The organism is Lactobacillus sp. ESL0679 (assembly GCF_029433515.1).
In the GTDB taxonomy this organism is placed as follows: domain Bacteria; phylum Bacillota; class Bacilli; order Lactobacillales; family Lactobacillaceae; genus Lactobacillus.
Genome location: NZ_JAQTIG010000005.1, coordinates 57,672 through 115,342, shown reverse-complemented (window position 1 = coordinate 115,342; position 57,671 = coordinate 57,672). Strand labels below are relative to the sequence as shown.

47 protein-coding genes and 1 tRNA gene (2 of these 48 cut by a window edge) are annotated in these 57,671 nt (G+C 37.8%); 4 read left to right on the top strand and 44 right to left on the bottom strand.

The annotated features are described in order from the left end of the window. The 15 genes from PT287_RS07480 to rlmD form a co-directional block, all read right to left on the bottom strand. Nucleotides 1–572 carry the 5' portion of a GIY-YIG nuclease family protein gene (locus PT287_RS07480; RefSeq protein WP_277133842.1) on the bottom strand. Its footprint begins 625 nt before the window's first position, so the window shows 572 of its 1,197 coding nt (coding positions 1–572); the start codon lies at nt 570–572; its stop codon lies beyond the left edge, outside the window. Continuing rightward, a complete protein-coding gene (locus tag PT287_RS07475) occupies nt 565–2,514 on the bottom strand; it encodes a DEAD/DEAH box helicase (RefSeq protein ID WP_277133840.1) in 1,950 nt (649 codons plus the stop codon). The genes PT287_RS07480 and PT287_RS07475 overlap by 8 nt, the downstream gene beginning before the upstream one ends. Continuing rightward, a complete protein-coding gene (locus PT287_RS07470; protein ID WP_277133839.1) occupies nt 2,504–3,250 on the bottom strand; it encodes a hypothetical protein in 747 nt (248 codons plus the stop codon). The genes PT287_RS07475 and PT287_RS07470 overlap by 11 nt, the downstream gene beginning before the upstream one ends. Before the next feature lie 33 nt (nt 3,251–3,283). Continuing rightward, nucleotides 3,284–5,950, bottom strand: coding sequence for a DNA methyltransferase (locus tag PT287_RS07465; RefSeq protein WP_277133837.1), 2,667 nt, complete (start codon nt 5,948–5,950; stop codon nt 3,284–3,286). A gap of 110 nt (nt 5,951–6,060) precedes the next feature. Continuing rightward, nucleotides 6,061–7,251, bottom strand: coding sequence for an ATP-binding protein (locus tag PT287_RS07460; RefSeq protein WP_277133834.1), 1,191 nt, complete (start codon nt 7,249–7,251; stop codon nt 6,061–6,063). A gap of 36 nt (nt 7,252–7,287) precedes the next feature. Further along, complete coding sequence (locus PT287_RS07455; protein ID WP_277133832.1) at nt 7,288–7,416, bottom strand: hypothetical protein; 129 nt, start codon at nt 7,414–7,416, stop codon at nt 7,288–7,290. A 38-nt stretch (nt 7,417–7,454) separates the two neighbouring features. After that, entirely contained in the window at nt 7,455–8,372 is a 918-nt protein-coding gene (locus tag PT287_RS07450; protein WP_277133830.1) for a hypothetical protein, read from the bottom strand. Then, nucleotides 8,362–9,855: a hypothetical protein gene (locus PT287_RS07445; protein WP_277133828.1), complete on the bottom strand. Its 1,494-nt coding sequence runs from the start codon at nt 9,853–9,855 to the stop codon at nt 8,362–8,364. Before PT287_RS07445 ends, PT287_RS07450 begins: the two co-directional genes overlap by 11 nt. Before the next feature lie 303 nt (nt 9,856–10,158). Beyond that, complete coding sequence (locus PT287_RS07440) at nt 10,159–10,638, bottom strand: hypothetical protein (protein ID WP_277133826.1); 480 nt, start codon at nt 10,636–10,638, stop codon at nt 10,159–10,161. Between the two features lie 179 nt (nt 10,639–10,817). After that, nucleotides 10,818–12,179 (bottom strand): ATP-binding protein, encoded by a 1,362-nt coding sequence (locus PT287_RS10095; protein WP_277133969.1) that lies wholly within the window; start codon nt 12,177–12,179, stop codon nt 10,818–10,820. Nucleotides 12,180–12,349: 170 nt separating this feature from the next. Next, entirely contained in the window at nt 12,350–12,877 is a 528-nt protein-coding gene (locus PT287_RS07430; RefSeq protein ID WP_277133825.1) for a hypothetical protein, read from the bottom strand. Between the two features lie 103 nt (nt 12,878–12,980). Then, the gene (locus tag PT287_RS07425) at nt 12,981–13,139 is read right to left on the bottom strand and encodes a hypothetical protein (protein WP_277133824.1); all 159 of its coding nucleotides are present in this window, start codon (nt 13,137–13,139) and stop codon (nt 12,981–12,983) included. Nucleotides 13,140–13,219: 80 nt separating this feature from the next. After that, the gene (locus tag PT287_RS07420) at nt 13,220–13,525 is read right to left on the bottom strand and encodes an addiction module toxin RelE (protein WP_277133823.1); all 306 of its coding nucleotides are present in this window, start codon (nt 13,523–13,525) and stop codon (nt 13,220–13,222) included. A 9-nt stretch (nt 13,526–13,534) separates the two neighbouring features. Continuing rightward, on the bottom strand, nt 13,535–13,876 hold the full coding sequence (locus tag PT287_RS07415; protein WP_277133822.1) for a type II toxin-antitoxin system Phd/YefM family antitoxin: 342 nt from the start codon (nt 13,874–13,876) through the stop codon (nt 13,535–13,537). Between the two features lie 108 nt (nt 13,877–13,984). Continuing rightward, nucleotides 13,985–15,331 carry a 23S rRNA (uracil(1939)-C(5))-methyltransferase RlmD gene (gene rlmD / locus PT287_RS07410; protein WP_277133821.1) on the bottom strand — a complete coding sequence of 449 codons (1,347 nt, stop codon included), beginning with the start codon at nt 15,329–15,331 and terminating at the stop codon, nt 13,985–13,987. Between the two features lie 172 nt (nt 15,332–15,503). On the opposite strand from rlmD, the gene PT287_RS07405 reads away from it, so the two are divergent. The 3 genes from PT287_RS07405 (at nt 15,504) to PT287_RS07395 (ending at nt 16,838) form a co-directional block, all read left to right on the top strand. Then, a complete protein-coding gene (locus PT287_RS07405; protein WP_277133820.1) occupies nt 15,504–15,767 on the top strand; it encodes a type II toxin-antitoxin system RelB/DinJ family antitoxin in 264 nt (87 codons plus the stop codon). Next, nucleotides 15,757–16,047, top strand: coding sequence for a type II toxin-antitoxin system YafQ family toxin (locus tag PT287_RS07400; RefSeq protein ID WP_277133819.1), 291 nt, complete (start codon nt 15,757–15,759; stop codon nt 16,045–16,047). The genes PT287_RS07405 and PT287_RS07400 overlap by 11 nt, the downstream gene beginning before the upstream one ends. An 80-nt stretch (nt 16,048–16,127) precedes the next feature. Continuing rightward, nucleotides 16,128–16,838: a Bax inhibitor-1/YccA family protein gene (locus PT287_RS07395; RefSeq protein ID WP_277133818.1), complete on the top strand. Its 711-nt coding sequence runs from the start codon at nt 16,128–16,130 to the stop codon at nt 16,836–16,838. A gap of 71 nt (nt 16,839–16,909) precedes the next feature. Here PT287_RS07395 and PT287_RS07390 read toward each other — a convergent pair whose 3' ends face one another. The 28 genes from PT287_RS07390 to PT287_RS07255 all read right to left on the bottom strand — a co-directional run bounded on the left by PT287_RS07390 (nt 16,910) and on the right by PT287_RS07255 (nt 56,164). Next, nucleotides 16,910–27,994, bottom strand: coding sequence for a DUF1542 domain-containing protein (locus tag PT287_RS07390; RefSeq protein ID WP_277133817.1), 11,085 nt, complete (start codon nt 27,992–27,994; stop codon nt 16,910–16,912). A gap of 265 nt (nt 27,995–28,259) precedes the next feature. Continuing rightward, nucleotides 28,260–29,180: a diacylglycerol kinase family lipid kinase gene (locus PT287_RS07385; RefSeq protein ID WP_277133816.1), complete on the bottom strand. Its 921-nt coding sequence runs from the start codon at nt 29,178–29,180 to the stop codon at nt 28,260–28,262. Nucleotides 29,181–29,210: 30 nt separating this feature from the next. After that, entirely contained in the window at nt 29,211–30,641 is a 1,431-nt protein-coding gene (gene gatB, locus PT287_RS07380; protein ID WP_277133815.1) for an Asp-tRNA(Asn)/Glu-tRNA(Gln) amidotransferase subunit GatB, read from the bottom strand. Between the two features lie 3 nt (nt 30,642–30,644). Then, nucleotides 30,645–32,084, bottom strand: coding sequence for an Asp-tRNA(Asn)/Glu-tRNA(Gln) amidotransferase subunit GatA (gene gatA / locus PT287_RS07375; protein WP_277133813.1), 1,440 nt, complete (start codon nt 32,082–32,084; stop codon nt 30,645–30,647). Beyond that, the gene (gatC, locus tag PT287_RS07370) at nt 32,084–32,386 is read right to left on the bottom strand and encodes an Asp-tRNA(Asn)/Glu-tRNA(Gln) amidotransferase subunit GatC (RefSeq protein ID WP_277133812.1); all 303 of its coding nucleotides are present in this window, start codon (nt 32,384–32,386) and stop codon (nt 32,084–32,086) included. The genes gatA and gatC overlap by 1 nt, the downstream gene beginning before the upstream one ends. Nucleotides 32,387–32,399: 13 nt before the next feature. Further along, a complete protein-coding gene (locus tag PT287_RS07365) occupies nt 32,400–33,539 on the bottom strand; it encodes a CamS family sex pheromone protein (RefSeq protein WP_277133811.1) in 1,140 nt (379 codons plus the stop codon). A 13-nt stretch (nt 33,540–33,552) separates the two neighbouring features. Further along, nucleotides 33,553–35,565, bottom strand: coding sequence for an NAD-dependent DNA ligase LigA (ligA, locus tag PT287_RS07360; protein ID WP_277133809.1), 2,013 nt, complete (start codon nt 35,563–35,565; stop codon nt 33,553–33,555). 38 nt (nt 35,566–35,603) lie between these two features. Beyond that, a complete protein-coding gene (gene pcrA, locus PT287_RS07355) occupies nt 35,604–37,847 on the bottom strand; it encodes a DNA helicase PcrA (RefSeq protein WP_277133808.1) in 2,244 nt (747 codons plus the stop codon). A gap of 80 nt (nt 37,848–37,927) precedes the next feature. Next, complete coding sequence (locus PT287_RS07350; protein WP_277133807.1) at nt 37,928–38,575, bottom strand: glycoside hydrolase family 73 protein; 648 nt, start codon at nt 38,573–38,575, stop codon at nt 37,928–37,930. A gap of 151 nt (nt 38,576–38,726) precedes the next feature. Beyond that, nucleotides 38,727–38,812: transfer RNA gene (locus tag PT287_RS07345), tRNA-Leu, on the bottom strand. 68 nt (nt 38,813–38,880) lie between these two features. Then, on the bottom strand, nt 38,881–40,632 hold the full coding sequence (locus PT287_RS07340) for an ABC transporter ATP-binding protein (protein ID WP_277133806.1): 1,752 nt from the start codon (nt 40,630–40,632) through the stop codon (nt 38,881–38,883). A gap of 73 nt (nt 40,633–40,705) precedes the next feature. Further along, nucleotides 40,706–41,377, bottom strand: a complete 672-nt coding sequence (locus tag PT287_RS07335; RefSeq protein WP_277133805.1) for a MarR family winged helix-turn-helix transcriptional regulator — start codon at nt 41,375–41,377, stop codon at nt 40,706–40,708. Nucleotides 41,378–41,499: 122 nt separating this feature from the next. Continuing rightward, entirely contained in the window at nt 41,500–41,952 is a 453-nt protein-coding gene (locus PT287_RS07330; protein WP_277133804.1) for a SprT family protein, read from the bottom strand. Nucleotides 41,953–41,954: 2 nt separating this feature from the next. Beyond that, nucleotides 41,955–42,653 (bottom strand): glycosyltransferase, encoded by a 699-nt coding sequence (locus PT287_RS07325; protein ID WP_277133803.1) that lies wholly within the window; start codon nt 42,651–42,653, stop codon nt 41,955–41,957. A gap of 2 nt (nt 42,654–42,655) precedes the next feature. Beyond that, complete coding sequence (locus PT287_RS07320) at nt 42,656–44,086, bottom strand: oligosaccharide flippase family protein (RefSeq protein WP_277133802.1); 1,431 nt, start codon at nt 44,084–44,086, stop codon at nt 42,656–42,658. A gap of 10 nt (nt 44,087–44,096) precedes the next feature. Then, entirely contained in the window at nt 44,097–45,251 is a 1,155-nt protein-coding gene (locus PT287_RS07315; RefSeq protein WP_277133800.1) for a CDP-glycerol glycerophosphotransferase family protein, read from the bottom strand. Between the two features lie 102 nt (nt 45,252–45,353). Further along, nucleotides 45,354–46,007, bottom strand: coding sequence for an amino acid ABC transporter permease (locus tag PT287_RS07310; protein WP_277133799.1), 654 nt, complete (start codon nt 46,005–46,007; stop codon nt 45,354–45,356). A 13-nt stretch (nt 46,008–46,020) separates the two neighbouring features. Next, complete coding sequence (locus tag PT287_RS07305; protein WP_277133798.1) at nt 46,021–46,659, bottom strand: amino acid ABC transporter permease; 639 nt, start codon at nt 46,657–46,659, stop codon at nt 46,021–46,023. Further along, nucleotides 46,656–47,471: a glutamate ABC transporter substrate-binding protein gene (locus PT287_RS07300; protein ID WP_277133797.1), complete on the bottom strand. Its 816-nt coding sequence runs from the start codon at nt 47,469–47,471 to the stop codon at nt 46,656–46,658. Before PT287_RS07300 ends, PT287_RS07305 begins: the two co-directional genes overlap by 4 nt. A gap of 12 nt (nt 47,472–47,483) precedes the next feature. Continuing rightward, entirely contained in the window at nt 47,484–48,221 is a 738-nt protein-coding gene (locus PT287_RS07295; RefSeq protein ID WP_277133796.1) for an amino acid ABC transporter ATP-binding protein, read from the bottom strand. A gap of 233 nt (nt 48,222–48,454) precedes the next feature. Further along, nucleotides 48,455–49,204, bottom strand: coding sequence for an SDR family NAD(P)-dependent oxidoreductase (locus PT287_RS07290; protein ID WP_277133795.1), 750 nt, complete (start codon nt 49,202–49,204; stop codon nt 48,455–48,457). 19 nt (nt 49,205–49,223) lie between these two features. Then, nucleotides 49,224–49,775: a 6-phospho-3-hexuloisomerase gene (gene hxlB / locus PT287_RS07285; protein ID WP_277133794.1), complete on the bottom strand. Its 552-nt coding sequence runs from the start codon at nt 49,773–49,775 to the stop codon at nt 49,224–49,226. Between the two features lie 20 nt (nt 49,776–49,795). Further along, nucleotides 49,796–50,443, bottom strand: coding sequence for a ribulose-phosphate 3-epimerase (gene rpe, locus PT287_RS07280; RefSeq protein ID WP_277133793.1), 648 nt, complete (start codon nt 50,441–50,443; stop codon nt 49,796–49,798). Nucleotides 50,444–50,460: 17 nt separating this feature from the next. Then, nucleotides 50,461–51,711, bottom strand: coding sequence for a PTS transporter subunit IIC (locus PT287_RS07275; RefSeq protein WP_277133792.1), 1,251 nt, complete (start codon nt 51,709–51,711; stop codon nt 50,461–50,463). A gap of 35 nt (nt 51,712–51,746) precedes the next feature. After that, nucleotides 51,747–52,043 (bottom strand): PTS sugar transporter subunit IIB, encoded by a 297-nt coding sequence (locus PT287_RS07270; protein WP_277133968.1) that lies wholly within the window; start codon nt 52,041–52,043, stop codon nt 51,747–51,749. Nucleotides 52,044–52,048: 5 nt separating this feature from the next. Then, nucleotides 52,049–52,516 carry a PTS sugar transporter subunit IIA gene (locus PT287_RS07265; protein WP_277133791.1) on the bottom strand — a complete coding sequence of 156 codons (468 nt, stop codon included), beginning with the start codon at nt 52,514–52,516 and terminating at the stop codon, nt 52,049–52,051. Nucleotides 52,517–52,519: 3 nt separating this feature from the next. Then, entirely contained in the window at nt 52,520–54,541 is a 2,022-nt protein-coding gene (locus PT287_RS07260; protein ID WP_277133790.1) for a BglG family transcription antiterminator, read from the bottom strand. 216 nt (nt 54,542–54,757) lie between these two features. Next, nucleotides 54,758–56,164 (bottom strand): DHA2 family efflux MFS transporter permease subunit, encoded by a 1,407-nt coding sequence (locus tag PT287_RS07255; RefSeq protein WP_277133966.1) that lies wholly within the window; start codon nt 56,162–56,164, stop codon nt 54,758–54,760. A 141-nt stretch (nt 56,165–56,305) separates the two neighbouring features. Between PT287_RS07255 and PT287_RS07250 the strand changes: the two genes are divergently transcribed. Then, nucleotides 56,306–56,755, top strand: coding sequence for a GAF domain-containing protein (locus tag PT287_RS07250; protein WP_277133789.1), 450 nt, complete (start codon nt 56,306–56,308; stop codon nt 56,753–56,755). A 58-nt stretch (nt 56,756–56,813) separates the two neighbouring features. On the opposite strand, the gene PT287_RS07245 is transcribed toward PT287_RS07250, so the two are convergent. Next, nucleotides 56,814–57,671: the 3' portion of an MraY family glycosyltransferase gene (locus PT287_RS07245; RefSeq protein WP_277133788.1), read on the bottom strand. It continues 84 nt past the right edge of the window; only the last 858 of its 942 coding nucleotides appear in the window; the start codon falls outside the window, past its right edge; the stop codon is at nt 56,814–56,816.

Genomic DNA, 57,671 nt, shown 5'->3' with positions numbered 1-57,671 from the left:
AAAGGTAATAATTGACGAATACCTGAAGTTATTTCTGCTTGAACTTGTTTAAACAAGGATTTGTACTTAGAAAATCCATCCATAATCTTTCTTTTTGAAATTTTATCTGGTTCATTTTCTCGTTCACGTTTCACTTCATCTAATTTTTTAGTAACAAACAATTTTTGATTAACCTTACTTTTATTACTGGAGAATAAAATTGAATTATCACTTAAAATTTCATCTAAACTAGTAAATTTTTGCTTTTCATGCTTAATTTCTGTCTGAATATTTTTTAACGAATTTTTCTTTAGTAAATCTTCTTCATCATATGATTTAAGTAATGCAATTCTATTTTTATCTTTTCGAATACCTTCAAGTCGACTAGCCAACTTACGTTCACTCAGTCTCGATATATCTCTCGTCTTTTCTGGTTCTCTATGATTCTTTTTTACCCAATTTTGAATTTCAATAAAACCTTCAACTTCGGGATCATAAGTAATTGCCTTTTTCTTTTCCTTAGGTACAATTAATTTTTCAAAATCTGGATCATTAAAAATGTCATCTAAAGAGCGAATTAATTTATCAGTCATTTTGAGACCTTCTTGCCCGCAAATCCGCAATCTTGGCCAATGCATATGCCATTCTAACTTCTAAATCATCCTTAGAATCTTTATTAGGTAAACGATCATATTTAGCAGCAAACTCTTTAGCTTTATTATATAAATAAACTAATTCATCATTATCAAAGTCGTATTTATGAGCATCAATAGAACGCTCAATAACTCGCAAAGTATCGGAATCAATACTCTGTGACATAACATCATAAGCACGTTGAAATGGATTAATCTTATCTATCAAATTAATATCTAAACTATCAACATTGATAAATTTATCAGCCATTCGTAAAAATTGATTAGTATTACCTTGACTATCTTTAGTTTGATCAACTTTTGCGTGACGCAAAACAGTATCTGCAACAACATGCTGACGAACTTCTTCCACCTCGTCATTAGATAAATCTGGATAACGCTTCATAATAACTTTAGGAATAAGAACCTTATTCATTATTTCTGGCTCAGCATTAACTGCAATACCTTCCTTAACTTCATTATCTTGTAAAACTGCAGCTTTTAAATCAGGCATATCATTTTCAATAATACTTTCAACTCTAGGAGTAGAAGGCTCTCTAAAGCCACTAATAATAATTTCACTACCATTCTTTGCTTTATCGTTATTATGCTTGCGGCTTTTCAAATGAATTTCTGGTGCTAAAACTTGTTCCATTAATAATGAAGCTGTAATTGCTTTAAGAATTTGGTTAACTGCATATTGTACATCACTATCTTTTGCATCAGGCTGCTCAATCATATTAGTAAACTGCGCATGTGTTTTATTAGAACTATCTCGTGTAACTCTACCAATTATCTGAACAATCTCAGTTAATGAGCGACGATAACCAATAGTTAAAGCTTGTTCAGCCCAAGGCCAATCAAATCCTTCTTTTGCCATATTAAGTGCAATAATAATGTCTAAATCGTCTGGTCCCTTTAAGGTTCTTAAATATTCTTGAACCTTGTCACGACCTTCTTCATTAACCAAATCAGCAACTTTTAATATTTTACCAGTAGCTTTAGCTTTTACTGTATAAATTCCAGTAGCTTCATTTCTGTCAATTATTGTTCCAATAGCATCAATGATTGAATCAACTTCACCATACTTGTCTTTAGTTGATTCACTAGAATTAACACTAGGAATATGTATTATTGTCTTTTTAGACGTGTCTAATGCTTCATCTAAGGCATCTAAATATGATCCTTGATAAAATTTATAATCAATACCAAACGATTTTAAATATTGATAGCCATCGAGCTGTTCATAATAAGTATAATTAATCTTATCAAATTCTTGTTCATCTTCTGGTGAAAGAATCGGTGCTGAATCTCCTCTAAAATAAGAACCAGTCATTGCTAAAATATGAGCAGACGAGTTATGCATGATGTTTTTCAACGCACCGCCAAGAACAGAACTATCTTCTGAAGATACATGATGAAATTCATCAATTGCAACTAGAACATTATCAAACTTATGATCATCAGCAATTTTTTCATAAGCAAAACGTAAAGTCGCATGAGTACAAATCAAAATTTTACTAGTATTATCATCTAGAAACTCAACTAGCTTTTGTACTTTCCCCGCATCACCACCAGGTAAAGTTAAATCATATTGGGAATCAACTTCCCAATCTTCATAAAAACCATACTTAGTAAGATTAGTATTCTTAAAAGAACGTCCAATTGAACGTTCTGGCACAGCAATTATTACCTTTCTAATTCCCTGATTAGCTAATTTATCTAAGGCTACAAACATTAAGGCTCTAGATTTACCAGAAGCAGGTGGTGATTTGACCAAAATATATTTTGAATTACGATGCTGATATACACGAGCCTGCATTTCACGCATACCTAACTCGTTAGTACTGGTACTTTTACCTGTCTGATGATAATTAATTGAAACTACATCTTTATCTTTCATGATCTATACCCTGCTGTTTATCACAATCGGTTAAAAACTTTAAAATTGTATAGCTTAAATTCATAATTAGCCTATTTTCCGATTCATTTAAATTATCTATATGTTTACCATTATTGATATGCTTTACATTATGATTTTGTATTTTGCTATAAATATCCAAGCTATTAATTAGTAGATTTCTAATTTCACTATCACAATTATGATTTTGTAACCAAGTTCCTAAATCATTACTCTGTTTTTCTAATGATTTATCATTTTTCACAAGATGCTTAATTAACAACTCAATAGTTAATCTAGCAGAATCTAACGCTTCTCTATTATTACCTTCATCAAAAAATGAATAACATTTGGACCAAACTTTTTGAATATTTTCAGGATAATCTAATAATATCTGAGCCATTTTAAAACGAGAAGATTTTTCATCATAATTTTCATCAAGCTGATTGATTTTTTGAAGAAGAACCGTGTCAGACTTTACTTCAGTACAATTTCTTAATCCAAGTAAAAAATCCACAATTTGACTACTATGCATCGAAGTTAAATTATTTGATAAAATTTCTAATTTATTTTCATACGAGTCCTCCATCGAATAACTTCTCCAAATTGGAAGATAGTGTAGCCCATAATTATTTGTAAAAAATTTCAGTAACCCAATAATTCGATTAGCCGAAAAAGTATTAGCTAAAATATCCTGAATTTCATCAACTAAAGCAAAATTAAAGTTTTCATTTTCCATCAGTATTTCTCCCCCCAAAAAATTACTGTTTAATTACTTTTCTTGATACATTTTAAGTAATAAACTCAAACGTTCGTTATCATCCTTAAAATCACGATCACTATAAGCTCTATCCACAATGTAATCTAGTTCTTGATGTGCCTTAAGCAATCTCACATTCATAGGCTTAGGATTCTTAGCAGCCAATGGTGAACCATATAAATCTGCTAAAGTGCCGCCTTCCTCTTCACGAATATCTAAAATTTCATAAACTTTATCTTCTATTTCATTTTTTCTTCTAACAGAAAGTTCAGGTATAGGAAATGTATTATAAACAAGTTCTGCAGAATATCTATAACTTGTCCCCAATTTACCAGCAACAGTTCTAATCCATATCATATGAATTTTAGATTCTAAAATACCTAACAACCAAATTGGCGAATCATAAATAACAAAAGTGGCGTATGAAGGGATGATGTCACTATTAATATAACCAATTGGTAAATAATATCGATTTTCTGATGACACAACAGGTATGATCATTGCAGGCTTATTTTTCCATCTAATCTCACCAAACTTGAATGGTGTAGCTGCCGCTTTTCTAGTTACTAATCTTTTACTATCTAATCGATATTTTTCCACATTATCAATTCTTAATTTTACATCCGGTATAGATTTTGCCAATATAATCTGCGATTCTTCAATCCAAAGACAATATTTATATTTACCATTTAAAAAGTCAGACGCACTTATATACTTCTTAAACAATTTTTGAGAAGACGGATTATTATTAACAAAAGTTTTATATTCATCTACTGAAAAAGTAAAATTATTATTATCATATGCAGCGTTGCCTTTTTGTAATTTAGGTAAATTATCATTTCTACTTACTTGTGGCTGGACTACATAAGAACCTCCTGAACTCAAATAAGGACTTATGTTAGAAACGCTTTTTTTAACATATCCCGAATTCTCATATATAGATTTATTAAATTTTTTATTTATATCTTTAATACCTGCTATTGCTACTTCAACTCCTGCTGAATTTTTGGCATTATTACTCCATTTAAACGAAGTATATACAAATGAAATGTCAATACCTAATTTAAAAATAACTGGCCATAAGATTGCCACTTGTTCACCTTGAAAAATTGAATCTGTTGTAACAAAAGCGGCCATTGATATTGTCTTTTTTATAAACTCAGCTGCTTTTTTATACCAAGAGCAAACATAATCTAATTTTTTGTATTTAACATTATCTTTAAAAACCATTTTTAAGTCTAATTTATTATCTTTCGTTTGATTTCTACTGCCAATATAAGGCGGATTTCCAAACAAATAAACTTCATCATCAGCTTTATGAGGCAATATCTCGTTCCAATCTAATCTTAGTGCATTACCACAAATAATGGCACCAGCATGTTGTAAAGGCAAAGTTGGTCTAACTGCATCTGCAATTTCTTCATGAAGTTTTACATTCATTTGGTGTTCAGCAATCCATAATGATAAGCGTGTTACATCACAAGCGAAATCATCAATTTCTATTCCATAAAATTGATCCAGTGTTACAGAAGGAACATACATTGTAGCAATTCCCATATTATTCAATTCCTTGATAATATCTATTTCTAATTGCCGCAATTCTTTGTACGTAATAATTAAGAAATTACCTGAGCCACAGGCAGGGTCCATAAATTTAATATGCCCGATTCGATCATATAATTTTTGTAACTTTTGCTCATTTCCCTTTGCATCTTCAAATGATTTTCTTAAATCATCTAGGAACAACGGTTTTATGACCTTCATAATATTAGGAACAGAAGTATAGTGCATCCCTAAATGACTTCTACTATCTTCACTAGCTACTGCTTGAATCATTGATCCTAAAATATCAGGATTAATTTGATTCCATTCAAGTAATTCACCAGCATCAATAATTAACTTACGAGACTTTTTAGTAAATACTAAAGATTCATGATTAGCTTTGAATAAATCTCCATCAACATAAGGAAAATCATTTAACCAGCTAGGTATATTCTTTGGTCGCTCAGATTTTGGATAATCTAGAACACTGAATAACTGATCGACAAAATTATCAAGATCACTACCATCTTCTTTAGTCAGTTCCTTAATTCTATTAGTGAACAGGTTCTTAGGAAAAATGGTAGTATCTTCAGCAAATAGACAAAATAGCAATCTAATTAAAAAGAGATCTAAGCCTTCTCTTGTAGCACTAGGATTATCCTTAACAATTACATCATATAATTTTGCAAACCGTTCAGCAGCTCGAATATCAGCAGGATTTTCTTTATCAAAATCAGCTTTTTCAATGCCATTCCATGCTAAAAAGAATTCAAATTTTTGTGGTAACTGCTGAAAAGGAATATCCAATGTATCTTTTGTCTTTGTATCATAAGCTAATAGCTGTTTAAAGTTAGTCACAACAATATATCTAGGCTTTGAACCGATTTGATCAACTTTATCCTTAACATCAGTATATGACTGCATTAAGTTTTTATTGTCTATAACTGCCTTGTAGTACAACTTGTTTTTTAAATAAACTTCGTTATCGTCTTTGGCTAAATTATTAATTCCTTTGCGAAGTTTAGTTATAGTTGCTTTAGGAATATTATACATACTCAAAAAATCATAAATAAAGGTGTCATGATCATCTTTATCTATGATTTTTGTAAGTTTATCTTCTATTTCAGTTATTAGCATTAATTGTCTCCTGCGCTTTAATATAATAGTCTTCATTATCTATTATACTAGACTATCAGTATTAGAGTACATATCCTCATGCCTGAATTTAATTAACAATTATTGCCTTCTTAATTATGAGATGCTTTATCCATTTTTTTCACAATAAATTGCGAAGTTTTCTTTTTAATTATTAGAGACTCAATTTGATTTTTTTCAAATTCTTTTCCAGTACCAATTTTAACTTTATGCTTGTATGACTTAATCTCTCTATCTGAAGTTTTAATTTCTTCTTGTATTTTTCCTATTTCATCTAATAGTCCTTCTTCAACAAGCTCTTTTTCACTATTATTTTTAAAAACCACCACACAATCAGAAAACTTTTGAATTTCATTATCATCAGGAGATATTTCTTTGCTTCCTGAAAATATCATTTTTTCAAATTTAAAAGCTAGAGAATCCATTAACATATAATTATATAATAAATTCTCATTATAATTACATTCTAATATGCTTGTCTCAGGTATTACTGATAAAAATCCTGATCCATCTAAGAAACCTCCATCAAGTTCAGTAACAATTACATTTCTATATTTAAAAATCAATTTTACCCAACTTAAATTTGATCTAAATTGATCTAAAGAAAACGAATCAGCTTTTATATATGAATCCCTATTTTCTGGTCGTTCAATATATATACAATAATCTGGTTCAATATCATACATAAATCCACTATTTTCTTCATATTCGAAATATTCCCAATTATTAATATCTTCTAATTTCATTTTATATTTATCAATTATCTTTAGATCTAAGCCAAATCTTTTTTTCCACAAATCGCTAACTAAGTAATCTTTTGCCGTAGAGTTTATTGCCGTATTTGTATCATTTACTCTTGTAAAAATTTGACCAGCATGGATAACTTTCTTACATTTTTTCATTTGCTTATTTTGTTCTAAATATACTGGAACCATGTCAGTATTTTTAATTATTAAGACATCAACTTCATGTTCTTCAAAGATAAGGGTTTCAACCTTAACTTCTGGAATTCTATTAGTAGCAATTGGTAAAGAATTTATCTTATCAGTTAATTTTTGCGTATTTAAGCGATTTTCATCATTCTCAATGCCAATTACTCTATGCTCTTTATCTGTTACTCCAAAAATCAAGTAACAATCCTTATGGTGCCTAGTATTTACAAAGCTAAAAATGTCTTTAATCATTTCATCTCTTTTTTCAGGAATATACCATTCTTGCTTAAAGTCATGATATTCATCTTCAGGCATATTTAGTTCATATTCAATTATTTCTCTTAAATACATTAAACTTACCTCGATTAATTTTTAATGCTTACTTCCCTAAAAATCAACATACTTACCTATTAAATATTCTAAATTAACCAAAGGTACTGACAGAGTCTTAGCTGTATAATATTCAATCTTGGTAATTTCGCCAGTTTGACTTTTACAGTTTGGTCCCACTGGCACCCAAGCCATATCTCCTATCTGATAATCATCATTATCAGCTAAAAACTGCCTATACCGACTATCTTTTCCATATAAGCAACAGTACACAACATATATTTCGCACTTTTAGGATCGACATAATTATATTTTTCAGGACTTAGAACATCTATGCTGGCACTAGACCTTACATATTCATTTAAGTATTTAACTAACTTGTAATAATCCTGTGGCAATCCATTTTTATCAAATCTGCCTGAAATTATTTTTTGTGGCTTCTCTGTATAATCAACTGTAATAATGTAATTTTGATCTACAATTACTGCACTATTAGGGCAATTATCAGTATCATCGAACAAATCAATCAAATCTAATTTTCTAAAAATTATCGCGATTTGACGATCATGATAACTCTGCACTTCTTTCCTACCTAAAAAGGATTTAAAAATCTTAAAGCTATGCTTCCTACGATCTAATATTAAATGTTCTACGCATAATACTTCTTGGCTGCTTTTAAAATTAATAGAAGAATTATAGTCAATTTCAATTCTAGTAATCTTATTTGTTCTTCTTCTGCCATCAAACAAAACATAGGATTTTACTCCAACTTGCTTTCTAACATAGTCAGAAATATCCGTAAACTTCATACTAAAGTTTCCAGCAAGTAATTCTTTACCTTCAAAGCCATATATCAGCTGCCAACTACCAGTTTCATTATTAGATTGCTTGATATTTTGCTTGATAAAGTATGACAAAATTTTTGCTATCACCTGCTTGGCCTTAGCTTTTTTAATAACATAATTTTTACGAAAATCATTTTTCAAATCCTGATTAGGGCCAGCATATGTACTACTAACAAAAGTAATATAGCCATCATTCTCAATCGTGACAATTTGCTGCACTTCATCCCCAAGTTGCGGAACATAATGTAGCGAAGTTCGATCAGAACAAATAGTTATGCGCTTTAAGTCACCACTCACCTTCCCATTCTCCCTCATTACTAATAATGTGCTTGGTCTTTTCAATTGGAAATGGTCCTTTTTTACGCCTTAAATATTCCACTTTAGTGACTATTCCATGCAGTTCATGATCATCGTCTCCAACCGGCACAACAACGCAATCACCTACTGAAATATTTTTGTCGTCAGATAGATAATAATAGCTCGGCGAATTTTTCTGCAGTCGCACACTACAAAAGATATAGTCACCATGATGCTTGCTAGGGCGGCCAAAGTACAGATGATCAAGTAAGCCACCTTGACCATGATAATTAATAAAGTGCCGCAATCGTTCTACAAAATCTGGATAATCATCTGGCAATCCATCTTCAGTAAAATCGCCTTTGATTACTCGAGGTTGCGCATGTTGATACGATATCGTAAAGCGATAATGATTGTTTCTATCAAAGTAATTACTGCCGCCACTTGCAAACAGCGCCTCAGGATCAAGACTGTCTAGAAGATTGGTCACGCTACTATTCAAGCGAAATTTTTGTTCAACTCTATTACCATTACTGGATTTTTGAAAATATGTAAGAGTTTTTGTTTTTCGATCAATTGACAGTTTTTCATGATAATGCAGCCAAAAAGGCTTATGATTAGCTGTCTTGATAAAATTAATCTTGTCATTGCGATGATAATCAAGACAAATTATGTCTATTTTATCTGGCTTCTTACCACCATCAAAAGCTGCAAGCTCAGGCATTTTTAAGGCTATCCGCAATAATTTAGACCAGCTAGATTTTTCTTCTCCAAAACTATCTAACGATCCAGAAAACGTAAATGTCTGACCAGCTGTATTTGTGAGTTCTAACTGCCAGTTCCCCACATCTGTAGTCACAATTTCATCATGAATTTGTTTAAAATAATTCGCTAGCATCCACAGAATATGCTGAGCAGTATCTTGATTTATCTTAAAATTTCTTTTTTGAGCCTTAGTGTAAGTCTTGGCCATAACATCATAATTATAAGCAGTAAATTGAACATTACCATATTCATCAAGATTCAAGACTTGTTTGCTTTGCGTGTTATCTTGAAAGTTAAGACCTAAAAGATTTGAATTCAGCTCCATCTGCCTGATCTGCCCATAAAAAAGTCTCGAATCATTAACAGTTAAGTTCCACAATTGTGTTAAGGCAATCAGGAACCAAGATCTATTCTCAAATTTAAGAATTTGTTGCGCCTGATTATTTTCCAAATTATGAAAATATTGCCAGCGCGCAAAAATAAGTGAGCCTAACTGACTAACATCAGTGATTTTGCTTACAGTCTTAGCCAGCGCTTGATAATCAAAAATTGCATCTCCATATTTAAGCACTAAACCTGCACTATTTATCTTAAAGCCCAAACGATCACAATCATTATAGAAATTAAAATCAATTAATTCATGATAATCAATATCTGGATCACTAAAGTTTTTCCGCCATCTATCAGCGAATTCATGTAACTGCTCAAGATACTTCATTATTATGCACCTCGATTTTAAAGCTAACTATATTACCATTATAGACCACCTTATTTTTTAGTTATAGGTACCAATGTATTTAAACTATAAAGTATTTTTTATCTTAAGCTCTATAATATTTTTTAGTAAATAAGTAAATTAAGTTTTATTTACGTTGTTGTCTCTTCTTAAATACTATATATAATGATCGCTTATTGTAGTCTACACTCAGTTCTTAATATACTTAACTTTGGGTAGAAAAAAAGCCTACCAAACAAGAATTAATTTTCCTACTTAATAGGCTCCTATAAATATTATCAATTATTACTTACCTAGTTGTTTTAGATATTTACTACCATTAACTTCATAGTTATATTTATGTTTCAATTTGTTACGTGTATAAACTTGAAAATATCCCATATTGTAGTAGCTCTTCATTACACGTTTACCATGTATCTTCCGTTTTGACAGCCAATTAACGCCAACTTCCTGATAATGAAATTTAAATTTATTGAAATTATAAACTTTACCGCCTTGTTCTTGACTTTGGGTTACGTATAACTTTTTAACGCCTTTTTTATTACTGCTACAAATTGTTTTTCCATTTATTATATAAGCGTGCTTAGTAATTTTTACATGAGTCCATTTATTGTTGCCCTCATACTTATACCAGTTTCCTCTTAATTCAGTTGGTGTAGCATTATGCCCTACATACTTAGCCTGAACCTTTGTCAAATTTATTGATCCAATAATTACCAGCACTATTGCTGTGATCATTACACTCAATAATTTTCTAGCTTTCATTGTAAAACCCACTTTCATAATAATTATTTCAATTAATTATACTTTTTTCAGTAAGCGCTAGCAATATTGATTAATAAATTAGCAGGAAATCACCATGCCATTATAGACTAATCTAGGTGCTCTTTAGTTTTTAGTTATAACTAATAATTAAGATGCATAAAATCAATGTGAAATCTATTTTATTCTTCTAATCCTTCATCAAAATAATCTTCGACACTCACATTAACTACATCTTTATCTTGCAACTCTACTGGCAACTTAGTAAATAAATATTTGTAGCAAGTATGTTTATCAAAGATTGCAGAACGATCAGCCAAACGCGCAACTGTTTGCTTAACCTTGAATTGATCGCGCCATTTGCATTCACCAATCAATAATTTTTTACTATCCAACGATTCCACAACTACATCAATTTCTTGGACGTTGCCCTTTTTATCTTTGCCCCACCATTTGCCAAAAGTCTTAGCAATAAATGGCAGTTGCTTGGCCATATTCATTCTTCGTAAGTATTGTCTAGTAATTTCTTCAAAAATTGGTCCAACAAAATCACTTAAATCCTGCATTGCAGCCATAGAATAAATCGTGCCATTGCCTTGCTCAATTTCATCCCGCACACTAAAAACATACCGATACCAGAAAGCTAAGAAGTTCTCAGTTATCTGATACTGACTAGTTTTACGCTTGAGTGGATTTGCACCAAATGGGACAATTCGCTCAACATAATTAAGTTCGCGTAAAGTTACTAAATATCGAGATGCCACACTGCTCTCTAAACGCGTGAAGCCAACAATTTCATTCAGTGTGTTAGCTCCACTAGCAATTGCCTGCAGCACCGAATTATAATTGGCTGGCTCCCGAAATTCCTGCTTCATGAGCAAAGTTCCTTCATTAAATAAATAACCAGTCATCTTAAAAAATAGGTTGGTTATATTTTGGTGAAAACTTAACTTAGGATTGATCAATGACAGGTAGTATGGGGTGCCACCCACGCACGCGTAATATTTAATTTTATCTTCACTACTAACAGCAGGATAAAATTTAGCAGCATCGTAATAATCTAATGGATTAACTTTTAATTGTCCAGTTCTTCTACCAAATAATGGGCTCTTTTTACCTAAAACCTGATTTTCCATAAAACTCATTGACGACCCACACAAAATCAAGAAAATATTGCTTTGCTTAAATTGATAATCAATAATATGTTGCAAAATCGAATTCAGCGACTTATTAGCTGTTGCCGCATACGGATACTCATCAATTACTAAAACTAAATGTGATTGGGCAAATTTTTCATCAATTATTGCAAATAATTCTTCCCAATCCGTTACGGTCGGAAAATTATTAATTCCAAGCTTCTCACCTAAAATTCGCGAAAACTTTTGTAAATTAAGTGAATCATTTACTTCCTCAGCTGGGAAAAATAACGAGTTTTTGCCCTTAATGAACTCATTCAGCAATGCAGTTTTACCAATTCTTCTTCTGCCATAGACAATTGCCATTTGAAATCTATTCTGCTCATACATTCTTCTAAGGCAGCTAATTCTTTTTTACGTCCAACAAACATTATTTACTCCTGCAAATTATACTAATTTAGATTATTATAATCTAAATTAGTATAATTAAAAAGTAAGCTTTATTTTTTAGTCAAAAAGATACTAATCTAAATTATCATAATCTAGATTAGTATCTTTAATTTATTATTCTACTCTCTCTACCACTTTATAGCTCTTAATTTAGTTAGTAAATCTAAAAATTCATTTTTAAGTATTTCAACCTTAGTACTACCAGAACTAGTCATCTTCGACTTAGTTAGGTTTATTTCCCATTTTTCAGAATTATTCCCACGATATATCCAAACCAATCCATTTGTATACAAGTTTTTATAAATATGAGAATGTTTCTTACTTATATCATTTCCTTGCCCAATAAATTGTGGATCATTACTTGAAATTTTCGTGTATGGTGCTTTTACTTCAATAAAACCATATGCTTTGTCACTATTAGTAACGTTTCCATACTCAAAATCATTTGAAACAACTGCCAAATCAGAAAAACCACCCTCAGTGTTAAGCCTTGGTTCATTATCACTCGTTATACTATCAATAGCACATAAAGTTAATCCATAATTCGTAATAATTTCATCAAGTACGTTGAAAGCAATTATTTCAATACCCGTTTCAATTCTACTTTTTGTTATTACATCATTTAGTTTTTTTTCGTAATATTTGTAGTTCATCATTTATATTTATTCCACCTTTACCTCATTAGTTTCTGTACGTGACAATTTAAAAGAATTGCCAAGATTATCTATGTGCCTAACAAATCTTTTTTTAAGCCAACCTTCACTCTTTACCCCTCCAGCGTTTACGCAAAGACTTAATACTTGTGACAGATTCACTAGTATCATTAATCAATCCTAATTCTTCTGCTTTAGCAACACTCATTGCATTTTCTACTTCTTTAGGTAACCCATCTGCAGAGTTTAAGCTATCTTCTGCCATAATTTTGTCCTCTTTTATCACAAATCATTCTTGCAAGTCACATATAAAAAATATTTCTTAACCCGCATATATTTTTCAATTTAGAGTAACCCTAATAATTTTGCTGCTGTCTCAAATACTTCTTCATCTGACCGTTTACCAACACAAACAATATCAATGATTTGAATTGATTCATTACTTTCCTTAAAAATAATCCTCAAGCCAAGTCGACGCATTTTTATTTCCCGACACATTGATAAATCATATTTTTTCTTTGCGAGTGGCTTACCAGCTTGTAAGCCACGCTCTTGAATTTTAACTAAACCCTTTTTAACTTGAATTTTTTGTGAACCATCAAGTTTGCGATACTCTTCAGCTGCCTCTTTAAACCAAGATAATTGATACATCCCCAAGCATTACTCCCATTCATCCGAAAGTTGCTCTAGGCCTTGCTCCCAATCTTTGCCAAGAACTTCTTCATTAGACAAATGTGGTTCATTCTTTTTCGCCAAACGTTCAGCAACCTTTTTTTGATATGTTTCTTCCGCCGCGTTGTCAACAATCTGCCCCGCCTTTTCAACTAGATCAATAATCTTGTTATACTGGTCAATATCTAGCATGACGCCAACTTCTTTATTGTTGTTCAACACATAGACTGGTGCTTGATTGTCTTTTGACAACGAAAAAGCCTTCATTGGTGCCTTTTTGACATCAGAAATCGAAGTTAAAGGTACATTTATTTTTTTCGCTAGCATCATTGTTCATCCTCCTGTAGTACTTTTAATCGTACTAATTATAACACTAAAAATAAAAATTCAGATACTAAAAAAGTGCAATGAAATTTTTTACTTTCATTGCACTTTTTTCTATTTTCTCGTTAACACCGTAACTGCTTCGACATGTGGCGTTTGTGGGAACATATCAACAGGATCAATCCGGTTGAAGTCGTAACCCAGCTTTTGGAATTCTTGCAAGTCGCGCACAAGCGTTGCGGGGTTGCATGAGATATATACAATCTTCTTCGGACCGGTCTTAACCGCACCAGCAATAAATTCTGGCGTCAAGCCCTTTCTTGGTGGATCAACGAAAATCACGTCGCTGGTAATTCCCTTATCAGCCCAATGTGGCATTAAGTCTTCGGCCTTGCCAACAAAGTACTTAGCATTGTGAATATCGTTCATTTCAGCGTTGTCATTGGCATCCTTAACGGCATCCCGCACAACTTCAATCCCGCGCACACTCTTCACGTGCTTGGCAACACTCAAGCCAATCGTTCCGATACCAGAATAAGCATCGATCACTGTATCAGTTGGTTGCAGGTCAGCTTGCTTAATTGCCAAGTCGTACAATCTTGGTGTTTGCAGCGAGTTAATTTGGAAGAAACTCTCTGGTGAAATTCTGAACTTAACATCACCAATTTGGTCAACAATCTGCGGCTTACCAAATATTAAGTAGTCAGCCTTACCCAAAATAACATTTGTCTTCTTCGGGTTGTAATTCAAGACTAAGCTTGTAACACCCTCGATTTTCTTGATTTCTGAGGCAATTTTTTCTAATTGAGGGAAATCCTTGTGCAGACAAACCAAGATGACCATCAGTTCACCATTAGCCTTACTACGGCGCACATCAAGATAGCGCACCTCGCCCTTATTATGAATTTCATCATAAGCTGGTACCTTGCTGGCACGCAAAATGTCACGAACGGCAACCAAAACGCGGTCAATTTCGGGATCGGTCGTAAAGAAATTAGTCAATGGCACCAAGTCGTGTGAATGCCGTCTGAAAAAGCCAATCTCCAATTGTCCGTTAACTGTCCGCACCGGCACCTGCGCCTTGTTACGATAGCCTGTCTCTTCTGGACTTGGCAAAGTCTGACCGACTTCAACATTGTCCAAATGAGCCTTTTGCAACAAGTTGACCACCTGATTACGCTTGAATTCCAACTGTTTGTCATACTTAATGTGGGCCAGTGATGCCAGCCCAGTTTGCACCCACTGGTTAAGCTTGATATTTACCCGGTCAGGGCTTTCCTTAATAATCTTTTCGATTTTGGCAAAAGCGAACCGCTTCTTGACCTTTAAGATTTTGGCACTAACCGTTTCACCTGGCAGCGCATTGGTGACGAAGACCGTCATCCCTTCATAATGCGCTACTCCCATTGCCTCGTAAGATAAGTCGGTGATTTCTAAGTCGATAATTTGATTTTTTTCCATCTTTCGTCCTTTTTTACAAACACTGATTAACATCTCTATTTTACAGGAAAATGCGAGAAAAGTATTGCGATAGCATAAAAAATATTTTTTCTATATAAAAGATAGATTTTTCTAGTAATTTTATAGCTTTTATATATAATATAGTTAAGATTAATAGATGGAGGAACCAAAAATGACCAAAATTAGTCAAGTAAATTTTAAAATTCCTGAAGAAGAGAAAAAAGAGGTTACTGCAATTTTTAAATATTATGGTCTTGACTTAAGTACAGGAATAAAAATGTATCTTAAAGAAGTGCAACATACAAAAAGTATTCCCTTAAAATTACGGCCAGTTACGGAACTTACTCAAGCTATTCAAGAAGCGGAAAACCAAGATTATGCTGGCAGCTATAACTCAATTAATGATTTTATTAAGGCAATGAATAGTGAAGATTAATCCTACCAAGCGGTTTAAAAGATCTTATAAATATTATGCTAAAAAACATTATCCAATGAACAAAATCATTGATTGCCTTAAAGCTATTCAAGAAAATAATCAATTATTTTTAAAAGTACATAAAGATCATAAATTATTTAAAAATTTTCGTGAATTACATATTGACCGCCAATATAATGATGATTGGTTATTAATCTATAGTTTCGATAACAAAAAGAAAGAGTTAATTTTAGTATTAATCGATTTAGGTACGCATGATAATTTAAACAGATTAGTCTAGATTTATCTCCTTTTACTTCACTAGGTAGCCTAATTGTGTTAATTTAGTAACAAGTCAAACCAAATAGAAAGGAAATTCTTATGAATAATTTTGATACTAATCCAGAGCAACGGCGGCAAATCCGCAGCATCTCTGACACTAACAGTTTTTTAACTAAAATGTACGCCTTGATGGGCGTGGCAGTTCTGGTTTCCGCTCTTGCCTCTTACCTGACGATGACCGTCTTTAGAAGTGCGGTCATGCAAATGCCGGTGGCAATGATGTGGGTAATCTTGCTGGTTCCTTTTGCCTTATCAATGGGCATTAGCTTCAAGGCTAATCGCAATCCTCTAGCCAGCTTCATCATGTTAATGATTTTAGCAGTGATTTATGGTTTTGAATTTGCCCTAATTGCCGGCTTTTACACAGGGACGCAGCTGACAACAGCCTTTGTTTCCTCAAGCGTCGTCTTCATTGCAATGGCTGCCTTTGGCACTTTTACCAAAAAGGACCTAACTAACTGGGGCGCGTATTTCGGTGCCGCACTGTTTGGCTTTTTCATCGCATGGATAGTTAACCTGTTTTTGCATAATCCAGCAATTACTTACATCTTTTCCTTCATTGGTGTAATTATCTTCACTGGTTTAGTTGCCAGCGATGCCAACAAGATGAAGCTAATTTACAACAATTATGGCAATCAGGTTTCAACCAACGGTCTGGCCGTCTTAGGTGCCTTGCAACTCTACCTTGACTTTATTAACATTTTCCTCTTTATTTTGGAAATTTTTGGTTACGGTAATAACAACAATTAATTTTTATTCACTAATTTTGCATGAAAAAAGGCTAAGCACAACGGCTTAGTCTTTTTCTTTGGGGTAAGAAATTAATAACTAACTACTTTAATTATGAAATTTTCTTCCCTAACATACTGATTTTTACCAATAATATAATACTTCTTACTACCGATCTTAACACCAGCACCATAAACGGTTACTTGAGTACCATTCTTCAAGAGTTTTCTATTAGTGCGCTTGCCCAATTTGTTGTAAATATAAGCATTATGCGCTAACTTTTGCGTTTCACCCGTGATATTAGCAGAAGCAACATAATAACCATTGGTCAACTTAGTAAATCCACGACCATTAATCACTTCCGTACCAGCTATTGTCACAACCGAATTAGTCGTCAAGGTTACTTGGCCAACACGTTTGCCTTGATCGTCATAAAGATAAGCATTATGCATTATCCGTTTTTCATTCTGCGCTAACGTTACTTGATTTGACTTACCAAGATTTACCATTACAGCTAAGTTGGCTGCTTTGATGTATTGTCCTGCACCAATGATCACATATTGTTTATCAGCAATTGTAACTGGGTCGCCATAAACGGTAATTGTGGCACCCTTCTTGAGCACCTTCCGCCCAATCCGCTTACCAGACTTACTATAAAGATAAGCATTATGGATCAGCTTAATAGCCGTGCCAGTAATGTTACCAGCAGCTAAGTAATACTTTTGACCTTGCTCTTGCAGAACAAAGAAGTCATGACCATTAATCTTTTGCATGCCGTAAGTATTAACTATCGAACCAGCTTTCAGCACTAACTTATTAGCCCGCTGACCAGTTTCATCATAGACGTAAGAGTTGTGTAGTAAAGTTTGCTTCTTACTTTCTGGCAGTGGTGTCGGTGTTACCGTTGAACCATTATTTGAACTGCTGCTGTCATCACTATGCAAAACTTGATTAATTGTTGCTGTATCAGTGTAATGCTTGATGATTTTATCAATCGCATTATTGCGTTCGGTAATCATACCATCGTGATCAGTTGCATGATCAATTGCACCCTGATCCTTAATTGCTTCGTTTAACAATTCGGCAATTTTATCCTTGAGCTTCTGCTTATCGGCTTTACTATAACTAGTGTTACTGTCAATAGCTTGATCAGCTGCGGTGGCTGCATCTTGAACGGCTGACTTAGCAATATCACGCAGCCAATTAGACAGATCATTATTAATATCCGCACCAGTTGCTGCATTATCTAAATCTTCCAATGCTTTTTGCTTAGCGTTAGCCAATTGCGTTGGACTAATTTCTCCTGCAACTAGCTTTTCCTTAGCCGTGGTGTAAGCATGATCAATCTTAGTGATTGCATCTTGTTTAGCAGTAAGTAAATCTTTACCCTTGCTCAATTCACTTGCAACACCAGAAGGATCAGTTGCTTGGTTAACCTTGTCTTTAGCTGCCGTTAAGTCATCCTGTACCTTTTGCTTTTGCTCCGTCTTTTCTGCCTCAGTCAAGTTTGAATGATCAACTGCTGCGATGGCATTGTCAGCTGCTAACTGCAATTGTTCTTCAGCCTTGTGCTGCGTGTCAAGAAGTGTCGTACCAGTTGTCACAGTACTAATCGCTGTCTTGCCATCTGATACAGCAATATCAATTCCAGCTTGATCAGTTGCCGCATCTACTTTACCTTGAGCATCCGTTAAAGCTTCTTGCACCTTTTGCTTCTGCTCCGTCTTTTGCTCGTCGGTTAAATTAGAATTGTCAATTGCCGTGTTGGCGTTGTCAGCTGCATCTTGCAAATCCTGTTTTGCCTTATTCTTAGCAGCTTGCAAGTTCACATCTGTTACTACCTGTTCAATCGCTGTCTTACCATCTGACAAAGCCGTATCAATTCCAGTTTGATCAGTTGCATCATCTACTTTACCTTGAGCATCTGTCAAAGCTTCTTGCACCTTTTGCTTCTGCTCCGTCTTTTGCTCATCGGTCAAATTAGAATTATCAATTGCCGTATTGGCGTTGTCGGCTGCCGTTTGCAAATCTTGTTTTGCCTTATTCTTGGCAGCTTGCAGGTTCACGTCGGTTTCTACCTGACCAATTGCTGTCTTGCCATCTGACACAGCAGTGTCAATTCCTGTTTGATCAGTTGCCGCATCTACTTTACCTTGAGCATCTGTCAAAGCATCCTGGACCTTTTGCTTCTGCTCCGTCTTTTGTTTATCGGTCAAATTAGAATTATCAATTGCCGTATTGGCGTTGTCGGCTGCTGTTTGTAATTCCTGTTTGGCCTTATTCTTAGCAGCTTGCAGGTTCATGTCGGTTTCTACCTGTTCAATCGCTGTCTTGCCATCTGACAAAGCTGTTTGAATTTCATCACTAGTTGTTGCCTGACCAATATTATATTGTGCATCTTCCACTGCAGCAGCAACATCTGCCTTCCTTGCAGCTTTATCTTCATCGGACAAGTTAGAAGCGTCAATTGCTGTATTGGCTTTATCGGCAGCATCTTGCAAATCCTTAATTGCCTGATTCTTCTCAAGCAGAATTGCAGTCGTCTTTGAAACATCATCAATTGCTGTTTTGCCATCTGACAAAGCCGTATTAACTCCAGCTTGATCAGTCGCTGTATCTACCCTACCTTGAGCATTTGTCAAAGCATCTTGCACCTTTTGCTTCTGCTCCGTCTTTTGCTCATCGGTCAAATTAGAATCGTCGATTGCCGTGTTGGCATCATCGGCTTCTTGCTCTAACTTATTCTTAGCATCAGTCTTAGTGTGATCCAATGCCTGAGTATCATAAGTAGCAATATCTTTCATGCCATCCGTCTTAATTTGATTAATCTTGTCAGCCTTGCCGGCAACATCCCCAGCAGGTGCATCAACCTTGTTAATGGCACTTGTTGCCTTATCAGCAGCAGTATCAACTTTGCCCTTCAATGCTTCCTTGTCGGCAGCACTCAAAACATCATCTGGAATTTGGTCAATCTTATCCTTGGCTGCTTGGGCTGCATCGTTGACTTCTTTATCAGCAATCAACTTATTCAATGCAGTTCTACCGCTGTCATAAGCATTAACTGCTGTTCCTAAATCAGTCGCGCCATTGAGATCATTAATACCTTGTTCAACTTTCGCAATTAAATCGCTGTATCTGTTCTTTTCATCGGCAGTTAACACTAAATTACCATAATCAGATGCCAAGTCCTTCGTATTTTCGATTTCATTATTGAAGTATGGGTGATTTTCACTATTTTCTTTGTTTAAAATAGCGTGAACCTTATTAATCCCATCTGTTTTAGCAGTGTCAAGGTCAGAATCATTATCAGTTGCCTCAATGCTTTGCTTGATACCAGCATAAACACCGTTAATATCAGCAATTGCTGCCTTCTTTTGTTCCGGCGTCAGACTCGACTTATTAACAATGGTAATTGCCTTAGTTTGTTCATCCTTAACAGCATCAAGGGCTGCACACTTCTTGCCGTCAAGTTGCGCACTCTTCAGAACATTGTTAATGTTTGTCTTGCCTGTGGATAATTCTGTATCGGCAGCAGTTGCATCAGCAGCAGCCAAAATCTTGGCCTTGGCCTTTGTAACTTCAGCGTCCACCGCAGCTTTTTGGTCCTGCTGCTTATCTGCTGGCAAGCCCAGTTGTTCAATCTTCTGTTTTGCGTCAACAGCATATTGCTCCAGCGCCTTAATGTTGTCATTCTTATGGTTTAGCGTTCCTTGATCCTTAGCGGCATTAACAATTGTATTAATGCCTGCCTCGCCAAAGTCGGCTACATCGCCATTTGTTACATTACCCTGCTCAGCATCGGTAATTGCCGCTGTCGCATCTGTCAAATCGGCAGCCGTAGGATTAGCTGGTAATTGAACATTATTAATCTTGTCAACGGCTTTCTTTCTTGCTGCCTCAATTTGGGCTTTCACAGCGGTCCTTTGCTTATCGGTTAAGCCTAAGCCATCAATTGCACCGTTACCATTTGCACCGTTAGCATAAGCATTAATTGCCGCAATCTGCTTGTTCTTCTCAACTATTAATTGTGCTGGCAAAGTTGAGTTAGTAATTGCTGCATCACCAGCAGTTTTGGCTGAATCAATCTCATCATTATCCGCTGCCGCGTTAATTGCTGAAATAGCTGCATTCAATGCATCGTTTACTGCTTTATTAACGGCCGCAACTTCACCGGCACTCAAATATGGGTTAGCGGCATCAGACGGATTCTTAGCAAGCTCTGCAATTTGCGCTTTAGCGGCATCAGCCTTTTTCTTTAAATCTTTAATTGCGGCATCCTTGTCACCATAAAGTTTAGAAATGTTCGCAATTGTTGTTACTCCCTTGTCCTTAGCAGCCGCCATATTGGTGATTGGATCAGATGTGTTCTTGGCTGCCTTAATCTTATCTGCCGCCTTAACTCGTTCAGCCTCAATTGCGGCCTTCTGCTCCCTCTTTTCAGCAGGTGAACTCGATGATGCATCAATTGCTTGATTTGCCTGATCGGCAGCATTATTCAAAGCCGTCAAGTTATCATTCAAGGCTTCTTCGACATCCTTAGCAGTGCCAACAGCGGCAATAGTTGTTGCGCCAGTTGCTGCTGCTGAGGAAACTTCAGTCGGAGTTGTTGCCTGATTAATGGCTGTTGTTGCATTATCAAGAGCAGTCTGAACTTGGTCGTTCAATTGCTTGTATTGGTCTTGATCTATCTTGCCATCATTGTAAGACTGGGCAATCTGCTTCTTGACATCATCTGCTTTATCTTGCAAATCAGCGATGGCATTCGTTGCTGCTTGACTCAATTCTTCATCAGTTGCATGACCGCTAATATTACTAATGGCGGTCTTACCGTCAGCTAAAGCCGCATTAATTCCAGCTTCATCGGTTGCGGCATTAATCTTATTCTCTGCCTTCTCCAATTCGCTATTAACTAAACTCTTAAGATTATCTTTCTTAGCTTGATCCAACTCCAACTGATCAATTGCAGTTGCGGCATCTTTAGCAGACTGCTCCAGTTCAGCGTTAGCCTTGTTCTTCTTATTCTGCAAGATGGCATCAACCAAAGCTTGGTCAATATTTAAAATTCCAGCACGTTCCCTAGCTGAAATTGATTCAGCATCTTTAGAGCCATTGATTTCAGCAGCTGCCTTAGTATAAGCAGCTTTGGCTTGATCTTGATATTTTGTTACTTCCTCAGGAGTTAAATCATGGTTATTAGCAATCTGGGCTAAAATCCCTGGATCTCCAGTAGCTGCATCACCGTTTAATTCTTTATCAAGAGCCGCAATCGCAGCATCTTTAGCGGTATTTAAATCAGCAGCATCTTTAATATTTTTAATTCCTGCTAAAGCTAAATCTTTGGCAACCTTAATATCTGTATTATTAGTCGCCTTATCAATCGAAGTAGTAGCAGTATCCATAATCTTCTGGGCTTTCTGCTTATCTTCTTCGCTAAATTGCCCTGCATCAATTGCTGCTTGAATTTCTTCTTTAGCTTGACGCTTTCTTGCAACCAATGCTGCCTTATCAACTTCTTGATAAATTGTTGATTGGCCCAATCTTTCAGCTTCAGTAACTGCCGATTCAGTTGTTGCCGCATTAATCTTATTGTGAGCGTCAATCGCAGCTGCATCAATTGCAGCTTCGGCAGCAGCAATTTCAGCAGCATTCAGACCGCGATCAGGATCATTAACCTCCTGTTTAGCATTAGTAACTGCATCATCAATCTGCTTATTGGCAACATCCTTAGCAGCAGCTAAACTAGTATCTTTTTCTGCCTTTAAAATTGCGGCTTCACCAGCAGCTTCAGCAGTCTTAATATCAGCCAAATTATCCTTGGCAGCAATCTCCTTTTTACCATCATCACGAGCCTTGTTAATTTCCGTAATTGCTTCTTGCTTAGCATCATCAGTCATTGACGAATTATTAACTCGCTCAACTGCGTCCTGAGCCACTTGGTCAAGCTTATCTTGGTATTCCTTAATTGAACTATCAAGGTCTCCAGCACTGATTAAAACGTTTTGCATGTTGTCAATACCATTATCACGCTCAGTATTAACTTGATTAATCGTTGCTGGTGTTGGATTATCAACCTTGGATAGAGCAGCAGTATACGCAGACTCAACTTGAGCAATTAGAGCCGCCTTACCGTCACTATCAATGTTATTCTTTTGGTTAATTGCCTCAATTATGGCATCATGCTTGGCCAATAATGCTCGTTCAGCAGCAATTTTAGCTGATTGCAAATCTGCGGCATCTTTAATCTGCAACATTGCAGTCCGACCATCAGTTGCCGCTTGTTTAACAGCATCTGTTGTCTCTGCCGCAGCAACTTCGGTTTTGGCCTTACTTAAAGCATCATCAATCTGCTTTTGGTAATCTAATTTTTGGCTTGGCCCTAAATTACTATCTTGCTCAATGTGCTCTTTAAGTTGCTCAGCCAAATTATTCAAGCCAATTGGATTACCATCATTATCTAACGCGGTATCTTTAGCATCCGCAACTGCTTGATTAGCAGTGTTAGCAGCATCAATTGCCACACCATTCATTGCCTTGATTCCAGCATCCTTATCAATCGTGATTCGATCGGTTGAGGTATCTTGATTGACTTTGTCAACGGCATCATTGTAAAAGTCATCAATCTTGCCCTTTAGCTCAGCTTGCTTAGCGGCATCAATCTTGCCCGCGGTAAACAATTCATCAATTTTTTGCTTATTATCTGTCTGCGAAGTCGTTAATTCTTGCACTGCCTTGGCTTTAGCAACTGCTAAATCGGCAGCTACTTGAACTTTATCAATGTTGGTCTTACCAACTATCTTGGAGCTAGTAACATCATCTGGCGTTGTTGCAGCATTGATGTTATTAGTTGCAGCGGTAACTACTTGGTCAATTTGATTCTTATAGGCTTCCTTCTCGCTAGCACTCAACTGCTCAGCTGGCAAATTGTCAATCGTATTCTTAGCAGTTTGCGCATATTGGTTAAGGTCATTGATTGCAGCAGTTTGCGCAACCTGCAACGCAGCATCCTGCTTATTAGCATTAGTTACAATGCCATTAATATAATTTTCGGCAGTTACTTCGGCATCATTAATTGCGCCCTGTGAAGTCCCTGCTTGAATATTGCTAATTCCTTGATCAACTTGATCTTGGATGTCCTGCTTATATTTAGCTTTGTCGGCATCGCTCAAGTTAGTACCGTCAATTTGATCATTAGCGGCTTTTTGTGCATCCTGTAATTTAATAATTGCATTATTCTTTTCAGAAGCTAACGTCTGGTCTGTCAATAAATTATTCAGCGCAGTCAGACCAGCAGCAGTCAACGTGTTAACCGCATCTTGACTAGCTGCGTGATCGATTTGATCTTGATAACCAGTGTCCTTGCTGTTAGTCAACAAGTCCTCTACTTTTTGAATTTGCTCATCACGTTCGCCAGCACTCAAGCCTGACAGGTTATTAATTTGATCTTTGATTTCTTGCGCCTTTTGCTCAAGCTGTGCCTTAGCACCAACGCGGTCAATGCCCACAATGCCAGCGGTTGTTACTTCCTGCAAATTATCTTTAGTTGTGGAACTATCCGTTATCTTGTCAATTGCCGTTGCTAACGCGGTATCAATGTCTGAATTAATTTGTCCAACAACAGAAGCATCATTAGGATACATTGCGGCATACTTCGACTTTTCACTAGCAGCCTCATTTTGCAACGAGATTAACGCGTTCAACTTGTCAATTGCCGTTTGGGCTGCCTCTTTTTTAGCAGTCATGTCAGCTTCGTCCCCAGCAGTGCCCACTGCATTAATTGCGTCTTGGGCAGCAGTTAACGCATCTTGAACCTTAGAGTTAGAACTGCTTGCAAGTTCCTGCTTAGCCTTATCATAAGCTGTCTGCAATTCAGTAGTCGCAGCAGCATTATGCGTTGTAACAATCTTGTCAAGGGCGGCTTTACCAGTAGCCAAATCACTAGTGCCGCTGTCAATCTGCTCTTCATAAGTTGCTGACTCATTTTCTAGTTCATCGGCCAAACTTGGATACTTTTGCTTCAACGTGTTTTTATATGTCCGCAACTCTGAAATCGTCTTAGCAGTATCAAAAACTTTTTCAGTATTGGTTTTTGCATCTTGAAAGGTTTGACCAGCAGTATCCAAATCAGTAGCTGCGTCAATTGCGCTTATGCCGTCTGTAGTAGCAGACTGCAGTTCATCATCATACTTCGTCTTTTGCTCTGACGATAATGCCAAAACATTTTTAATCTTATTTGAATTAGTGCCGGTCTCCTTAGTTACGGCTGCCTGGGCCTGCGCCTTGAACGCAGCTAAAATATTTTCCTTAGCCGTTGCTACCGCTGCATCAATGTCATCACCTGTTGCTTTATCGATGTCATCATTAGCATCAGTAACGGCAGCTTGAATTTTCTCATCATCAGTGGTACCTAAATATTGGTTAGCCTTTTGGGCATATTCCTTAACTTCTTGTTTAGCTACATCCCGTGCAGCCTTTGCGTTTGCTGTTTCAGCAGCAGTTACCTGCTGCTTAATTGCCGTAATTGCCGTGTCGCGACGATTAATTATTTCATCCTTATCAGTTGTACCGTAAACCGAATCGGCAGAAGTTGGATCATTAGCCGTTGACTTATTGACCCACTCATCAATTGCGTCAAGATACGGCTGCATTTTAGCAGTATCCTCACCAAATAAGGTATTTATCTGCTGCTTAGCTGCCGCTGCCGCATCATTAATTGCCTTAACTGCATCTGCTTGCCGCTTAGCTGCAATTTCATCTACAGCGTACAATTTTGCTGTTTGTGGATTTTGTGGATCTTCTAGTGATGGGTCACCTTCAACGAAGTTCTTAGTGGCAGTTAACGTTGCCGTGCTACCAGATGTAATGTTAGTAAGTTTGTCTTTAGATACCGTAATAGTAAATTTAAACTTACCTTGATGGGCACCACTAGTTTCTGGAGTATCAGCGGAAACAGCCGCATACTTAATTCCTTGATCAGCCTCTTTGTGGTACGGACTAGTTATCTCGCCTAACCGTTTGCTATCAGGCATTACTGCAGAAATATATGCACCACCTTCGTTAGCATAACCGGTAATTATTTCATTATCGTCATCATCAATTTCAATATCGTCATCTGTAATGGGATCGATTGCCAAGAAACCATCATTAGCACTAATAAACTCCAAAGTTGGTAAATCTTGATTATTAATTAACGCAATTGCAGCACTTTCATCACTTGAACTAATCCCCTCAATCGCAGTATCTAACGTTGTTAGCGTACCATCAGTATTGCCTTTAAAGCCAAAGGTTCTGAAGGCATTCGAAACTGTTTCACCCGGTTGCTTTAATCTAACACTGTTAAGCGTGAAGTTACCCGTTGAGATAATATTGGCAGCAGTATTGGTTCCTCGATCAAGTAGGAAGTCATCAGGGTTAGTAATTGTCGTCCCATTACCCGGATTAAGTAGCGTTAACTTACCAGTACCAGGGTTGTCAGTTAGCTTAATCCTAAAATCACTACCAGTAATCTCGGAAGTACCGCCAATGTTCATCAAAGTTCCGGCAAAATTACCCATATTGGTCCCAGTAATATTAAAGTTTGCCTTTTTGCCAACAATTAAGTTACCACCAATATTAACTAAAGTACTTGCAGGGCCCTTTTTCTTTTTATCACTAATGTTACCATTAGTTACAATATTTAAATTACCACCGTCTTCAACCGTTAAGCTAGAACCGCTATCAGCCAAGTTAATTGCCTTAGCCTTACGGTTATTGATTGTTCCGGTGTAATCAGTCGTACCACCAACATTAATGTTGATATTACCACCCTGCTGAATATCTACTGAACCTTGACCACTATATATCAAGATCCCATTAGCAGAATCACTATTTTCAACACTATTTGCACTATCAGGCATATTACCGCCCTTAGGATTTAGAGTGACATCGGCCCCTGACTTAACAATTACTTCGTTGTCATTGGCTAATTGCTCACCATTGATTGTATCTGAGCCAGTTGCCCCATTAGTCATTTCAATAACATTACCGCTATATGTTGTCCCCGTAAATTGAGTACCATTTTCAAAAATCAAGCGGCCGCCTTTTTTGGTAAATTCAAATAACTGCTGATTAGAAGCTTCAGCATTATAAGTACCCCAATCATTGGTATAACTTTTGACCGTTTGGGCTGTATTAGTGCCATAAAAATGCACTTCTGTATGCGCACCAACATACATCATCTGCGAGCCAATAAAGTTAACATTCTTAAAATTAACAATTGCTCGGGTATTACTACTCGTCTGCATCAAACCGTAAAAGGTCCGACTGTAAATGTTTAAGTTTTCATAAGTAATGTTTACATTGGGGGTAATATTAAAGTCTCGTGGCCGATACATTTGAAAGTCAATGGTGTATCGTGGATCGTCAACTGGATTATCTGGGTCAGCGACTGCAGACTTAATTACCAAAGGTCTAGTAGCGACAGTAATATCACTCACCCCAGCAGTTGGAGCCTGAATATTACTAATAATATTAATCTCATGAATATTACTGTTATTGAATGCAGCAAGTAACCCGACCCAAGAACCGACATTAACCGAAGACTCCGTAGTCGTTGCCAAGTTAAGCGTCTCGAGTAAGCCCTTTGCTTGTGGCTTTTGTTTTTGCGTTGTCGTCGCTGCTGCAGCGTTATCTTCATCACCAGTGGCAATATTAACCGCTGTATCAGAGTCTGGTTTTTGATCATCCTCATCTGGCTTAGTAGCTTGTTGATCAGGTGCTATTGGCGTCTGGTTCTCATCCGGAGTAGTTACCGGCTTTTGTTCATCAGTAGTTGGTGGCGTTTGATCATCTTTGTCTGGAGTTTTAGCAGGTTCCTCTGGCTTAGCTTCTGAAGAATCATCCCTCAAGAACGACTTTAATCCAGCATAAGTCGTTAAGTTTTGGCTGCTCTTATTCGCAGAAGTATCAGACTTAGCTTCTGATTTCTTGTCTAATTCAGCAATTTGTTTTGCTGAAGCACTTTGTTTTTGTTCTGGCTGCACAGTGTCAGCCTTTACAGTTTGCCCCTTAACGCCCATAAAGGTAAAACCGAGCAAGACCGACGCAACGCCGATTGTTAGTTTTCTAATTGAAAAACGATCTTTCTTCGACTCAAGACTCATTTTTCGTAATCTCTCTTTAAAATTATTTTTTCCTAACATTTTTTGCTCCTATGATAGATATATAAAATAAATATATTCAGACACTTTACAAAGTCATCATATTCTTTTATAAATTCTTAATCAATTAAAGCGCTTCATTTTATGTATTAAACAGATTAGCATATATCTTTCATTGTTAAATCAAGTAAAATCAGGAAATAATTTTTCAGTGTAAGACTTTATGTCATGATAATAATTGCATATTACAATTGTTAAAAATAAAAAATAGTGTTACTAATCTCAAAAGATTAATAACACTATTTAATTATTCACCAACGTAAAATTCAATTCGTTGCTGTAGATTTTTAAAAGTAACAGGACAGTAATCGCCAATCTCACCATCAAGATTAACCGGCAACTTTTGACCAGCACTCTTGCCAATCAAATCGATTTTCAAACTGCGTGTCTTAGTATAAATGATATCTGGATCATCAACATGTTTACCGTTTAAAGCCAGTGCCATTAAGCGCAACAGTTTTACGGGATCAGATGGCTTAACAATAATTAATTGGAATAAACCATCGCTCAACTCTGCATCAGGCATAATTTGTTCAAAGCCACCGATGGAATTAGTCATCCCCAGCAAAAGCATTGATAATTTGCCTTCATAGACACCAGCATCATAAGTAAGACGCAATTCATTTTCAGTTAAATGCGGTAACATTTCCGCACCCTTAATTAGGTACGCCGCATAACCCAAAGCCGATTTAACTTCTGATGGTACACCATAAGTTAGTTCTGTTAATGACCCACAAGCGGCAATATTAACAAAGTACTGGTCTTCACTAGCAAAAGTGGCCTTACCAATATCCATTTTGCGCGTTTTGTTATTCAAAATAACTTTAGCAGCTTCTTCAATGCTATCTCGCGGAATGTGCAATGCTCGCGCATAGTCGTTAGTTGTCCCTGCTGGAATAATCGCCATCTTTGGTCGTTCTTCCAAAAAGGCAATCCCGTTAACTACCTCATTAATGGTACCGTCACCACCGGCTGCAACAATCAGGTCGAAGCCTTCAGTTGCCGCCCGCGTGGCTTCTTGCTGAGCACTTTTCTTTTCTGGTGTAGTCCTAAAAGCGCTCGCCTCATAGCCAGCACGTTCCAAGACGTCTAAAATATCAGCGACATTTTTAGGCATCTGTTCGTGACCAGATACAGGATTATAAATCAATCTTGCTTTTTTAGTCATAGTTACTACCTTATTACTTAAAAATCAACATTAACGATTGTTTAATTCTTCATTCAAAAGCTTGTTAATCACCTTTGGATTAGCCTTACCACGAGTTTGCTTCATAATTTGACCAACAAGGTAACCAATAGCTCGATCCTTACCGTTCTTGAAGTCTTCAACTGATTGTGGGTTGTTATCAACAACTTCCTTAACCATTGGCGCCAAGACACTGGTATCTGATAATTGCACCATGCCCTTATCTTCAACATACTTCTTCGGGTCAGTCCCGTTAGTAATTGTTTCCGCAAAGACCTTCTTGGCAATCTTAGAAGAAATCGTCCCGTCTTTAATCAGCTTAATCATTGCAGCCAAGTGCTCTGGTGTCAACTTAATGTCGGTTAATTCAACCCGATTGTCATTCAGGTAACCATTAACTTGGGTATTCATCCAGTTAGCAGCTAATTGGGGATCAGCACCAGCAGCAACCGCCTTGTCAAAGAAGTCGGAACTTTCTTTAGTTTGCAACAAAACGTTAGCATCATAAGCCTTCAAGCCGAAGTCATTAACATATTGGTTGTAGCGTTCTTCAGCTGAACGTGGCAAGGTCTTAGCGATCTCGTCAATCCACTTTTGACTAATGTGATCTGGAGCAAGGTCTGGTTCTGGGAAGTAACGATAATCAGCGTCGCCTTCCTTAACCCGCTCAAGAACAGTCTTACCAGTTGCTTCGTCAAACCGACGTGTTGATAATTGTACGCGACCGCCTGACAGCAAAACTTGAGCCTGACGCTTTTCTTCATAAGCAAGTGACTTACGAACGTGTTCAAAAGAGTTCAAGTTCTTCATTTCGACTTTGGTACCAAGCTCTTTTTGGCCAGCAGGACGAATGGAAATGTTGGTATCAACCCGCATTGAACCCTCTTCCATCTTAACGTCGGAAGCACCAGTAAACTGGACAATCTTACGCAACTTTTCAAGGTAAGCGTAACCTTCATCTGGGTCGGCAATTTCTGGTTCAGAAACAACTTCGAGTAGTGGCACACCTTGACGGTTCAAGTCAACGTATGAAAAACCATTAGTACCGTGAGTGTTCTTACCAGCATCTTCTTCGATATGCATTTCGTGAATACCGATGCGCTTCTTTTTACCATGGACTTCGATTTCCACATAGCCATTGCGAGCTAATGGTTGGAAGAATTGCGTAATCTGGTAAGCCTTAGGACTGTCTGGGTAGTAGTAGTTCTTCCGGTCAAAATGTGTCGTTGGCAAAATATGAGCGTGTGTAGCCAAGGCAACCATAATTCCTAAACGGTAAACGTCCTTATTAACAAACGGTAAAACCCCTGGCATTGCCCAGTCGATAACGTTAGTTTCAGTGTTAGCTTCAGCACCATAACTTACTGGAGAAGGTGAGAAAATTTTACTCTTTGTCTTTAATTCGAAGTGGACTTCGAATCCAATCGTTGATTTAAAATTCATCAGTTAATCCTCCATTCCGGCTGGTGTTTTTTCATAAAACTTGTTCGTCCGCTCAATAAAGTCAGCCGTCTTAAAAATGCTGCCTTCATCAAACCGCTTAGCCATAATTTGGAAACCAACAGGCATCCCGTCAACCAATCCAGCTGGGACACTAGCTGCTGGAATACCGGCCAAGTTAGCAGAAATTGTCAAAATATCGTTGTTGTACATCTTAATTGGGTCAGAAATTTCGCTGCCAATGCCGAATGCTGGTTCAGTAGTTGTTGGCCCAACAATAACATCATTATTAGCAAAGATTTCATCAAATTCATCACAAATTAAGGTTCTAACCTTAGCAGCTTGTCTAAAGAAGCGGTCATATGACCCAGCTGACAAAGCAAATGAACCCAACATAATCCGGCGTTTAACTTCAGTACCGAAACCTTCTGAACGTGACTTAACATAAACGTCAAGCAAGTTCTTAGTATCTTCTGCACGATAACCATAACGAATGCCATCATACCGCTGCAAGTTTGATGAAGCTTCACTTGAAGCAATGATGTAATAGTCAGGAACAACATACTTAGTCAATGGCAATGATACTTCACTGATAATTGCACCAGCATCCTCAAGAGCATCGATTTGCTTTTGGATAACGTCGTGCATTTCACCATCAACGGCAGCCATATATTCCTTAACAACAGCAACCCGCAGACCCTTAACATCTTGACCAATAAATTGGGTAAAGTCAGGAACTTCGCGAGTTGATAACGTTGAGTCGTGATCGTCGCTGCCAGCAATTACGTTTAATACTTCAGCAGCACTCTTAGCGCGCTTACTCATTACGCCGATTTCGTCAAGTGATGAACCAAAGGCAATTAAGCCCCAACGTGAAACACGGCCATAGGTTGGTTTAATACCAAAAATACCATTAAAAGCAGCTGGCTGTCTAATTGAACCACCAGTATCTGAACCAAGCGCAGCAACAACTTGACCAGAAGCAACAGCAACGGCAGAACCACCGGATGAACCACCAGGAACCTTGTCCAAGTTCCACGGGTTATGAGTTGCGCCAAAGTATGAATGCTCTGTTGAAGAACCCATCGCAAATTCGTCCATGTTAGTCTTACCAACAAAGGTTGCTTGTGCCTTCTTTAATCTTTCAATAACAGTGGCGTCATAAACTGGAATGTAGTTGTCCAAAATGTGACTAGCAGCTGTAGTCTTAACACCCTTAGTGATGATGTTATCCTTAATGGCAATTGGAATACCAGCAAGTTTATTCTTAGCAAAGTCCAAATCAGCAGCTGGCTTTGCATCATCTTGAACAGTAATCCAAGCATTCAGTTTATCGTCAGTTTTCTTAATATTTGCAACAGTATCTTGAGCAAGCTTCTCAGCTGACAAGTCACCCTGTGCAAGTTTTTGGTTTAATGAGTCAATATCTTCATTTAAGTAGTTCATTACTCGTCCTCATCCTTATTAATAATTACAGGAACCTTGATGAAGCCGTTGGCTTGTTCAGGAACATTCTTCATTAATTCTGCACGATTTTGCCAGTGTTCTGGCTTATCTTCTCTGAAAACAGTGTCGCGATCAACTACTTGCACTGTTTCGGCAACGCCATCAGTATCAACTTCTGATAATTGGTCGGCCATGTTGATAATTGAACTCATTTGTTCGGTAACTGTACCAATTTCGTCTTCATTAAACTCAAGTCGTGACAACACCGCCACGTGCTTAATTGTGTCTTCTGTGATTTCCACTATTAGACCCTCCTTATTCACCGCCATAAATATGGACTTGATAACTACTATCTGCTGTTTCTTTAGCAACCAATGCCTGAATATCATTAACAGAACCAATTTTAATTTCAATCGGCACGTCATTTGCCAAGTATTTCTTCGCTGTTGATAAAACTAACCGCGTAAAACTCTGCACCTGCTCGTAGCCATAAAACTGGGTGGTAATTGAAATATTTTCTTGATTTAACTTGCCGTTTTCATAGCGTAAGGTTGCTGTTACACCACTGATATTCGGGAAATAATCTTGAATTGATACCTTAAAACTATTGAAACTCGAGGCATCACTACTATTAATTGCTTTCTTATTGCCAACAGTCGGCAGCACTTCCGTTTGTACGGAAATAGATTTCCATTTAGTTATTTTACTACTATTAGCAGCCGCTGTCCCGCTCAAAAAGTAACTTCCACTAACTAATGAATCTTTAGCAGCCTTAGAAAATAGCCCAACTGTAATCGGCACATTCTTTAATGCTTTACGCTGACGCAAGCGAGCAATAATTTGCGCTGCTGCTTGTTGACCAGCCGATTTTTGCGCGGAGCGCGAAATCGCTGCCTGATATTCAGCACCATCTTTAGTCTTTTGGTAATAATCAACCGAGTTCATCGCTAGACCAATACTAATCCCATTAATATGGTAGTTAGAACCAGACCCTGTTAAATAATCCTGCTCTAAAATTTCTTCCAAATAGTATGGGTTGTAATTCTTCTTAGTGCCTTCTGTCGGGTTAAGTCCTTGCGGATTAGACTTGGACTTACGTCCCAGCCACTCATTAGCCGTTGTTGCACTAATATATTGACCTTCCTGAAAGACATTGGAATTAGTAGAATATACACCCTTGGAAATTTGGACTAATCCGCGCTCAAGTTCACGCGTATCAACCGAATTATCATTAGCGGTTGCAGTTAATCCAGAAATCGGACTGGTAAGATAATGACCGTTCTTCAATAAAACCGTGTAACCATTACTCCCCGTGTCAGTTGTTTGATACGTTTTAGCCTTTGAAGTAGACGAGGTCTTCGCATTATTGGCCAAATCCGAGTTTTTCAAATTACCGCAAGCTGTCAAGGTTAATGCTGCTCCCAGAAGCGCTAAAACACGCACATATTTTTTCAATTTAGTTATTCCTTTATTTGATTTGGGCAATTGCTTCTTCTTCGGTGAGAACCGGAACCCCAAGCTGTTGTGCCTTAGCAAATTTGGAGCCGGCATCTTTGCCATAAATCACGTAGTCCGTTTTACTAGAAACCGAACCCGTTACTTTGGCTCCTAAAGACTGCAGTTTCTTCGTAAATTCACTCCGTGTGAAGTGAGCAAGCGAACCCGTCAGCACAACCTTTTTATCTTTAAAGTAATTGTCGGGGATTTCGGCAGCTTCTTCCGCAGTTGCTCCCAGATAATTCATATTGACGCCGCGGCTAGCCAACTCATTAATTAATTGGTCAACTTCTGGCTGGGCAAAATAAGTCGTCAAAGATTCAGCAATTGTCATGCCTATTGTAGCGATTGCGGCAACATCTTGCACGCTAGCAGCCATAATCTTTGTCATATTTTTAAACTTTTGCGCAATTAAGCGGGCAGCCTTGGCACCAACATGGTCAATACCAAGTCCTATCAGCAATAATTCAACCGAGTTTTGCTTAGAATTGGCAATTGCTGTTAGCAGATTATTAATTGATTTTTCCTTAAAATGATCCAGTTTAGCCAAATCATCTGCGTCTAAACGATACAGGTCCGCAACATTGTGAACTAGGTCATTGGTAATTAACTGCCGGACAATTTTAGGTCCCAAACCATCAATATTCATCGCTGGTCGCGAGGCAAAGTGAGTAATTCCTTCCTCAATTTGAGCTGGACACGACGGATTAACGCAGCGCAGCGCAACTTCACCCTCAAGATGAATCAACTTTTGCTTGCAAGAAGGACAAGTTGTTGGAATTGGGTATGGCTGCGAGTCTTTAGGCCGCTTAGCAAGGACAACCTGCGAAATTTCCGGAATAATATCACCGGCCTTGTGCAGTAACACCGTATCGCCAATTCGCACGTCTTTTTCCTTTAATAAATCAGCGTTATGCAAAACCGCGTGTGAAACAGTCGTTCCGGCTAGCTGCACGGGATCCATGATTGCCGTTGGTGTTACAACACCGGTGCGACCCACAGTCCATTTAATCTCATGAACCACGGTTTCCTGCTCTTCCGGTGGGAATTTATAAGCAATTTCCCAGCGTGGAACCTTGATTGTGTTGCCCATCGTTTGCTGCAGACTTAAGTCGTCGACCTTCAGGACAATCCCATCAATGCCATACGACAGCGTGTCACGCTTGGCCGTATATTCGTCAATAAAGGCAAAAACATCAGTCATCTTGGCTAACTTGCGACCAGTTTCATTAGTATGAAAACCCAGCCGAGCCATTTCACTAATCGCTTGGTGCTGACTGGTAATTTCCTCAGGTGGATTTACCCAAGTGTAAATAAAGGTACTCAAATGTCGTTCTTTAGTTACCTTGGCATTTAACTGCCGCAGCGAACCTGCCGCTGCATTCCGCGGATTAGCAAAAGCAGCCTCGCCCTTTTCATCACGCTCGGCATTTAATTTAGCGAAGGCTTCCTTACCCATGTAACACTCACCACGCACTTCCGTCGTGATTTTTTCTGGCAAAACCTGCGGAATATCAGCGATATAGCGGGCATTAGCTGTCACGTCTTCACCAACACGGCCATTGCCCCGTGTTGAAGCTCGCACCAACTTACCAGCCGTATATTCAAGATCAATTGATAAACCATCGATTTTCAATTCAACATTGTAGGCAACTGGATGACCCACCAGCTTTTGCACACGGTCATCAAACTCCTGCAGTTCTTTTTTGGAGAAAACATCCCCCATCGACAACATTGGAATTTCATGATCTACCTTAGTAAACTCAGAATCAATCTGGCCACCCACTTTTTGCGTAATTGAATCCGGCGTCACTAATTGGGGAAACTGCTGCTCAAGTTCAACTAAGTGCTGATACTTCTGATCATAAACATTATCTTCAACTTCAGGTGCATCTTTAGAATAATAGGCTTGCGCCCATTTATTAAGCACTGTCCTAAGTTCAGTGACCTCTTTTTTGGCCTCATCAAGAGTTAAATCTGCCATTGTCTTCCTCCTGATTAAATCTTTAACTATTAATTTAATTATACCTTTTTAATTGGTGCAAATGCTGCTAAAAGCCGCTTAATTCCCTTACCAGTAAAGGCAATATCAAGCTCCATATCCTCGCCCTTGCCGTTAACCTTGGTTACAACACCGCGGCCCCAAGACTTATGTTCAACTTGATCGCCAACATTCCAGCCCTTCTTTTCGGCGCCGACAGCACCAGCAGGCTTAACTTTAGGAGTGTAGACCTGCGCGCGTGCTCGCTCATCGGCCTTGGCAAACGGAGCCGTTTGTGCTTGATAACCACTGGCAATCACACTACCAGCATTAGGATTTTCTACTTGCATATCTTTTGCGTCAATTTCTTCTAAAAATCTTGACGGTGGATTATTTTGCATGCGCCCAAACATCATTCGCGAATACGCGTTAGTCAAAAATAGTTCTTGGCGTGCGCGCGTAATGCCAACGTATGCCAGGCGGCGTTCTTCTTCGAGTTGGTCGTCCTCAAGCAGCGCCCGTGACAACGGGAACAAGCCATCTTCCATTCCGACTAAAAAGACAACCGGAAATTCCAACCCCTTAGCTGCGTGAAGCGTCATCAAGGCAACTTGGTCATCATTATTTGCCAAATCATCTTGGTCACTTAATAAGGAAACTTCCGCCAAAAAATCACTCAAGGGGCTGTTATCATCGCTTTCTGCTTCATATTGGTCATCAAAGCGTTTGGTAACTGACAAGAATTCATCTAAGTTTTCCAAACGTGTTTCAGCTTCAATTGTATGCTCATTTTTGAGGGCTGCAGTATAACCAAAATCCTGCAAAATCTTTTCTGTTAAGCCAGTTACACTCTGGTCTTTAGCAGACTTAATGGCATCGCGCAGTTTAGCGCCAAAGTCACTCAATTTAAGTGCGGCTCTAGTGGAAATTCCGGACATCCCCAAGTGATCAAACGTGTCAAGCAGTGACAAGTTATTGTCCTGTGCTAACGCCATAAACTTATCAATCGTCACCGCGCCAATTCCGCGCTTAGGTGTATTGACAATCCGGTTAAAACTCATGGCATCACTTGGATTAGCTACCAATTTTAGATAAGCCATAATATCCATGATTTCCTTACGGTCATAGAACTTATGTCCACCCACAATTTGATAAGGCACGTTGGACTTTACAAAGGACTCTTCAACTGTTCGCGACTGGGCATTTGTCCGGTATAAAACAGCGAAGTCACGGTAGGAACGGTGCTTTTCCTTAACTTCTTCTTGAATTTTGCTAATGATAAAGTGCGCTTCATCATCACCACTTTGAGCCTTATAATAGGTAATCTTGGCTCCTTCACCCTGATCGGTCCACAAACTCTTGGCTTTACGATTGCGGTTATTTTTAATCACGGCATTTGCGGCAGCTAAAATATGACCAGTCGAGCGGTAATTTTGTTCCAATTTAACGGTCTGCACGCCAGCATCCTGATAATCATGCTCAAAGTTCATGATATTTTCCATGTTGGCACCGCGCCAACCATAAATTGACTGGTCAGCATCGCCAACCACACAAATATTTTGGTATTGCGCCGCTAATTCGTGACACAATTCATACTGCGCCTGATTGGTATCCTGATACTCGTCAACTAACAGATAGCGGAATTTGTTTTGGTAATAATGCAATACAGTCGGGTCTTGTTCAAACAAAACCAGCGTCTGCATGATTAAATCATCAAAGTCCATAATTTGATCGTGCTTCAGTCGCCGCTGATATTCCGAATAAACCTTAGCAGCCATTTTTTCAAACGGCGAGCCCGCACTTGCCTTGTATGCACTTGGCGTTAATAAGTCGTTTTTAGCATTAGAAATTGCGGACAAAATTCCCCGCGGCTCATACATCTTAGGGTTAATGTTCAACTCTTTTTCAATATGCTTGACCAAGGTTAACTGCTCGGACGAGTCAGCAATCGAAAAGTTGTGGCTATAACCAATTTTATCTGCATCACGGCGTAAAATGCGCACGCACAGCGCGTGGAAGGTCGACATCCAAATATCATTAGCACTTGGTCCTAATAACTTTTGCTCACGCTCGCGCATCTCACTGGCGGCCTTATTGGTAAAAGTTATCGCCAGAATATTCCACGGCAATACGCCCTTGACCTCAACTAGATAGGCAATCCGCCTGGTTAAAACGGAGGTCTTCCCAGAGCCCGCACCAGCAACGACTAAGAGGGGCCCTTCGGTAATTTGGACGGCTTTTTCCTGCTGCGGATTTAATCCTGCTAAAATTGATTCTTCGCTCATTCTAATTCCCTTCACAAAAATTTTTTCATAACTAGTTTATTGTACCAAAAATAAGGGCGCTAACTGGGAGTCCCCGCCTTTTAATTATCATATTGGTCAAGATTGTACTGCTTAATTAAATTGATTAACTTATCCGCGTAATTAGGGTCGGTGGCATAGCCGTCTTCGACTAGTGCCTGGGCCTGCTTACGGTAGTCTTTGGCAGCCAGCACGTGCCGGTACTGCTTATTATTCCAGCTGGTACCCTTTTGGAAAAGTTCGGCATGGGCTCGAATTGATGCCTCATAGGAATCATATATTTGGAAACGCGCCTTAACTACAATCCATTTGCCCTTAACATACTCTTTAGTGGTTAAAATCGCCGACGTATTGGGATTGGTCCCCTTAACACCAAACAGATTATTATATTTTTGCGATAAACTGCTTTGGCCATAGTCACTTTCAAGGCAAGCCTGAGCAATTGTAATACTCGGCAAGAGGTCATAAGACTTGTCAACTTTCTTAGCAATCGGCCCAATTTGCTTAATAAAAGCCTTATGCTGTCTAATAATTTTTTCTCGGGCTTCTTCGCGAGCAAGTTGCTCCTGCCTAATCTGTTCAGATTGAATTGCCTGCCTACGATAATACCGAAAGGCCACGAAGGCAATAATTAATAAAAATAAAATAATAAATGCGCGCAAGATGATCTGCCAACTAGATTGTGCCCTATGTTTACGTCGTTTCGCCATAAAATTTCCCTTACTTAAAACATGATTACTTTAAGTATAACCTGTCTTGGTCGTAAATTTTGCAATGTAATTAATTTTTAAAATAAAAAGAGCTACTCTTTACAGAATAACTCTCTTAAACAAAAAATGGAGCCGTAGCTCCATTACTTAGTGCGGGCAAGAAGACTCGAACTTCCACGATCTAAAAACGATCACAAGATCCTTAGTCTTGCGCGTCTGCCATTCCGCCATGCCCGCGACACAAACAATACTATAACGCAAAATCAACTTTTGCACAAGAGTTTTTTGTACCTTTTTTTAAAAAACTAATCCACCATCTGTTCCTGAACATAGCGCGCGTATAATTTGTGTGTTGCTAAAAGTTCTCGGTGAGTGCCGTGGCCTGTGACTTGACCGCGCTCGATGAAGTAAATTTGGTCGGCACCGACAATTGTCGCTAACCTGTGAGCAATCACCAGCGTGGTTCTACCAACCATTAGCTGGTCAAGCGCTTGCTGAACTTTGCCCTCGGATTCCGAATCAAGACTAGCAGTGGCTTCATCAAGCATTAAGATCTTGGGATCCCGCAAAAAGGCACGAGCAATTGCTAGCCGCTGCTTTTGTCCACCGGACAATTTAATCCCCCGTTCGCCAATTTCGGTTTCCAATTGTTGGGGAAACTCACGAACAAATTGGTCGGCATACGCCAAAGACAACCCGCGCCATAAGTCATCATTAGTTAATTTTTGTTCTAAACCATACTGCAGATTGTCGCGAATTGTCCCGGAAAAAATGGCACTGTTCTGCGAAACATATCCAATCTGCGACCGCCAATTGTGCAAGTTAATTGCTCCAATATCTTGCCCGCCAATCGTAATCTGCCCACTATCAGGTTGATAAAAGCGCTCAAGAAGAGCAAAAATCGTTGATTTGCCACCACCACTAGGCCCAGCAAAGGCAACAACGGTGTTAGGCTGCGCGCTAAAAGAAATTGACCGCAAAACCGGTTCTTCTGGATCATAACTAAACTGCAAATTACTGGCGCTTAAAGCCTTGCCCTCGACATCAACTTGCTGGTCAGTCTGGTCCTTTTCCGACTGCAATTTTAGAATTTCCTGAATCCGTTCGGTTGACCCCATCGCCTTTTGCACCTGTGAAAAGAAGGTCGCAAAGTTGGCAACTGGTGCAATCACATTGAATAAGTAAAGAATAAAAGCTACTAAAGTCCCCGAAGTCAGTGTTCCTTGACTCAGGCGCACGATTCCGTATGCTAAAATCCCCGCAAACACCGCCATCATGACAGTGGTCATAATGGGCTGCAAAACGGCTTCAACGCGGGCATCTTTAATCCCAATGGCAAAAATACGAGCAATAAAATTTTTCCCGCGTTGTTCTTCAAAATGCTCCCCGTTGCTGGCCTTAATTAGCCGGACCTCGGACAGCTTTTCACTGACATCACCATTAAATTCAGCCGTCGCCGTCTGCAGTTTACGTCCAAGACGCGCCATCACGCGGCCAATCGGAATCAAAATAGCAACCACCACCGGCACACTGATAAACATCAATGCTGCCATGCGCCAATCCATCACAAACAAGATAATGATGGAAAATAGCAGCTGAATGGCACCAGTAATAAAATTGGGAAACTGTGAAGCAATCAAATCCTTAATAATTCCCGTGTCATTAACTAAGCGCGAACTGCTTTCACCGGCTTTATTCATATCAAAATAAGAAACCGGCAGCTGGAGCAAGTGTGTCCATAACTTCTCACGTAAGTTTTTTACAGCACTTTCGCCAAAATAACGCAGAATATAGCTGCCGATAGTACCAAAAATTAATTGCAACACAAAAATCGCCACTAAAATTAGCAGCATCTGCACATTAAACTTGGCTAGACTGCTCGTATCCACTAATTGCTTAGTTAACAGGGGCAACAGTAGATTAGTGCCACTGGTAATTAAACTGAAAACAAGGCCCAGGATAAACAGTGCTTTCTTCAGATTAAGTCCCTTTAATAATTGGAAAAAATCCCGCAATTTAACTTGTTGCGCTTTATTTTTATGTGATGCTAATGCCATTTAATTACCGACTTTCGTTTAAATAAACAAAGAGTTTTTTACTGACGGAAAAACTCTTAATTATTATTTTTAATTATTTTTCATCATCTTCATTATGCCAAAAATCACGCCAAAAGTCGCGGTTGCATTCATGACCATAATGATTGGCACACGAGCGGTCGGCTTGCTCCCAATTACGGCAATGATGATGCCAGTGATGCATCCTGCGACAAAATTGCTCCCGCTCCTCTGGTGAACAATTGCGTTCGCGCATCTGCATACGCCACTTAGCCATTGCCGCAATCCGCGTTGTTGGGTCAACAAATTTCTCTGCTTGCTCCTTGAAATCGGCATCCCAACCAGACGCAATTTTTTCTAAATATTGGCTAAACTTGGTCTGCTCCTCAGCTGTTAAGCCCGCAAAAAAGTCGGCATCGGAATTTGCTTGATCTTCATTACCTAAGTTAGCAACCCGCTCTTTACCGGCTGCGGTCAAGTATACCCGTTTGACCCGTCTGTCATCAGAGTCAGTTTCTCGCTTAATCTCGCCCTTAAGTTCCAGCTTTTTTAATAGTTCTGCTAATGACCCCGGCTTAAGCGCCAAGACCTCGGCCAAATAATTTTGCGTCAAACCGTCTTCTAGATTTAAAACAGCCAAGACTCTCTTTTGCCCAGAAAATGGCTGTTTATTTTGATACATAAAATAGCGACTGGCGCGCATAATAAAGGTTAATTGTTTCATTAATCTTTGATTTGTTGTACTCATTTTTACTCTCCTTTAGAAATTTTGTTAGGTACCTAATTTTTATACCTTGAATTATAGTTTGGTGCCTAACAGTCTGTCAAATAAAAAAAGCCATTGCCCAGCTAAAACTGCTGTTCAATGACTTATTTATTAACTAATTTTAAGTTGCCACCGCACTTACCGCAACGATAACAGTGAATATTAACTTGGCGAACTCGGGCATATTCCTGGCCACATTTTTGGCAAGCATAAAGATACTTGCGCTTTTGCCGCTTAGCTAAACCAATGTCAGGGGCAAAGCGTGACCCACCGACTTTATTTAACAAGTATTTAAAGTCGCTGTCGCGGTGATGATAGCCCCGCCCACTCAAGTGCAAAAAATAGTGCGTCAACTCATGCTTAATAATGCCGATTAATTCTTGGCGATATTTTAGAGCCAAAAAGTGCGCGTTGATTTCAATTCGATGGTCTGTTAGGTGGTAACGCCCGCCAGTAGTGGTCATGCGGTAATTAATTTTCACTTGATGCATAAAAGGCTGACCAAAATCTTCTAAGGCAATTTTTTCGACCAACCTTTGCAATTCCTCTTCAGTCATTATTACCTGAAAAAGCGCGCATACATAGCTGCTTCGCGTTTAGTTTTAATTCTAACTTTCAGTGCTGTCACAAGTTTGCGCTTGAGCGGTTTAGCCCCTTCCATCCACGTTCCCGTAAAGACATGAATTGTCTTGCTCTTAGCTGAGGGATTGCACAAAACGCCATCGGGATAAACATGAATGCCAGTTTTTAAGACTTGTTCCTGATTGTTGGCAACAGCACCATACTTTTCTTTTAGAATATCGGCAACTGACACAGTGTTAACACCTGCTAATTGATCCTGACTATTAAAAGTGAAATCGCGGTCGTCATAGTAAGCCAGCATATCCTTTAATAGTGGGTGCTTAGGTTCGGCACCAAACACAGCGGTAAACGGATTAGCCCGATTTTCAAAGCCTACAAAGGCTTGATTATTCAGTAAAGAAGTCAAATCATCCAACACTAAAACGTCAGTATCTAAATAAATACCGCCCATTTCGTAAACAGCCTTGGCACGAATATAGTCGGACACGAAGGCCCATTTTTTAGCCTTGTAAGCCTGCTCAACGTACTTATTTTCATGAATGTCAAAATTCTGCTCGTTCCATTCAATAATCTGATAACCCTGCAGGTGCTTTTGCCATGTTCGCATGCATCGCTGGATGTTCTTGGGCTTAGGATTGCCGCCAACCCATACATAATGAATAATTTTAGGAATCATCTTTAACCTCGTTTAAGAAACTTTCTAATTAATTGCATAATATCTTGATTAAAGTCAAGTCGCATCATAAACATTAACGCAATGTAGAGCACAAACATGATGATTGACTTAATTGCCATATCTAAAAACGCTGACGAAACCAGCTGCGGTAATAACATTCCTGCCACTAACACGATAGCTGCAATGACAAAATATTTGGGCACTTCTTTAAAAGAATATCGAAAGTCATAGCCATCGCGCACAATCCACAACCGTAAAATTAGCACAACAAATTCAGTAATTAAAATTGCGACCATTGCTCCAGCAGCACCATAAAATCGATCTAAAAAGAAACTCAACACAACTTCCAAAACCGCGCCAACAATTACCGGCAGCGCGTAATCCCGATCGCGATGGTTGGCCAAGGCAAACTGATTGGCAAAGACCCCACCTGTCGGAATCATCACAATTGTTAACGTAAAGAAGAACATTAACGGAGCCATCGGTGTAAATTTAGTGCCAAAAAAGAATGGCACAAATTCCCGTGTATTGGCCATGATAATCACCGCAAACATGGTGCCCAGCCAAATAGTGGCCTCCAGCGATTTTTTCAAAACAATTCGCTGTTCTGCCTTACCTTCACTCGCCATCTTCGGCATGATTACCAGCGAAATACTAGTGATAACTCCTAGAACCATATTGGAAATTCGCTGCGAGTTATCATAAAACGCCACCTGTGTTGAATTTTGAAAGATACCCAGAATTGGCTTATCCAATGAGGTATAAATTTGGGTGGCAATCTGCGGAATTAACAACGTAATGATGGCTTTAATTGTAGTTTGATACTTATAAAAATGCTTGACTGGCCCACCAACAAAGCGGTGAATATCAAACCAAAAGACAAACGAGCCTAACATTGTCGATACCGACATAATCAACATGTACTTCCATAAGTCTCCTGGAGTTTTAACCCAAAGTAAAATTAAAATAACTGACACCAACTTGACCGCCGTGTTTTTTAAAACAACGCGACCAAATGCGGCAAGTCCCTGAAAGAACCATGAAATATCCACTTGGGCTGAAATTAAATACGGCACCATCAATAGTAGATAATTCCAATATTTAATATGAAATAAACTGGCAACTGCAACTACCAGAACAATGGTCACAACCCCGGCTAATGCCTGAAAGTACCACAGGCCCCAAAAGGCATCGGTCAGCTCCTCTTTGGTACCAAATGCTCGTGTTTGCGCAATTGTCCGCATCCCAATATATGAAATCGACAATGTACAAAAAATCATCAGAAACTGCATGATATTGTTTACATTGCTGTAGATACCATAAGTTTTGGGCCCTAAAATTCGCGATAAATACGGCACCGTAATTAGCGGTACTAACACAAGGAAAATTTGGTAAACCGCATTATATAAAATATTTAAAAATGTTTTTTTCACAATTTTTCCTTTAATAATTTTGCGTCATGAAGTCAAAAATTTGCTTGCAAGCTGATTGCGTAGGTGCTTGATTAGTTAACGAGCGCCAATACTGCCGCTTAATTTTGTAATCATCCTCGTCCTTCGCTACCTGCTTGAGCGCCTTAATCAACTCATCTTGTCGCTTAACGCATTGTCCCGGCACAACTTCTTCATACGGCCCCATGAGTAAGCCGCGCGCTTGTTCGTATTGCTCAAGATAGTTAGTAATAAAAATCTCAGGCTTGTCCAAAGTCAGATAATCAAAATAAATCGACGAAAAATCCGTTAGCAGAAAGTTGGTCGCGCCAAGTAATTCGTACAAATCATAATCATTTTCAACTAAATAATCATTATTTAAAAAGGCAATATTAGAAAACTGGCTACTTAACTGGTTAAAAAGCCGCATTTCATAGGGATGCAGCTTGACAATTAAATACTGGTGCTGCTTTTTGAGTGCTTTATTTAAAGTTGCCCCATCAAAGTCAGCTAACGCCAAAAAATTCCCTGCCTTGATTTGGTCAAGGACATTTTGATCATCTAACTCATAGCGAAACGTTGGCATGTAAATCCCAACTTGTGCTTGCTCATCAGTAACATTAAACAAGTCATGCATTAACTGCTGCTTACTAATTGCCGGGTGGCTCAAGGCATCAAGCCGCGGGAAACCCAGCTTACGGTATTGCGTGGCACTAATGCCAACACAGGCACTCATCAAGGTTTCATATAAATCCGAGCTTGAACAAACGACGTCCGCCGTTTTACGCCATAATTTAGAATTGCGCCGATTGTCCTTAGCCTGAGTATTATTAGCCATGAGCCCCATTCGCTTCAAGGGAATGCCATGCCAAAATTGAATATTAACCTGACTCTTGCGAATCTTAAAGGGCTGGTGCGTCGTCAAAACAAACTTGGCCGCACCGATTTCTCGCCAAGTTGTAAAGGATAAATGCGACGTCGGCCACGGTTCAACCAGCGTAACCGTGTAATCAGGATGATGTGCTCGCACATATTTAGCAAATAAATAACCATTAGAACCTGAGCGCCCAGCTCCATTCAGAACGACAATTTTTTTGTTATTTATTTTGGTAAAATGCGCCAAGAATCTCATTACCTGCAAGTAAAGCCGAAACAAAAAACTTTTCATAATCAATCTTTCCTAAATAATCTCTGCTTTAAGCCTACAAAAAAAGCTCGAGCGAACTCAAGCTTTTTTACGTTATTTTTTAAAAATTTATAGTTTCGGTAACTAAGACAGCCTCTTACCTATCTGATTGCCAATCACTGACAAAGTGAAGCAAACAATAAAGTAAAGTACTGCTAAAGCCGCAAACATCGGCAAAATATAGTTGGCATTTTGACCATAAATAACTTGCGCGTGCTGCATCAACTCTGGCACCACAATAATTGTGGCTAGCGACGTATCCTTAATTAAGGATACAAACTGACTAATAATCGTCGGAATCATGTTTTTGTATGCCTGCGGCAAAACTACGTGCCACAAGGCCTGTACAAAGCTCATCCCCGTTGAACGCGCCCCTTCCATCTGGCCGGGATCCACTGACTTAATACCCGAGCGCACAATTTCCGCAATCATTGCCGATTCAAAAACGGTCATCGCAATAATTGCTGCGGGAATTGTCTCTGGTCGCAAGCCAAAGTTTGGTAAACCAAAATAGGTAAAGAAAATAATTAATAATAGCGGCACATTACGGATAATATCAATAATAAAACCCACAATTTCAGAAACAAATTTAATCTTTGAATACCTGATAATTCCTAATATTGAACCCAAAATAAAGCTCAAAATCACTGAAATCACCGAAATATAAATTGTTACCCAGAGGCCCATAAATAAGAAACGAACGTTGAGCCACGAAAAAGCGTTAATCCAATTTTGCATTGTTCTGCACCTCCTAGGCCAATTTCTTTTCTAAATGCTGCATATAATAACTCAGCGGTAACGTGATAATTAGGTACAAAACACCAACTACTAAGTAACTGTTAATTGTATCAAAAGTTGTTGATGCAATTGAGTTTGCCTGATACATTAGGTCAAATCCAGCCACAAAAGCAAGAACCGACGAGTTTTTTACCAAGTTAACAAACTGGTTACCAAGCGGTGGAATAACAATCTTAAAGGCTTGGGGCAAAATAATGTAACGCATCGCCTGCCAGTATGTCATTCCCGTTGAACGCGCGCCTTCCATTTGTCCGCCTGCTACAGATTGAATACCTGAACGAACTGTTTCCGCAATAAAGGCCGAAGTGTACAGAGTTAGGCCAATCGTCCCAGCGGTAAAGCCGTTAATTTTGACAACATACATTGGAATTACAAGGTAAAAGAACATCGTAATAACTAACAAGGGAATGTTCCGAAAAATTTCGACGTAAGCTCGACCAACTACTTGTAAGGTTTTATTAGGTGCAATTTCCATAATAGCGAAGATAGTACCAATAATTAAGCTGAAGAATAAAGCAATCACACTCGATAACACAGTCCACCCTAGGCCAACTAACAGTTGATTACTAAAATGAGAGAAAATATTAATCATTTGCGATACAACTCCTTATACTTAAATCCCGGTACATCACCAAACCATTTTTTAATCAAGCGGTTGTATTCGCCGTCGTGTTGCATTTCTAAAACTGCCTTGTCAACGGCTTCAGTAAATCCAGTCTGTCCCTTATTAACGGCAACTCCGTATGGCTCAACTGTAAACGTGCCACCACGAACCTGAAAGCCTGGATTTTGTACAGCAAGACCAAACAAAATTCCGTTATCAGTTGTCAAAGCGTCACCTTGGTGGGACTTGAGAGCATTCATCGCCTGAGCATAATCTTGCAATTCAATTACACGAGCCTTTGGCGCCACCTTTTTAACATTAGCTACCGAGTTAGCGCCAACCACCCCAATGACCGTCTTGCCGTTGAGATCTTTAACACTATGAATTGGTGAATTTTTCGGTACTAATAATGATTGACCTGCGTCAAAATAAGATTTAGAAAAAGAAATTACCTTTTTTCGTTCCGGCGTAATTGACATTGTCGCAATTACCGCATCCACGTTACCGTTTTTCAGCAGTGGAACCCGTGATTGTGAAGTGGTCGTTGTAAATTCAGCTTTTCCCGTTGGCCCTAAAATATGCCGCGTAATTGCCTTAGCCATATCAACGTCAAAACCCTTTTGCTGGCCATCTTTGACATCAATCAGGCCAAACAGCTTAACGTCACCCTTAACACCCCAACTAATTGTATTAGTGCGCTTAACATTATCTAGCACTGATTGGTCGCTTAAACTGCGACCACAACCAGTTAACAAGAGCAAGCTAGCTAAGAGAGAAAACAACCAAAACTTCTTTTTCATGATTGTCCCTCCTTAGTGTGAAATAATTTTACTTAAAAATTGTTGTGCCCTTTCCGTCTTAGGCTGTTTGAAAAAACTTTCACTTGCATCATCCTCAACAATTTTACCTTGATCCATAAAGATTACGCGGTTGGCAACTTCCTTCGCAAAGCCCATCTCGTGAGTAACAATTAAGGAAGTCATACCACTTTCCGTTGTTACTCTCTTCATAACTTGCAAAACGTCGTCGATCATCTCTGGGTCAAGCGCAGAAGTAGGCTCATCATACAAAATTAATTTTGGCCGCATGGCCAAAGTCCTAGCAATTGCCACCCGTTGCTTTTGCCCACCGGAAATTTGTGAAGGCATATTATGAGCCCACTTCTCCAAGCCGACCATTTCTAATAATTTGATTGCTTGTTCTTTATTTTCTTTTTCCGGCATGTGACTGACAATTCGCGGTGCCAACATAATGTTTTCCAGCACATCTTTATTCTTGTATAAATTAAAGTGCTGGAAAACCATCCCGACATCCCGCCGTAAAATATTTAAGTCAGTTTTTGGATCCGACAGGTCATGATTATTCACAATGAGCTGTCCCTTTTGAATAGATTCAAGGCCGTTGACCGTTCGTACCAATGTACTCTTACCGGAACCAGAAGGCCCAATGAGGACCACCGTTTCGCCCTTGTCAATCTTCAAATTAATGTCGTGCAGTGCATGAAAATGGCCATAAAACTTTTGCACATCATGGAATTCTATCATCGACATTGTTATCGCCTCTTTCATTATCATTGCAATAAAATTTAATTTATAACTAGATACATTTTACTATACCAATTAATTTTTTAGAAAAATAACGCCTTATTTTAAGTAAAAAATTAAATATTTAATATTAATTTAATTTTTATACAAAAAAAGACTCTATCAAATAATAGAGTCTAATTATAGGTATCAACCAGTTTTAACAATAAAAATTACTACTTTATCTTAGTTAGATTTTGCTATCTAACCGTTCTATTTCCATCCAATAATATAGTTTGACCTTGAATGTAAGAATTTTCAGGGCTGGCCAAGAAATAAGCTAAGTTAGCAACATCATCTACTTTGCCAATTCTTCTAACAGCAATTTGCTTTAATAATGGCTTCAAGCTTTCCTTAGTTGGATAATGCACGCTTAACAAACCTGAATCAATTACCCGCGGAGCTATTGCATTGACAGTTACACCCTTAGGGCCCAATTCTTTGGCCAATCCTCTCATCAAGCCTTCATCTCCAGCCTTTGAAGCAGGATATGCCACGCCACCACCAGTACCACTTAATGCGGAACCCGAGGTAATAAAGACCATGCTGCCCTTATTTTTCAAAAATTCCTGATAAAAGGCTTTAACGGTATAAAAGGCACCTGATAAATTAATGTTAATTACTCTTTGCCATTCCTCAACAGAAATTTCATCTACAGTATCTGCATACGCAATACCGGCATCAATCACCAAACTATCAATTCTACCAAAAGTTGCCATTACCTTAGTATGAACATTTTCAAGTGCAGTATAATCAGACACATCGGTTTTAACAAACAATGACTTCTGATACTTACTCGTCAATTCATCAGCCACAGCTTGGCCCTTTTTCTCATCAAAATCCACGATAACAGTATTAGCACCATTTTGCGCAAACTTTTCCGCAATTCCCTTACCAATTCCATTAGCAGCACCAGTTACCAATATAACTTTGCCATCAAATTTTTTCATTTTGTATTTCCTCTCATTCTTATTCAAAATCCGCATGTCTAGCAAACATTGATGCGGAAGTTTCACCAGTTTCATCCATTAAATTAATTACTAAGCTATCAAACGTTAGAAATGCTAACTGTTCAAATGAAGATGCCATTGGCTGCTCAAAGCCAGTTTCATCAGCAATTGTTCCCTTAGCTTTTCCTGGTAGAATCACCAGATAATCGGCTAACCCAGCTATCGAAGAATTTTTGGCAGTTGTAAACAAAACTACCGCAACCTTTGCATTTTTAGCTTTTTCTGCCAATGCCTTTAAGCTCGCTGTTTCTCCTGATCCCGAGCAAATAATTAATAAATCACCTGGTTGGGAATGCGGCGAACTAATTTCACCAACAAAACTTACAGAGTAGCCTAAATGCATCAACCTGTTGGTAAAAGCCTGAACTGCCAAACCTGAGCGACCTGCACCTGCCAAAAAAATATGTCGTGCCTGCTTAATTTGTAAAACAACATCTTTTAGTTCATTCGTATTTAAATGTTTCGCATAGTCTGTCAACTGATTTAAAATATCAATCGTATAATTTTTCATGTTAATTTCTTTCAAAATTTTTATTTAATTGCGTCAAGTAATTTTTGATATTGCAGATGGAATTGCTCTTTACCAAACAGATAACCGCCCACAACTAGTAAATCTGCACCAGCATCCCTACATGCTTTTGCCCAAGTATCAGTAATTCCACCATCTACTTCAATTTGAATATTACGATTACCAATCATTTTCTTCACATTTTTTATTTTTTCAATTGTTTGTGGTAAAAATGTTTGTCCTGGCTCACCGGGATTAATTGACATCACCAAAACATAATCTACCTCATTCAATAGATATTTAATTTCAGCTTCTGAGGTGCCCGGTGCAAGTGCAACACCAGCCTTTTTTCCGGCTTTTTTTATTTTTTGTAAAACATAATGAATTTGCGGTGTCGACTCAAAGTGTACGCAAATCATTTCGGCGCCCGTATTGATAATGTCTTCAATATGTCTTAACGGATCTGCAACCATTGTATGAATGTCAAAAGTCAGATTACTGTAGTCTTTCATCGCTTTTACTTGATTGGGACCAAATGCAATGTTGCTGACAAAGTTGCCGTCCATCACATCCACATGTAAAAGTTTAATGTTCTCCTTTTCTATCTGATCAATTTCGCATTGCAAATTTAAAATATCTGCACCAAAAATTGACGGTAAAATTTCTGCCATATTTCAATCTCCTTTAATTAAAAGATAGTTTTCAGCCAGTAAATCAATAAGTTCCACGGCTCAGACAAAGTCAAATCAGAAGATAAACTTGATACTTTAACGCCACCTGCTTTGATCATTTGAGTGGCACCAGGAGCAACCCAAGCCTCAAGATACAACGTAATTGCACAAAAGATTGTTCCAATTAAGACAGTTCTAAATAAGTTACCCTTGGTGACTAACGAGCCAGCAACTGAAATATAGATAATTGACATTAACAGTCCTACTGGGAATAACTTAATATTAGGCAAAAATAGTGCACAAAGAATTACCAGTGGGATTGTAATTACAGTAGCTGTTTCAGTGGTCGGATCACCAAGTCCTAGCGCAATATCCATCCCGATATGTAAGTCAGCTTTTTCACCCAATTGCTTAGACATCGTTGTCCGCGCTGCTTTACCAACTGGAGAAATTCCTTCCATTAACACACTAACCATCTTCGGCATCAGCACCATTACACTAGCAATTCCGATTGCCATGTTAACTGTATTAGCTAAACCTTGATGTGTTAAAACAGCTAGCAATAGTCCTACAATTGTCCCAATGATTGATGAATCGCCAAAAACACCTAAATGCTTGTTTGCATCCTTTAAACTAAAATCAATTTTATTTAATCCAGGAATAATATCGATTAACTTGTTCACTAGCCAAGAAAACGGGATTACCCAAGCAGTGTAAATAATTGTCGTACAGGTCGTGCCTTCTAGGCCGAAGTAATCTTCCCATTTTTTAGCTAACTTATCACCAATAAACAAAGCCGCAACTGACATTAAAACAGTAACTACAAGGCCAAGCCAAAAGTTGTTAAACAAAACATATGCTAAAGCACCCGGAATCAAGAAATGCATGTAATTCCAAATATCAACATTCATTGTCTTGGTTAAGCCAGTTCTAACAAGTACAATATTGATTAAAATTCCTAACAAAATAGCCAAGCCAGCAAATGGAGCTACCCACGAGGCAGCACCAATAGCAGGCCACCCAATATCAGTAATAGTATATCCAGATCCTAACTTAGAATAATAATCAACAGCTGGCTTCAATGATGATGTCAACAGATTAACTACTAAGGATAACCCCATAAAGCCAATACCAACAGTTAGTCCGGATTTAATGGCTTCGCCAATTTTCATTCGAAAAATTAATCCCAAAATGAAAATAATAATTGGCAGTAAAGCAGTTGCACCAATGTTTATAATTGTTCTGAAAATCTCTGCTAATTGTTCCATTTTTTCACCCTCTTAATATGGTTTTTTCATACTTATTAGTTAGACAGCTCTAATAGTTTTTCACCTATCTTTTGCTTTAATTTATCAGTCCCTATTCCAGTAATAAACGCAGTTACGTTCATCAATGGTGAGTCTATCTCACCACGATAATTATTCGTCGTAAAAACAATATCCGCGTTTTTACTCATCCCTAGCATTTCCGTCATACTGCATTTAGAAATACTATAGTTTGTTATTCCGTATTCTTTACAGACATCTTCAATTTCATTGGCCGCAATAGTTGAAGTCGCAATCCCACTTCCACAAGCTACCAAGATGTTTAATTTTTTCATGGTCTTCACTTCTTTTCCTCTTGTCTAATAACCTTTATTACCTCTGACTTCGTTTTAGCTGCACCTATTTTTTTGACAAAACTTTCTTGCTGAATTAAAGAAATTATTTCTTTTAGAAGATCCAGATGAGTGCTATTCGCGTTCATCCCTAACAAAAACAATAACTTTACATCTAGTTCTGTATTTGCATCATCCATTTGTCTGACTTTGATTGAATGATTAAGTGTAATTACAGCCACAAACGGCTTTTGAATATATTTAGGATCGCCATGCGGAATCGCCACCGCATAGTTGTCAAGCTTTAACCCCGTAGGATAATTATTTTCTCTTGATACTAGATAATCAAAAAATCCAGGCAGTACAAAGTTATGTTTTTCCAAATCATTAGCAACAAACTGAAATAGTTCCTGCACATTGGCGACATCTAATCCCAGATAAATTGTTTTTTCGTTTACATACTCACTAAAGTTCAAGCTTTACTCATCTACTTTCTCAAAAAATGTTTCTAAAATTTGTTTAACTTCTTCTTGTGAATTTGAATAACTAAGTTGCTTAATTAACTCTTTATCTTCTGAAAGTTGCTTGACTTTAAACAAAAGGTTTAAGTGTTTTGTTTTATTAGGAGTAGTTAATAAAGCGATTAAATGAATGTTTCTACTAGCATAGTTAATTGGATACTTTGAAACTAAAATACTTAAACCCAGCTTTTGCTTAATGTCACTTGGATTAAGGTGCAAAAGAGCTATTTTGTTGCCAATCAGTATATATTCAGGTTGACTCTGATATTCAGCTTCCAGCTTTGGCAAAAATGTCGCTGTGATAATTTCTTGCTCAAATAGAGGCTGAGAAACTAATCGCATAATTGTTGGCCACGATTGTTTTCTTTCTAAATAAACAATTGCAGGCTTCACTGTAATAGTGCCGCTATTTGGCTTACCCTTCGGGGTAGCTAATAATTGCTTGATGCCCCGTTTTAATCCTCTAGCATCACTGACTTTCGAATATTTTTGGACCACATTAATTATTTGTTCATAGTTAATATCACGATAGTTCAGGTTAAATAATTCCTTAAATACAGCGTTTCTTAAGCTTTGAATATTATCGGCATCCATCAAGTTTTTAATCACAAAGACCTTCTTATTGGATTCAACCGGTACTGTTGAAAAGACAATATCATGAGGCAGAATAAAATTTTTATATTCTCTCACTGTACAAGCTGGATAAAAACTAAATTCGGGGAAAGTTTTTTCTAAAGTGGCCTGTAAAATTTTAGAAGCAGAAATTCCATTGGGACAGATAGTTATTGCTGTCATAATCTTGTTATTCGTTGTATCAAGATTATTTTCCACTAAGTGCCCGCCAACGAATAAAGTAATATAGGCTATTTCTTCGTTTGAAATTTCATGGCCAAAAAATTGGTTAATTGGTGTTACTGATTGTCTAACAATTTCATGTAAAGACGAATACTTTTCAATAATCTCTTTATATAACGGGTTATAAGTTGGAAAACCATACTTTATCCGAAAATATGCAGGCCTAAAGTGGTTAAACAATTTTTGGATTAATTCGTCCTTATTTGGTAATACAATAAATGAATTTTGTTCAAAACTATAAATAAACTGCCACAGGGTATTTTTTAACTCTGGACTGATATATGAATCTGTCGAACTTATTTGGTCACTAACATTTGAGCTCAAAATGCATAGTGCAATAAAGTGCAACTCATATTTAGGGATATTTGAAAATACAGTTTTATTATTTATCAAGAATTGATATTCATCTGTCTGTTCAATATCTTTATCTTTACCAATCTGAGCATTCCTAATTGTTTTGCCTCTTTTTATCCTTTTTAAAATCAAAGACAGATAAAATGTTAAGGAAATAAAATTCTCATCTGTGTAGCGTTTATTCAGGGCTTGCTCAATTTCTGACACATCTTGTTGAACCTGACTTAAATTTTCAAAATTAATAAAACTTGTCACTACATCACTTTTGAATTTAAACGTTGTACAAATTTGGTTAACAGCCTGCTGCAATCTAATTCGCTTTGTCCATTCATTACCTGCAATAAAATAGCCCAATTTTCTAGTGTTTTTAATATTAAGATTTACAGTTTGTAATTCTTTACGCAACGAATTAATATCCGTTAGAACAGTATTTTTACTTACTTTCAAATTAATAATTAAATCAATCAGTGAAACTGGACTATCTCTACCTAAAATTAGAGTGATAATGATATTGCGTCTTTCTTCTGGACTAAAATAGATGTCCTTCTTATCATCATTTAGAAAATAAGAAGCTGTCTCCTTATCTACGTAATATTTTTGTTTACTACACCGAATTTTCGGCAACTTCTTCAATACCAATTCTTCGTTTATTTTGGCAATTCGATATTCAGCCTGACCTTTTGTTAAAGCAAAATCCTTTTGCAAACTTTGAGAAGTAATACTTCCTTCCTGAATAATTCTTAATAAAATATTCTTGTCCTTTGTATTCAAATCCTTTCTCACCTCCATCCATTTTCAATTATAAGCGTTTACAACGTTTACAAAACAACCTTTAAGCCCAATTTAACATGCCAAATTTTAATAAACTGTACCCAAAATTTACAAGCAAAATTAATGATTTTCAGAGCAAAAAAGACCACCACTAAATTTTCTAAAATAATTTAGAAAAGATGTGATGATCTTTTTAGTTATATTAACTTAGCTTAACTAAGCCTCAATATCATGACTTGGTGTCCTAGTACCAAAATTAAAGGCAACAATAATGCCAATAATTGTCAAGACTAATGTAAAGTACAAACCATAATGCACACCATTAGTAAAGGCAGCGGCATGACTACTACCTTGATAAGCAGCTTGTCCTAAACTTAAGAAGCTAGTTGACAGCGCTGTTGCCAAGGCACCAACAATCTGTTGCATTGTGTTCAAAATGGTACTACCATCAGCTGATTCTGGTCCTTGCAATGCATTCAAGGCATGAGTTTGTGCTGGTGACATTGCTAACGGACAACCAATCATCAGGACAATGTGGGCAGCGACAACGTATGCTAATGATGACTTGTCATTTGAGAAAATCAACATTACAATTCCGATTAATGCAATGATAAAACCAGCAACTGCGGGCTTCTTAGCACCAAACGAATCATACAAGCGTCCAGCAAATGCTGATACAACTGCGTTGATAATGCCTCCTGGGAGCATGATCATTCCAGTTAATGCAACTGACAGTGACAAACCTCGTTGCAAGTATTGTGGCAAGAGATACATTGCTGACAAGATAATGGCAAAATCAAGCATGACGCTGATTGCGCCGAGAGCAAAAGCCCGCTTATTAAAGACGTGTAAATTTAAAACTGGTACTGTTAAGTTTAATTGTCTTCTGGCATACAAAACCAAAACAACAATTCCAATTACCAATAATCCTAAAACAATTGGTGAGCTCCAGCCTAAACCACTTGCCAGACTAACACCCATTACTAAGGTAGAAAAGCCGACAACTGATTCAATTATTGATAAGAGATCAACGTGCGGCTTGGTAATTTGACCCACGTTTTTCAAAGCAAAAATTGCTAAAACTAAAGCAATTACTAAGAACGGGACAAATAACCAGAAGACAAAGTTCCACGTAAATGCACCTAAAATAATTCCCGTTAATGTCGGGCCGATGGCTGGTGCCAGCATGATGACTAACGCACACACACCCATGGCTGCACCTAACTTTTGCGGTGGGAAAATTAACATTGCCACAGTAAACATTAATGGCAATATCAAACCAGTACCGAGTCCCTGAATCATTCTACCTGTTAGTAAAATTGCAAAATTCTGTGCTGTTGCGGAAACTACCGCACCAATAATAAAAGCTGCTAGACCAAAAACAACAATCTGTCTAGTTGTAAACCATTTAGTTAAAATACTAGAAAACGGTAAAATAATCCCAATTACTAGCATGTATCCTGTAACTAAGAGTTGTACTTGACTCGCGCCAACGCTGAATGCCTGCATTAATTGTGGCAAAGCAATATTGAGTGATGTTTCAGATAACATCCCCACAAAGGTCCCAATTAACATGCTTGACATTACAAGCCATGGCCTGTGGACTTTAACAATTGCGTCCATTTTCTTCATTAAAAACTCCTCCTAATCGCCCACTTCTTGAGCGGCTAGATTAGGATAACAAAAAGAAAAATTTCTCGTAAGTTTGTTAGCCCTTTCAATTTCAAAAAGTTGGTTTAAACTATTATTTAAGGAGAACTTTTAATGACAAAAACAGAAAATTATAACTTAATCTTGCAGCAAGCACAAAGCCTGCTAGAAAATGAACATGACTTAATTGCCAACATGAGTAACATTAGTGCCCTATTGTTTAGTAGTCTGCCCAATGTTAGTTATGCCGGCTTTTATCGCTATCAAAATGATGAATTGATATTGGGACCATTCCAAGGTCCAGTTGCCTGCATGCACATCGCTCTGGGCAAGGGCGTTTGTGGTACCGCAGCTGCAACTCGGCAAACGCAAATTGTACCTAATGTCCACAAATTTGCGGGACATATTGCCTGCGACGCCGCAACTAATTCCGAAATCGTCGTCCCAATGGTTAAAAATGGCCAATTAATTGCCGTTTTAGATTTAGATAGCAACGATTTCTCAACTTTTGACGAAGTTGACTCAGAGTTTTTAGAAAAAATTGCGAAATTAGTAATGAAGTGAAATCTTTCAGTATTAAACAAAATATCCTTGTAGGAGTGGTTCTTACAAGGATATTTTGTTATTTTAAAATTATTATTAGCAATGTTATAAATGAAGCTAAAAGAGAGTACATTACTAAATAAAGCCATGCTTTTTTTACAGACATTCCCTTATCAAGTAATCTATAATGAAGTTGTTTACGATCACCAATATAAATTGGCTGTTTGTCCTTTATTCTAGAAAAAACGACAAAGATATTATCAAATATTGGTAATGACAAGCAAACAATAGGTACTAATATAGTTGAAATTGAGGCTTGCTTCAACATCCCATCTAAAGAGATAACTGCAAGTATATAACCCAAAAATGATGAACCGCAATCACCCATAAATATATAAGCCGGATATTTATTGTATATAAAATATCCTAAACAACATCCCGCAAGTGCCATACAGTAATATGAATCCTGATAAAAACCTTTGATCATTAAAATAATAAAAAATGTAATCGCCGAAATAAAAACTATTGTTGCAGCCAGACCATCTATGCCATCACTAAAGTTGATCACAGTCATAATTCCAAATATCCAAATAATAGTTAGAAAGAAACTAACAATGGGATTAAAACTAATTTTGAGCCTGCTAAAAGGCAAAACTATTGAGTGTATACCTATCCCACTTAAATAAGTTAATCCAGCAACTAAAAGTTGAAGACTGCCTTTTTTAAAAGCAGATAAATCTTGGCATTTTGTTTTTTTATAATCATCATATAAGCCTATCAAGACAATGATACCAGATAATAAAACCAGATTAATATTTTTAGTACTATGAGAAACTATCAATACAGAAATACTAAATGAAAGATAAATATTTACCCCAGCAAGTAGAGGCGTCGGATTTTCATGCTTTTTTCTACCTATTGGGAAATCAAAGAAATT

Coding starts and splice junctions, on each gene's coding strand:
- PT287_RS07475 (WP_277133840.1), bottom strand. CDS start 2,514: ATGAAAGATAAAGATGTAGTTTCAATTAATTATCATCAGACAGGTAAA.
- PT287_RS07470 (WP_277133839.1), bottom strand. CDS start 3,250: ATGGAAAATGAAAACTTTAATTTTGCTTTAGTTGATGAAATTCAGGAT.
- PT287_RS07465 (WP_277133837.1), bottom strand. CDS start 5,950: ATGCTAATAACTGAAATAGAAGATAAACTTACAAAAATCATAGATAAA.
- PT287_RS07460 (WP_277133834.1), bottom strand. CDS start 7,251: ATGTATTTAAGAGAAATAATTGAATATGAACTAAATATGCCTGAAGAT.
- PT287_RS07445 (WP_277133828.1), bottom strand. CDS start 9,855: ATGAAGTATCTTGAGCAGTTACATGAATTCGCTGATAGATGGCGGAAA.
- PT287_RS07440 (WP_277133826.1), bottom strand. CDS start 10,638: ATGAAAGCTAGAAAATTATTGAGTGTAATGATCACAGCAATAGTGCTG.
- PT287_RS07430 (WP_277133825.1), bottom strand. CDS start 12,877: ATGATGAACTACAAATATTACGAAAAAAAACTAAATGATGTAATAACA.
- PT287_RS07425 (WP_277133824.1), bottom strand. CDS start 13,139: ATGGCAGAAGATAGCTTAAACTCTGCAGATGGGTTACCTAAAGAAGTA.
- PT287_RS07420 (WP_277133823.1), bottom strand. CDS start 13,525: ATGTATCAATTATCTTGGTTTAAAGAGGCAGCTGAAGAGTATCGCAAA.
- PT287_RS07415 (WP_277133822.1), bottom strand. CDS start 13,876: ATGATGCTAGCGAAAAAAATAAATGTACCTTTAACTTCGATTTCTGAT.
- rlmD (WP_277133821.1), bottom strand. CDS start 15,331: ATGGAAAAAAATCAAATTATCGACTTAGAAATCACCGACTTATCTTAC.
- PT287_RS07405 (WP_277133820.1), top strand. CDS start 15,504: ATGACCAAAATTAGTCAAGTAAATTTTAAAATTCCTGAAGAAGAGAAA.
- PT287_RS07395 (WP_277133818.1), top strand. CDS start 16,128: ATGAATAATTTTGATACTAATCCAGAGCAACGGCGGCAAATCCGCAGC.
- PT287_RS07390 (WP_277133817.1), bottom strand. CDS start 27,994: ATGTTAGGAAAAAATAATTTTAAAGAGAGATTACGAAAAATGAGTCTT.
- PT287_RS07385 (WP_277133816.1), bottom strand. CDS start 29,180: ATGACTAAAAAAGCAAGATTGATTTATAATCCTGTATCTGGTCACGAA.
- gatB (WP_277133815.1), bottom strand. CDS start 30,641: ATGAATTTTAAATCAACGATTGGATTCGAAGTCCACTTCGAATTAAAG.
- gatA (WP_277133813.1), bottom strand. CDS start 32,084: ATGAACTACTTAAATGAAGATATTGACTCATTAAACCAAAAACTTGCA.
- ligA (WP_277133809.1), bottom strand. CDS start 35,565: ATGGCAGATTTAACTCTTGATGAGGCCAAAAAAGAGGTCACTGAACTT.
- pcrA (WP_277133808.1), bottom strand. CDS start 37,847: ATGAGCGAAGAATCAATTTTAGCAGGATTAAATCCGCAGCAGGAAAAA.
- PT287_RS07350 (WP_277133807.1), bottom strand. CDS start 38,575: ATGGCGAAACGACGTAAACATAGGGCACAATCTAGTTGGCAGATCATC.
- PT287_RS07340 (WP_277133806.1), bottom strand. CDS start 40,632: ATGGCATTAGCATCACATAAAAATAAAGCGCAACAAGTTAAATTGCGG.
- PT287_RS07335 (WP_277133805.1), bottom strand. CDS start 41,377: ATGAGTACAACAAATCAAAGATTAATGAAACAATTAACCTTTATTATG.
- PT287_RS07330 (WP_277133804.1), bottom strand. CDS start 41,952: ATGACTGAAGAGGAATTGCAAAGGTTGGTCGAAAAAATTGCCTTAGAA.
- PT287_RS07325 (WP_277133803.1), bottom strand. CDS start 42,653: ATGATTCCTAAAATTATTCATTATGTATGGGTTGGCGGCAATCCTAAG.
- PT287_RS07315 (WP_277133800.1), bottom strand. CDS start 45,251: ATGAAAAGTTTTTTGTTTCGGCTTTACTTGCAGGTAATGAGATTCTTG.
- PT287_RS07310 (WP_277133799.1), bottom strand. CDS start 46,007: ATGCAAAATTGGATTAACGCTTTTTCGTGGCTCAACGTTCGTTTCTTA.
- PT287_RS07305 (WP_277133798.1), bottom strand. CDS start 46,659: ATGATTAATATTTTCTCTCATTTTAGTAATCAACTGTTAGTTGGCCTA.
- PT287_RS07300 (WP_277133797.1), bottom strand. CDS start 47,471: ATGAAAAAGAAGTTTTGGTTGTTTTCTCTCTTAGCTAGCTTGCTCTTG.
- PT287_RS07295 (WP_277133796.1), bottom strand. CDS start 48,221: ATGTCGATGATAGAATTCCATGATGTGCAAAAGTTTTATGGCCATTTT.
- PT287_RS07290 (WP_277133795.1), bottom strand. CDS start 49,204: ATGAAAAAATTTGATGGCAAAGTTATATTGGTAACTGGTGCTGCTAAT.
- hxlB (WP_277133794.1), bottom strand. CDS start 49,775: ATGAAAAATTATACGATTGATATTTTAAATCAGTTGACAGACTATGCG.
- rpe (WP_277133793.1), bottom strand. CDS start 50,443: ATGGCAGAAATTTTACCGTCAATTTTTGGTGCAGATATTTTAAATTTG.
- PT287_RS07275 (WP_277133792.1), bottom strand. CDS start 51,711: ATGGAACAATTAGCAGAGATTTTCAGAACAATTATAAACATTGGTGCA.
- PT287_RS07270 (WP_277133968.1), bottom strand. CDS start 52,043: ATGAAAAAATTAAACATCTTGGTAGCTTGTGGAAGTGGGATTGCGACT.
- PT287_RS07255 (WP_277133966.1), bottom strand. CDS start 56,164: ATGGACGCAATTGTTAAAGTCCACAGGCCATGGCTTGTAATGTCAAGC.
- PT287_RS07250 (WP_277133789.1), top strand. CDS start 56,306: ATGACAAAAACAGAAAATTATAACTTAATCTTGCAGCAAGCACAAAGC.